48 protein-coding genes, 2 tRNA genes and 1 pseudogene (2 of these 51 running past the window's edge) are annotated in these 56,577 nt (G+C 71.0%); 26 read left to right on the top strand and 25 right to left on the bottom strand.

All coding sequences use genetic code 11. The annotated features are described in order from the left end of the window. Positions 1-1,231, bottom strand: partial view of a valine--tRNA ligase gene (locus HDC93_RS31490; protein ID WP_185014234.1) — the start only. It extends 1,427 nt beyond the left edge of the window; 1,231 of the gene's 2,658 nt are visible here — the first part of the coding sequence; it begins with the start codon at positions 1,229-1,231; the stop codon falls past the left edge of the window. A gap of 138 nt (positions 1,232-1,369) precedes the next feature. On the opposite strand from HDC93_RS31490, the gene HDC93_RS31485 reads away from it, so the two are divergent. Further along, positions 1,370-2,371 (top strand): hypothetical protein, encoded by a 1,002-nt coding sequence (locus HDC93_RS31485; RefSeq protein ID WP_185014233.1) that lies wholly within the window; start codon positions 1,370-1,372, stop codon positions 2,369-2,371. Positions 2,372-2,431: 60 nt separating this feature from the next. Here HDC93_RS31485 and clpX read toward each other — a convergent pair whose 3' ends face one another. The 5 genes from clpX to HDC93_RS31460 all read right to left on the bottom strand — a co-directional run bounded on the left by clpX (position 2,432) and on the right by HDC93_RS31460 (position 7,314). Continuing rightward, a complete protein-coding gene (gene clpX / locus HDC93_RS31480; RefSeq protein ID WP_185014232.1) occupies positions 2,432-3,718 on the bottom strand; it encodes an ATP-dependent Clp protease ATP-binding subunit ClpX in 1,287 nt (428 codons plus the stop codon). A 181-nt stretch (positions 3,719-3,899) separates the two neighbouring features. After that, positions 3,900-4,607: an ATP-dependent Clp protease proteolytic subunit gene (locus tag HDC93_RS31475; protein WP_311774669.1), complete on the bottom strand. Its 708-nt coding sequence runs from the start codon at positions 4,605-4,607 to the stop codon at positions 3,900-3,902. Between the two features lie 111 nt (positions 4,608-4,718). Beyond that, positions 4,719-5,324 (bottom strand): ATP-dependent Clp protease proteolytic subunit, encoded by a 606-nt coding sequence (locus HDC93_RS31470; protein ID WP_030818448.1) that lies wholly within the window; start codon positions 5,322-5,324, stop codon positions 4,719-4,721. Positions 5,325-5,657: 333 nt separating this feature from the next. Continuing rightward, complete coding sequence (gene tig / locus HDC93_RS31465) at positions 5,658-7,043, bottom strand: trigger factor (RefSeq protein WP_185014231.1); 1,386 nt, start codon at positions 7,041-7,043, stop codon at positions 5,658-5,660. Positions 7,044-7,237: 194 nt separating this feature from the next. Beyond that, positions 7,238-7,314, bottom strand: a tRNA-Pro gene (locus HDC93_RS31460). 164 nt (positions 7,315-7,478) lie between these two features. On the opposite strand from HDC93_RS31460, the gene HDC93_RS31455 reads away from it, so the two are divergent. Together HDC93_RS31455 and HDC93_RS31450 are read left to right on the top strand one after the other, a co-directional pair. Next, positions 7,479-7,552 (top strand) — tRNA-Gly (locus tag HDC93_RS31455). Between the two features lie 112 nt (positions 7,553-7,664). Beyond that, entirely contained in the window at positions 7,665-8,084 is a 420-nt protein-coding gene (locus HDC93_RS31450) for an ASCH domain-containing protein (RefSeq protein ID WP_185014230.1), read from the top strand. A 33-nt stretch (positions 8,085-8,117) separates the two neighbouring features. Here HDC93_RS31450 and HDC93_RS31445 read toward each other — a convergent pair whose 3' ends face one another. Next, positions 8,118-10,499 carry a protein kinase domain-containing protein gene (locus tag HDC93_RS31445; RefSeq protein ID WP_185014229.1) on the bottom strand — a complete coding sequence of 794 codons (2,382 nt, stop codon included), beginning with the start codon at positions 10,497-10,499 and terminating at the stop codon, positions 8,118-8,120. A 107-nt stretch (positions 10,500-10,606) separates the two neighbouring features. After that, positions 10,607-10,801 (bottom strand): hypothetical protein, encoded by a 195-nt coding sequence (locus HDC93_RS31440; protein WP_185014228.1) that lies wholly within the window; start codon positions 10,799-10,801, stop codon positions 10,607-10,609. 695 nt (positions 10,802-11,496) lie between these two features. Here HDC93_RS31440 and HDC93_RS31435 point away from each other — a divergent pair. Next, positions 11,497-12,603 (top strand): acyltransferase family protein, encoded by a 1,107-nt coding sequence (locus HDC93_RS31435; protein ID WP_311774668.1) that lies wholly within the window; start codon positions 11,497-11,499, stop codon positions 12,601-12,603. A gap of 15 nt (positions 12,604-12,618) precedes the next feature. Here the strand turns inward: HDC93_RS31435 and HDC93_RS31430 are convergent, their stop codons facing one another. The 3 genes from HDC93_RS31430 to HDC93_RS38885 are packed head-to-tail and all read right to left on the bottom strand — an operon-like array spanning position 12,619 to position 14,050. Beyond that, positions 12,619-13,056 carry an HD domain-containing protein gene (locus tag HDC93_RS31430; RefSeq protein ID WP_185014252.1) on the bottom strand — a complete coding sequence of 146 codons (438 nt, stop codon included), beginning with the start codon at positions 13,054-13,056 and terminating at the stop codon, positions 12,619-12,621. A gap of 14 nt (positions 13,057-13,070) precedes the next feature. Then, positions 13,071-13,424, bottom strand: coding sequence for an FtsX-like permease family protein (locus HDC93_RS38890; protein ID WP_260419860.1), 354 nt, complete (start codon positions 13,422-13,424; stop codon positions 13,071-13,073). Then, on the bottom strand, positions 13,370-14,050 hold the full coding sequence (locus HDC93_RS38885) for a hypothetical protein (protein ID WP_260419859.1): 681 nt from the start codon (positions 14,048-14,050) through the stop codon (positions 13,370-13,372). The genes HDC93_RS38890 and HDC93_RS38885 overlap by 55 nt, the downstream gene beginning before the upstream one ends. On the opposite strand from HDC93_RS38885, the gene HDC93_RS31420 reads away from it, so the two are divergent. Next, positions 14,049-14,417 carry a hypothetical protein gene (locus HDC93_RS31420; protein ID WP_185014226.1) on the top strand — a complete coding sequence of 123 codons (369 nt, stop codon included), beginning with the start codon at positions 14,049-14,051 and terminating at the stop codon, positions 14,415-14,417. The genes HDC93_RS38885 and HDC93_RS31420 overlap by 2 nt on opposite strands. A 153-nt stretch (positions 14,418-14,570) precedes the next feature. Here HDC93_RS31420 and HDC93_RS31415 read toward each other — a convergent pair whose 3' ends face one another. Further along, positions 14,571-15,749, bottom strand: a complete 1,179-nt coding sequence (locus HDC93_RS31415) for a PP2C family protein-serine/threonine phosphatase (RefSeq protein ID WP_185014225.1) — start codon at positions 15,747-15,749, stop codon at positions 14,571-14,573. Between the two features lie 163 nt (positions 15,750-15,912). Here HDC93_RS31415 and HDC93_RS31410 point away from each other — a divergent pair, with 163 nt between their 5' ends. Further along, complete coding sequence (locus HDC93_RS31410; protein ID WP_185014224.1) at positions 15,913-17,163, top strand: GNAT family N-acetyltransferase; 1,251 nt, start codon at positions 15,913-15,915, stop codon at positions 17,161-17,163. Between the two features lie 58 nt (positions 17,164-17,221). Here the strand turns inward: HDC93_RS31410 and HDC93_RS31405 are convergent, their stop codons facing one another. Both HDC93_RS31405 and HDC93_RS31400 read right to left on the bottom strand, forming a co-directional pair. Beyond that, positions 17,222-18,031: an Fpg/Nei family DNA glycosylase gene (locus HDC93_RS31405; protein ID WP_185014223.1), complete on the bottom strand. Its 810-nt coding sequence runs from the start codon at positions 18,029-18,031 to the stop codon at positions 17,222-17,224. Between the two features lie 1,091 nt (positions 18,032-19,122). Further along, positions 19,123-19,608 (bottom strand): ribose-5-phosphate isomerase, encoded by a 486-nt coding sequence (locus HDC93_RS31400; RefSeq protein ID WP_185014222.1) that lies wholly within the window; start codon positions 19,606-19,608, stop codon positions 19,123-19,125. 277 nt (positions 19,609-19,885) lie between these two features. Here HDC93_RS31400 and HDC93_RS31395 point away from each other — a divergent pair, with 277 nt between their 5' ends. Beyond that, complete coding sequence (locus HDC93_RS31395) at positions 19,886-21,376, top strand: amino acid permease (RefSeq protein ID WP_185014221.1); 1,491 nt, start codon at positions 19,886-19,888, stop codon at positions 21,374-21,376. Between the two features lie 94 nt (positions 21,377-21,470). On the opposite strand, the gene HDC93_RS31390 is transcribed toward HDC93_RS31395, so the two are convergent. After that, positions 21,471-23,612, bottom strand: a complete 2,142-nt coding sequence (locus tag HDC93_RS31390) for a protein kinase domain-containing protein (RefSeq protein ID WP_398987124.1) — start codon at positions 23,610-23,612, stop codon at positions 21,471-21,473. Positions 23,613-23,854: 242 nt separating this feature from the next. On the opposite strand from HDC93_RS31390, the gene HDC93_RS31385 reads away from it, so the two are divergent. Then, entirely contained in the window at positions 23,855-24,580 is a 726-nt protein-coding gene (locus HDC93_RS31385; protein WP_185014219.1) for a hypothetical protein, read from the top strand. Positions 24,581-24,664: 84 nt separating this feature from the next. Here the strand turns inward: HDC93_RS31385 and HDC93_RS31380 are convergent, their stop codons facing one another. Then, entirely contained in the window at positions 24,665-25,285 is a 621-nt protein-coding gene (locus HDC93_RS31380; RefSeq protein ID WP_260419858.1) for a biotin transporter BioY, read from the bottom strand. A gap of 255 nt (positions 25,286-25,540) precedes the next feature. Between HDC93_RS31380 and HDC93_RS31375 the strand changes: the two are divergent. The 3 genes and pseudogenes from HDC93_RS31375 to HDC93_RS31365 form a co-directional block, all read left to right on the top strand. Then, positions 25,541-26,016: pseudogene (locus tag HDC93_RS31375) on the top strand (TauD/TfdA dioxygenase family protein); the annotation flags it as partial. Positions 26,017-26,106: 90 nt separating this feature from the next. Further along, a complete protein-coding gene (locus HDC93_RS31370) occupies positions 26,107-27,489 on the top strand; it encodes an amino acid permease (RefSeq protein WP_185014218.1) in 1,383 nt (460 codons plus the stop codon). A gap of 134 nt (positions 27,490-27,623) precedes the next feature. Then, positions 27,624-28,271, top strand: a complete 648-nt coding sequence (locus HDC93_RS31365; protein WP_185014217.1) for a superoxide dismutase — start codon at positions 27,624-27,626, stop codon at positions 28,269-28,271. A gap of 124 nt (positions 28,272-28,395) precedes the next feature. On the opposite strand, the gene HDC93_RS31360 is transcribed toward HDC93_RS31365, so the two are convergent. Genes HDC93_RS31360 through HDC93_RS31350 form a run of 3 tightly spaced genes read right to left on the bottom strand, consistent with a single transcriptional unit; the run spans position 28,396 to position 31,277 of the window. Then, the gene (locus tag HDC93_RS31360) at positions 28,396-29,172 is read right to left on the bottom strand and encodes an SAM-dependent methyltransferase (RefSeq protein WP_185014216.1); all 777 of its coding nucleotides are present in this window, start codon (positions 29,170-29,172) and stop codon (positions 28,396-28,398) included. A gap of 12 nt (positions 29,173-29,184) precedes the next feature. Next, positions 29,185-29,808, bottom strand: a complete 624-nt coding sequence (locus HDC93_RS31355; RefSeq protein WP_185014215.1) for a histidine phosphatase family protein — start codon at positions 29,806-29,808, stop codon at positions 29,185-29,187. Then, entirely contained in the window at positions 29,805-31,277 is a 1,473-nt protein-coding gene (locus HDC93_RS31350; protein ID WP_185014214.1) for an FGGY-family carbohydrate kinase, read from the bottom strand. Before HDC93_RS31350 ends, HDC93_RS31355 begins: the two co-directional genes overlap by 4 nt. A 156-nt stretch (positions 31,278-31,433) precedes the next feature. Here HDC93_RS31350 and HDC93_RS31345 point away from each other — a divergent pair, with 156 nt between their 5' ends. The 10 genes from HDC93_RS31345 to HDC93_RS31300 are packed head-to-tail and all read left to right on the top strand — an operon-like array spanning position 31,434 to position 41,324. Continuing rightward, a complete protein-coding gene (locus tag HDC93_RS31345) occupies positions 31,434-32,855 on the top strand; it encodes a sugar ABC transporter substrate-binding protein (protein ID WP_185014213.1) in 1,422 nt (473 codons plus the stop codon). A 4-nt stretch (positions 32,856-32,859) separates the two neighbouring features. Next, the gene (locus tag HDC93_RS31340; RefSeq protein WP_185014212.1) at positions 32,860-33,744 is read left to right on the top strand and encodes a carbohydrate ABC transporter permease; all 885 of its coding nucleotides are present in this window, start codon (positions 32,860-32,862) and stop codon (positions 33,742-33,744) included. Then, the gene (locus HDC93_RS31335; protein WP_185014211.1) at positions 33,741-34,565 is read left to right on the top strand and encodes a carbohydrate ABC transporter permease; all 825 of its coding nucleotides are present in this window, start codon (positions 33,741-33,743) and stop codon (positions 34,563-34,565) included. Before HDC93_RS31340 ends, HDC93_RS31335 begins: the two co-directional genes overlap by 4 nt. Then, positions 34,562-35,653, top strand: coding sequence for an ABC transporter ATP-binding protein (locus HDC93_RS31330; protein ID WP_185014210.1), 1,092 nt, complete (start codon positions 34,562-34,564; stop codon positions 35,651-35,653). The genes HDC93_RS31335 and HDC93_RS31330 overlap by 4 nt, the downstream gene beginning before the upstream one ends. Further along, the gene (locus HDC93_RS31325) at positions 35,650-36,486 is read left to right on the top strand and encodes a DeoR/GlpR family DNA-binding transcription regulator (RefSeq protein ID WP_185014209.1); all 837 of its coding nucleotides are present in this window, start codon (positions 35,650-35,652) and stop codon (positions 36,484-36,486) included. The genes HDC93_RS31330 and HDC93_RS31325 overlap by 4 nt, the downstream gene beginning before the upstream one ends. Next, on the top strand, positions 36,455-37,552 hold the full coding sequence (locus HDC93_RS31320; RefSeq protein ID WP_185014208.1) for an ABC transporter ATP-binding protein: 1,098 nt from the start codon (positions 36,455-36,457) through the stop codon (positions 37,550-37,552). The genes HDC93_RS31325 and HDC93_RS31320 overlap by 32 nt, the downstream gene beginning before the upstream one ends. Beyond that, complete coding sequence (locus tag HDC93_RS31315) at positions 37,549-38,580, top strand: 2-hydroxyacid dehydrogenase (RefSeq protein WP_185014207.1); 1,032 nt, start codon at positions 37,549-37,551, stop codon at positions 38,578-38,580. Before HDC93_RS31320 ends, HDC93_RS31315 begins: the two co-directional genes overlap by 4 nt. A gap of 19 nt (positions 38,581-38,599) precedes the next feature. Beyond that, positions 38,600-40,024 carry an FGGY-family carbohydrate kinase gene (locus HDC93_RS31310; protein WP_185014206.1) on the top strand — a complete coding sequence of 475 codons (1,425 nt, stop codon included), beginning with the start codon at positions 38,600-38,602 and terminating at the stop codon, positions 40,022-40,024. A gap of 26 nt (positions 40,025-40,050) precedes the next feature. After that, positions 40,051-41,097 carry a glycerophosphodiester phosphodiesterase family protein gene (locus HDC93_RS31305; protein ID WP_185014205.1) on the top strand — a complete coding sequence of 349 codons (1,047 nt, stop codon included), beginning with the start codon at positions 40,051-40,053 and terminating at the stop codon, positions 41,095-41,097. Further along, positions 41,097-41,324, top strand: a complete 228-nt coding sequence (locus HDC93_RS31300; protein WP_185014204.1) for a hypothetical protein — start codon at positions 41,097-41,099, stop codon at positions 41,322-41,324. Before HDC93_RS31305 ends, HDC93_RS31300 begins: the two co-directional genes overlap by 1 nt. Before the next feature lie 207 nt (positions 41,325-41,531). Here the strand turns inward: HDC93_RS31300 and HDC93_RS31295 are convergent, their stop codons facing one another. Then, a complete protein-coding gene (locus tag HDC93_RS31295) occupies positions 41,532-42,170 on the bottom strand; it encodes a DsbA family protein (RefSeq protein ID WP_185014203.1) in 639 nt (212 codons plus the stop codon). A 138-nt stretch (positions 42,171-42,308) separates the two neighbouring features. On the opposite strand from HDC93_RS31295, the gene pepN (HDC93_RS31290) reads away from it, so the two are divergent. Both pepN (HDC93_RS31290) and HDC93_RS31285 read left to right on the top strand, forming a co-directional pair. Then, complete coding sequence (pepN, locus tag HDC93_RS31290) at positions 42,309-44,888, top strand: aminopeptidase N (protein WP_185014202.1); 2,580 nt, start codon at positions 42,309-42,311, stop codon at positions 44,886-44,888. A 196-nt stretch (positions 44,889-45,084) separates the two neighbouring features. Continuing rightward, positions 45,085-46,125: a hypothetical protein gene (locus HDC93_RS31285; protein WP_185014201.1), complete on the top strand. Its 1,041-nt coding sequence runs from the start codon at positions 45,085-45,087 to the stop codon at positions 46,123-46,125. A gap of 196 nt (positions 46,126-46,321) precedes the next feature. On the opposite strand, the gene HDC93_RS31280 is transcribed toward HDC93_RS31285, so the two are convergent. Further along, positions 46,322-48,079, bottom strand: a complete 1,758-nt coding sequence (locus tag HDC93_RS31280) for a TIGR03767 family metallophosphoesterase (RefSeq protein ID WP_185014200.1) — start codon at positions 48,077-48,079, stop codon at positions 46,322-46,324. 254 nt (positions 48,080-48,333) lie between these two features. Next, entirely contained in the window at positions 48,334-48,792 is a 459-nt protein-coding gene (locus HDC93_RS31275) for an NUDIX hydrolase (RefSeq protein WP_311774667.1), read from the bottom strand. A gap of 225 nt (positions 48,793-49,017) precedes the next feature. Between HDC93_RS31275 and HDC93_RS31270 the strand changes: the two genes are divergently transcribed. Then, positions 49,018-52,329 carry a S8 family serine peptidase gene (locus HDC93_RS31270; protein WP_185014199.1) on the top strand — a complete coding sequence of 1,104 codons (3,312 nt, stop codon included), beginning with the start codon at positions 49,018-49,020 and terminating at the stop codon, positions 52,327-52,329. A gap of 60 nt (positions 52,330-52,389) precedes the next feature. Here HDC93_RS31270 and HDC93_RS31265 read toward each other — a convergent pair whose 3' ends face one another. After that, the gene (locus tag HDC93_RS31265; protein ID WP_185014198.1) at positions 52,390-53,232 is read right to left on the bottom strand and encodes a hypothetical protein; all 843 of its coding nucleotides are present in this window, start codon (positions 53,230-53,232) and stop codon (positions 52,390-52,392) included. Between the two features lies 1 nt (position 53,233). Continuing rightward, a complete protein-coding gene (locus tag HDC93_RS31260) occupies positions 53,234-53,791 on the bottom strand; it encodes a sigma-70 family RNA polymerase sigma factor (protein WP_185014249.1) in 558 nt (185 codons plus the stop codon). Positions 53,792-54,139: 348 nt separating this feature from the next. Here HDC93_RS31260 and HDC93_RS31255 point away from each other — a divergent pair, with 348 nt between their 5' ends. Further along, positions 54,140-55,156 (top strand): aspartate-semialdehyde dehydrogenase, encoded by a 1,017-nt coding sequence (locus HDC93_RS31255; protein WP_185014197.1) that lies wholly within the window; start codon positions 54,140-54,142, stop codon positions 55,154-55,156. Between the two features lie 12 nt (positions 55,157-55,168). On the opposite strand, the gene HDC93_RS31250 is transcribed toward HDC93_RS31255, so the two are convergent. Then, positions 55,169-55,651, bottom strand: a complete 483-nt coding sequence (locus tag HDC93_RS31250; protein WP_185014196.1) for a DUF1203 domain-containing protein — start codon at positions 55,649-55,651, stop codon at positions 55,169-55,171. A gap of 241 nt (positions 55,652-55,892) precedes the next feature. On the opposite strand from HDC93_RS31250, the gene pepN (HDC93_RS31245) reads away from it, so the two are divergent. Next, positions 55,893-56,577: the 5' end (the start) of an aminopeptidase N gene (pepN, locus tag HDC93_RS31245; protein WP_185014195.1), read on the top strand. It continues 1,898 nt past the right edge of the window; 685 of the gene's 2,583 nt are visible here — the first part of the coding sequence; it begins with the start codon at positions 55,893-55,895; its stop codon lies off the right edge, out of view.

Genomic DNA, 56,577 nt, shown 5'->3' with positions numbered 1-56,577 from the left:
AGTCGTGGAGGTTGTCGACCCAGTCGAAGTAGCGCTTCTCCATCTCCTGCGGATGGATCTTGACCTTGCCGTCGCGGACGGCGTCACCGGCGGCCTTCGCGAGCGGGCCGACCTTGACCCACCACTGCATGGACAGTCGCGGTTCGATGGTGGTCTTGCAGCGCGAGCAGTGGCCGACGGAGTGGACGTACGGCCGCTTCTCGGCGACGATCCGGCCCTCGGCGCGCAGCGCGGCGACGATCGCCGAGCGGGCCTCCAGCCGGTCCAGGCCCTGGAAGGGGCCGTGGGCGGTGATGACCGCGTGCTCGTCCATGATCGTCAGGGCCGGGAGGTCGTGGCGCTGGCCGATCTCGAAGTCGTTCGGGTCGTGCGCCGGGGTCACCTTGACGGCACCGGTGCCGAACTCGGGATCGACGTGCTCGTCCGCGACGACCGGGATGGAGCGGTCGGTCAGCGGCAGCTTGACCAGCGTGCCGATCAGGTGCTTGTACCGCTCGTCCCCGGGGTGGACCGCGACGGCCGTGTCACCGAGCATCGTCTCGGCACGGGTGGTGGCGACGACGATGGTGTCGTCCCCGTCGCCGTACTTCATGGAGACGAGCTCGCCGTCGTCGTCCTGGTACTCGACCTCGATGTCCGAGATGGCCGTCAGACAGCGGGGACACCAGTTGATGATGCGCTCGGCGCGGTAGATGAGCTCGTCGTCGTAGAGCCGCTTGAAGATGGTCTGGACGGCCTGGGACAGGCCCTCGTCCATCGTGAAGCGCTCGCGGGACCAGGCGACACCGTCGCCCAACCGGCGCATCTGGCCGCTGATCTGCCCGCCGGACTCGCCCTTCCACTGCCAGACACGCTCGACGAACGTCTCACGGCCCAGGTCGTGGCGGGACTTGCCCTCCTTGGCGAGCTCCCGCTCGACGACGTTCTGCGTGGCGATGCCGGCGTGGTCCATGCCGGGCTGCCACAGCGTCTCGTAGCCCTGCATGCGCTTGCGGCGGGTCAGGGCGTCGATGAGCGTGTGCTCGAATGCGTGCCCCAGGTGGAGCGAGCCCGTGACGTTCGGCGGCGGGATGACGATGGTGTAGGGCGGCTTGTCGCTCTTCTCGTCCGCCTCGAAGTAACCCCGCTCTACCCAGCGCTCGTACAGCGGCCCCTCTACGTCGGCCGGCGCGTACTGGGTCGGCAGGTCGGTGCTGGGCGCTGGTGGCTGCTGCTGAGCGTTCTCGGTCACGGGGGTCAGTTTAGAGGTGTCACCGACCGGTCCCGAAACGCGTTTCGTTCGTAACGGTGGGGGCCCCGATGCCATGCACACGGCGGGTCTGCGCCAGGATGTCCGGAACACCTAAGCATCTGGAGGGGAACCCAGAACATGAGTTACAACCAGCCGGGCCCGTACGGCGGGCAGCCCCAGCAGCCCGGTCCGTACGGCCAGCCGGGCCCGTACGGCCAGCCGCCGCAGGCGCCCCAGCCCGGCTACGGCCACCCCCAGCAGGCCCCTCCGCCCCAGCCCGGCTACGGCCACCCCCAGCAGGCCCCTCCGCCCCAGCCCGGCTACGGCCACCCGCAGCAGCCCCCGCAGGGCGTCCCGCCCCAGCAGCAGCCGCCCTACGGCCAGCAGCCCCCGTACGGCCAGCAGCCGCCCTACGGCCAGGCCCCCTACGCGGTGCCCCAGCCGCCCACGCCGGGCGGCGGCAAGAAGAAGACCGGCCTGATCATCGGCGCGGTCGCGGTCGTGGCGGCGATCGGCGTCGGCGCGTACTTCGTGATCGGCGGAGGCGGCGGCGCGGGCGCCCTGGAGGACGACGGGCCGCACAAGCTGACGATGCCGGCGACGGTACTCAGTGAGTACAAGCGCACCACGAAGGACGGAACGACGGCCGGCAGCGACTCGACCTCGGAACTGGAGAAGAGCGGCGTCAAGGACGCCAAGTCTGCGGCGGGCCTCTACAACACGCTGGACATGAGCGACTACGACCCGGACGACCCGGCGTCGGCGGCGCAGCTGGCCGCGGCCAAGACCCTTTCGGTGGCCGGTGCCTACGGCGAGATCGCCGACCCGGAGGCGACGCTGGACCTCTTCTTCGCCAACTTCAAGAAGTCGGCGAAGAAGGAGTCCGCCACCGGGTCGGGCAAGCCCGAACCGGTGGGCGAGCCCGAGGCGGCCGGCCTCGACGGCGCGGTCATGAAGTGCCAGTCGGTCAAGGGCCAGGACCGGCTGTCCAAGAAGGAGAAGATCAACTGGTTCTGCGTGTGGGCCGACTACAGCACCATCGCCATCGTGTCGCCGGGTGAGGTGGCGCAGGGCGTCACCAAGGACGTGGCGATCGACCTCACGACCAAGGTCCGCAAGGAGATCCGCGTCGCGGCCTGACGACGGTCACGACAAAGGCGCCCGGCAGCAGTGCCGGGCGCCTTCGCGTGCGGTGTGTGATCAGGCTGTCTTCTGCTCCCCCGGCCCCCGCCCCCGCGCATCCCGCGGAATCAGGGTCGGATTGACGTTCGACTGGACGACGTCCGCCGTGATGACGACCCGGGCCACGTCCTTGCGGGACGGGACCTCGTACATCACGCCCTGGAGGACTTCCTCCATGATGGCGCGCAGGCCTCGCGCGCCGGTCTGGCGGAGGATGGCCTGGTCGGCGATCGCCTCAAGGGCCTCGCGCTCGAAGTCCAGCTCCACGCCGTCGAGTTCGAAGAGGCGCTGGTACTGCTTGACGAGTGCGTTGCGCGGCTCGACGAGGATCTGGAGCAGGGCCTCGCGGTCGAGGTTGTGGACCGAGGTGATGACCGGGAGGCGGCCGATGAACTCGGGGATCATGCCGAACTTGACCAGGTCCTCCGGCATGACCTCCTGGAACTGGTCCTTGGACTCCATCTCGCGCTTGGAGCGGATCTGCGCGCCGAAGCCGATGCCCTTGGCGCCCGCCCGGGACTCGATGATCTTCTCGAGACCGGCGAAGGCACCGCCCACGATGAACAGCACGTTCGTCGTGTCGATCTGGATGAACTCCTGGTGGGGGTGCTTACGGCCGCCCTGCGGCGGGACCGAGGCCGTGGTGCCCTCCAGGATCTTCAGCAGGGCCTGCTGGACACCCTCGCCCGAGACGTCGCGCGTGATCGAGGGGTTTTCACTCTTCCTCGCGACCTTGTCGATCTCGTCGATGTAGATGATCCCGGTCTCGGCCTTCTTGACGTCGTAGTCGGCCGCCTGGATCAGCTTGAGCAGGATGTTCTCGACGTCCTCGCCGACGTAACCGGCCTCCGTGAGGGCCGTGGCGTCGGCGATCGCGAAGGGGACGTTCAGCATGCGCGCGAGGGTCTGCGCGAGGAGGGTCTTGCCGGAGCCCGTGGGGCCGAGGAGCAGGATGTTGGACTTCGCCAACTCGATGCCGTCGTCCCGGCCGTTCGCCCCGCCGTTCTCGCCGGCCTGCACTCGCTTGTAGTGGTTGTACACCGCTACGGAGAGGGCCTTCTTGGCGGCCTCCTGGCCGACCACGTAGCCCTCGAGGAACTCGTAGATCTCACGGGGCTTCGGGAGTTCCTCCCAGCGGACCTCGCTGGTCTCCGCGAGCTCTTCCTCGATGATCTCGTTGCAGAGGTCGATGCACTCGTCGCAGATGTACACACCGGGCCCTGCGATGAGCTTCTTGACCTGCTTCTGGCTCTTGCCGCAGAACGAGCACTTGAGCAGATCGCCGCCGTCACCGATGCGTGCCACGGTGTGCTTCCCCTTCGCCTGGGAGACTCCTGGACGTCGACGTCCAGCGGACTCCTGGTGCTGCCTTATGTCCGACGGTACCTTGCCGGGCCCCTCGTTCGGGCCCCCCTTGGCACGGTTCGCTTTGACGTGAACCGACTCAAACCGTGCCAAGGGGCGGCAGACGTCACTGCCTCTCGCGTCAACGCAGGCTCGAGTTGTCCATCTTCCGGGTGCTGATGACCTGATCGATCAGACCGTAGTTCAGCGCGTCCTCGGCCGTGAGGATCTTGTCGCGCTCGATGTCCTCGCGGATCTTCTCGACCGGCGTGGTGGAGTGCTTGGCCAGCATCTCCTCCAGCTGCGAGCGCATCCGGAGGATCTCGTTCGCGGCGATCTCCAGGTCGGACACCTGACCGCGGCCGGTCTCGCTGTACGGCTGGTGGATCAGCACGCGCGCGTTCGGCAGGGCCATGCGCTTGCCCGCCGTGCCGGCGGCCAGCAGGACGGCGGCGGCGGAGGCGGCCTGGCCCATGCAGACCGTCTGGATGTCCGGCTTCACATACTGCATCGTGTCGTAGATCGCGGTGAGCGCCGTGAAGGAGCCACCGGGGCTGTTGATGTAGACCGAGATGTCACGGTCGGGGTCCATCGACTCCAGGCACAGCAGCTGCGCCATGACGTCGTTGGCGGAGGCGTCGTCGATCTGGACGCCGAGGAAGATCACGCGCTCCTCGAAGAGCTTCGCGTACGGGTCGTACTCGCGGATGCCCTGGGAGGTGCGCTCGACGAAGCGCGGAATGATGTAGCGGGACTCGGCCTGCGGGCCGGTGTAGCGGCCCTGCGAGGCGCTCATGTCCTGCATGGCGTGCATACGGTCGTAGATCCCACTGCCGGGGAACTGGTTCACGGTGTCTCCTGAAAAGGGCTGAGGCGGTCGGCTGGGGCTGTCTGGGGTCGCTGGGGCCCGGGGAAGGGCTCCGCGGGCCTCACGGGGCGCCACAGGCCCCGTGGGGACCGCTCAGGCCCCGGTGCCGCCGCCGCCCGGCATGCCGGCGGCCGTGGGAATGACGTCGTCGATGAGGCCGTACTCCTTGGCCTCGAAGGCGTCGAACCAGCGGTCGCGGTCCGAGTCGCGGGTGATCTGCTCGACCGACTGGCCGGTGTGCTGCGAGGTCAGCTCGGCCATGCGCTTCTTGGTGTGCAGCAGCCGCTCGGCGTGGATCTTGATGTCCGAGGCCGAACCGGCGAGGCCGGCGGAGGGCTGGTGGATCAGGATCTCGGCGTTCGGCAGCGCGAAGCGCTTGCCGGGGGTGCCGGCGCTGAGCAGGAACTGGCCCATCGAGGCAGCGAGGCCCATGGCGATGGTGACCACGTCGTTCTTGATGAACTGCATGGTGTCGTAGATCGCCATGCCGGCCGTGATGGAACCGCCGGGGCTGTTGATGTACAGGTAGATGTCCTTGTCCGGGTCGGCGGCAAGGAGCAGCAGCTGCGCGGTGATCTTGTTCGCGATGTCGTCGTCGACCGGCTGGCCGAGGAAGATGATCCGCTCGTTGAGCAGCCGGTTGTAGACCTGGTCGCCGAGGCCACCACCGATGGAAGGCTCGCCGGCGGCTGAGGGCATCAGATTCGTCACGTATCCACCTGCTCGTCTTACGACGGCGCCGGGCCGTCTCACGTTTCCCTAGGGGCTAGGAGCCGTTCGGGGACTCCACTGCCCTCGTATTCATGGACCCTAACGCGCGGGTCCCTTCGGGGAATCCCGGAGATGGGAGTGTTCGCCGGGGGCGTAGCGCTGCGCGGCTTCGGCGGGGTGGTTCCGTTCATCGGCGGCTGCGGGCGCGTCGTGGTCGCTCGCGCAGTTCCCCGCGCCCCTGAGGTGGGTTGCCCCGCCGGTAACAAGAAGGCCCCGGGGCGTGCCCCGGGGCCTTCTGCACGGACTTACCTCCGCCGGGGCTCAGCCCTCGGTCTTCTCCTCGGCGGGCTCGGCCGGGGTCTCCTCGGCGGAGGCCTCGGTGGTGTCCTCGTCCTCTTCGTCGTCGAGGTCGATGATCTCGCCGTTGGTGTCCTTGACCGTGGCCTTCTCGACCACGACGGCCAGGGCCTTGCCGCGGGCGACCTCGCCGACCAGGAGCGGAACCTGGCCGCCCTCGACGACGGCCTGGGCGAACTGGTCGGGGGACATGCCGGAGGAGGCCGCACGGCGCATGAGGTGCTCGGTGAGCTCCTCCTGGTTGACGTTCAGCTTCTCCTGCTTGACGAGCTCGTCGAGCACGAACTGGGTCTTGATGCCCTTGACCGCGGCTTCCTTGGTCTCGGCGTCGAACTCCTCCTCGCTCTTGCCCTGGATCTCCAGGTACTTCGCGAGGTCGAGACCCATCTGGCCGAGCTGGTGGTGCTCGAGGTTGTGCTTGCGGGTGTTGATCTCGTCCTCGAGCAGCTTCTCGGGGACCGGGACCTCGACCAGCTCGAGCAGCTTCTCCAGGACGCGCTCCTGGGCCTGCGTGGCCTGGTCGTACTGCTTCATGTTCTCGAGGCGCTTGCGGCTGTCCGCGCGGAGCTCCCCGATGGTGTCGAACTCGGAGGCGAGCTGCGCGAACTCGTCGTCCAGCTCGGGCAGTTCACGCTTGGCGACCTGGGTGACCTTGACGGTGACCTCGGCCTCCCTGCCGGCGGCGGAGCCGCCCTTGAGCTCGGAGGTGAAGGTGGCCTCGCCACCGGCCTCCACGCCCTTCACGGCGTCGTCGATGCCGTCCAGCAGCTCGCCGGAGCCGATGGTGTAGGAGACGCCGTCGGCGACCCCGTCCTCCAGGACCTCGCCGTCGACCTTGGCCTGCAGGTCGATCGTGACGACGTCGCCGTCCTCGGCGGCACGCTCGACCGGGGCGGTGGAGGCGAAGCGCTCGCGCAGCTCCTCGACGGCCTTGTCGACGTCCTCGTCGGTGACCTCGACCGCGTCGACCTCGACCTCGATGCCGGAGAAGTCCGGGATCTCGATGGAGGGGCGGATGTCGACCTCGGCGGTGAAGTTCAGCGTCTCGCCGTCCTTCAGCTCCGTGATGTCGACCTCGGGCTGGCCCAGCACGCTGAGCTCGGCCTCGTTGACCGCGTCGGTGTAGAACTTCGGAAGCGCGTCGTTGACCGCCTCCTCCAGCACCGCACCGCGGCCGAACCGCTGGTCGATGACACGGGCAGGGATCTTGCCCTTGCGGAAGCCCTTCACCGTGACCTGCTGGTTGATCTTCTTGTACGCCGCGTCGAGGCTGTCCTTGAGCTCCTCGAAGGGCACCTCGACAGTCAGCCGAACCCGGGTCGGGTTCAGGGTCTCCACGGCGCTCTTCACGGTTCGGTCTCCTTGTGGCTGACTTCTTGGTTTCTGCCGGGGCCAGAACGGCCCGGCGGATTTCGCCGCCCGGAGACTTCAGACGCTGAGACACACGGGCGTGCAGCTTGCATAGTAACGGCAGCGCCTACACCGCCCAAAAGGCGATCACCCGAGGTGATCGGATGGGCGATCACGCGAGGTGATCGGGTGGCTGGTCGGGGTGGCGGGATTTGAACCCACGGCCTTCCGCTCCCAAAGCGGACGCGCTACCAAGCTGCGCCACACCCCGTCTGGTGCGAGACGTAGGGTACATGCCGGCCGGCGGTGTGGCCGCCGCATTTCCACAGGGTCCGCGCCGCGTCCGCTCCGGCGGGAATGCGGTGTGCGACGGAGGGGGCCGACCCGCTACGATGCCTTCAGTGCCGCGGTCACCCGACCTGCGGCGCGTGCTGTGCGGGCGTAGCTCAATGGTAGAGCCCTAGTCTTCCAAACTAGCTACGCGGGTTCGATTCCCGTCGCCCGCTCCATACGCGTCAGGGCCGGGTCGGAGGAGAACTCTCCGACCCGGCCCTGACGCGTTTCCGGGGTCGTTACGGTCGTCGGCATGATCACCCCTTCACGCCCGCGGACATCGCGTCGATGCCCCGGACCGAGTTCGCCTTCCCCGGCCCACTGCGCGACCGGCTCGTCGCTGCGACTCTCGGCGGTTCGAAGACCTCTACGACGGGACTCGTCGTCGACTACGGGCACGAGGGCGATCCGCTGCCGGAGGTCGGGGACCGTTCCGTGGTCGTCGACTCGGACGGGCGGCCGGTCGCGGTCATCGAAGTGACCGGCGTCCGCGTCGTCCCGCCGGCCCAGGTCGATCTCGCGCACGTGGTGGACGAGGGCGAGGGGCACACCAGCGTGGCCGAGTGGCGAGAGGACCACGAGCGGTTCTGGCACAGCGAGGACATGCGGGAGGTCCTGGAGGACGCCGGTTTCACCGTGGACGACACGACCCCGGCGGTTCTGGAGCGCTTCCGCCTCGTCGCCGATCTCCGCCCCGCCGGTCATTGACCGACCCGCACGGTCGCGCGCCGTCCCCCGCTCTCAGAGGTCGCGTACGTCGACGGTGTAGACGGAGCGGACGCCGTACGGGATGTACAGGGCGTTGCCGACGAGGAGGAGTTGCGCCCCGGAGGTGACGAGCAGGCTGTCGACCCGGCCGCCGTCGTCGCGGCCGTCCAAGGTGTCCTCGACCTTGCCGGTGCGCGCGTTCAGGGCGGCGAGACGGCCGCTGGGCGACGCGAGGTACACATGGGTGGCGGAGGCGGTCGGCGGGCCCTGCCGTTCCAGGGTGGTGTTGGAGTCCCACAGCGTGCGCCCGGTGCGCGGCGAGACGGCGCGGACGCCGCCGCTGGTGCGTGTGAAGTAGACGGTGCCGCGGACCAGGTACGCCCTCGATGCCTCGGGCCGGGGCTCCGTCAGCCGCCGCACGGTGAGCTTGTGCGAGGCGGCGTCGATCAGGGTGAGGCCACGGGTCATGGACAGGCCGTCCGCGAAGACCAGGTGTGCCCCCTGCCGGCCGAGCATCTGCAGGGATCCCTCGGCCTCGACGGTCCAGCGGCTCTTCCCGGTGGCCGGGTCGATCTCGGAGACGCTGGTCTCGGAGCTTTTCCCGTCCGCCGGCTCGGCCGTGCAGATCAGGTAGGCGCGGTCGGACGCCGAGTCCAGCACGCAGTCACCCCGGTCGCCCGGCTTCGGCTGCCGCCAGCGGACCTCGCCGGTCTCCGCGTCGAGCAGGGCGTACTGGTCGCCCTGTGAACCGTAGAAGGTGACGACGCCCTCGGGCACGAACGTGGCGGCGCCCTCGGCACCGTCGGGGACGACCGCCATCTCGCCGCTGCCGGTCGGGGTCCGCCAGAGTTCCTTGCCGCTTCCGGCGGCCAGGGCGTAGACCGTGTAGCTGGATCCCACGCCGCTCGTGCCTTCGGCGTCCTCGGCCCCGTAGCCGTAGACGCGTCCGTCGCCGGTGCCGATGATCGCGCCCTCGTCGCCGGAGGCGCCGTCGGGGGTGGAGTCGACGGGCCGGCTCCAGGTGTTGCGGCCGTCGGCGAGACCGAAGCGGGTCGCCATGAGGTCGGATCCGGCGCACACGAGGGAGGCGTCGACGACGGAGCAGTTCTTGAAGGACGTGTCGGCGCCGCCCAGGCCGCTCTCGCTCTCCCCGGGGCCCATCGCCGTGGCGACCCACGGTTTCCAGCCCTCGGGGAGGCCGGCCGCCCTGGCGGTGGGTGAGGCAGGGCCGTCGGCCGGGGCGTGGCGGTCGTTGTCGCGGATCAGGGCGACGGTGGTGGTGACGATCGCGGCGAGGGCGACGGCCGCGGCGGCGCAGGCCATCAGCAGTGCGGGTCTGCGGCGGCCGCGGGTGCGCCCGGCCGCGGGTGGCTTCCCGGCCGGGTCACCTGGCGGCCGGGACTGTTCCGTCGGGGTTCTGCCGGGGCGGGGGCGCCGCTCCTCGTCCCGCCCGGCGTCCGCCTCATCGGGCAGCCGGTGGGACGTTTCGCTGCGCTCGGTGCGGGCCGCGTCGGGCCATGCGGTGACGGCCGGCTCGGTCGGCCGTGCGCCGGGCCACGGGCGCACGGGGTGCGCGGCGCCGGGCGCGGGGCGCGAGCCGGGGGTGCCGCCCTCGCGGAGCAGCGCGAACAGTTCGTCCGCGGCGGGGCGGGACTTCTGGTGCTTCTCCAGGCAGAGCCGCACCAAGGGCAGCAGTTCGTCCGGGACGCCGGTGAGGTCGGGCTCGCCCTCGACGACCCGCAGGGCCGTCTCGTACGGGCTCGGGCTGTCGAAGGGGCCGCGGCAGGTGGCGGCGTAGGTGAGGACCGAGCCGAGGGAGAACATGTCGGCGGCCGGGCCGACGTCCTGGGGGGAGGCGAACTGCTCCGGGGACATGAAGGGCGGGGTGCCCATGACGCGGCCGGTCTGGGTGAGGACGTCGGAGGCGGCGAACTCGGCGGCGCGGGAGATGCCGAAGTCGATGACTCGGGGGCCGTCCTCGGCGAGCATCACGTTGGCCGGCTTCAGGTCGCGGTGGACGACTCCGGCGCGATGGATGTCGCGCAGGGCCTCGGCGAGGCCGGCGGCGAGGCCGCGCAGTCGGGGCAGCGGGAGCGGGCCGTGCTCGCGGACGTGGGTGCCGAGGTCCGCGCCCGGTATGTAGAGGGTGGCCATCCACGGATGGGTGGCGTCGGCGTCGGCGTCCACGACGGGGGCCGTGAAGGCGCCGCTGACCTGGCGGGCGGCGGCCACCTCGCGGCGGAAGCGGGTGCGGAACTCGTCGTCGTCGGCGTACTGGCTGTGCACGACCTTGATCGCGAGGCGCCGGCCCGAGGCCGAGTGGGCCAGGTAGACCACACCCATGCCGCCGGAGCCGAGACGGTCCTCGATGCGGTAGCCGCCCACCTCCGCCGGGTCAGAATCGCGCAGCGCCATCCCCGTACGTTCCCCCCGTCACGCACCGTCCTGTGGTCGGGGCGAGCGTAACCCGCCCCTGCGCCGGGCCCGCAGCGCGGGGCTCGGCGGAGGCGCTCCCACCCCGGTCAGAAGCTGATGGAGTTGATGGTGTCCGCTATCGAGTTGAGGAACCGCTGAATGTCGTCGGCCATGCCGGTCGAGGCGAGGAAGAAGCCGAAGAGGACCGCCACGATCGCGGGACCTGCCTTCAGGGAGCCCCCTCTCAGCAACACCACAAGGATGATCGCCAACAGCAGCACCACAGACAGTGAAATGGCCACAACTGATCACACCCTCGGTCGGTCCGCTCTCCCGGCCCGGGGACGCGACCCCGCGCACCCCCGCCAGAACCATCGTGCCACCAACACGCCCGGGCTATGCGGCCGGTGACGCATCGACCACACGCGTGTCGCCGCCGCGCGTGTGCGCCGCCCCCGCGCGGGCACCCAACGGCGGGGAGTCGCACGGCAATTCGACGGGCCACCCGCACAGGGAATTCGCCCGGATCGTTTCCGTCTCCACACAACGCGTTCGCAGCTATTTCGAATTGCTGCCACACGTCCGGCAACAGCCGTGCGAACCGGGGGCCGAAGAGTGTCGAAGCGGACATTCCGCTGGAGTCGCCTGCTGGTCTTATGCGTCACTTAGTCCGGAAGTATCACGACAAGCAAGATCCAGTGGATGCACACAATCCGCCATCGGGCGATGTGTTGGCCGTCACGCCGACAAGGCCGTCAACTACCCGTAATCCGGGGTAGCCGCAGCGAATAGCCAGGAATCATTCCGGCGTTTTACGAATAGCTGTTGGGAACGCTAGGGTGCCTCAGATGTTCCACGCTGCCTCGTCCCCCGCACGCGCAGCGAGGTCCCGGATCGTCTCCCCGAGCTCCTGGTGGGAGGGTCTGTGACGAACTCGCTGCGACCGAACGGCGACCGCAGGGCGCCACTTCCCCCGGCACAGTCGCCGGCGGACGGAGTGCCGAGCCCCCGCTCGCCGCAGAGCACGCAGAAGAAGCAGAACGGCAAGCAGCGCGACGCGTTCTTCGACAACGCGAAGTACCTCGCGATCGTGCTCGTGGCCATGGGCCACGCCTGGGAGCCGCTCAAGGGCGACAGCCGGATACTCGAGGCGGCGTACCAGGTCGTCTACGCGTTCCACATGCCGGCGTTCATCATCATCTCCGGCTACTTCTCGCGCAGTTTCGACATGCGGCCCGACCGGCTGAAGCGCCTGATCACCGGTGTCGCCGTGCCGTACATCATCTTCGAGACGGCCTATCCCCTGTTCAAGCGGGTCATCGACAACGACCCGCACCAGGAGATCAGCCTCCTCGACCCCTGGTACCTGACCTGGTTCCTGGTCGCGCTGTTCGTCTGGCGGCTGACCACCCCCATCTGGAACCTGGTGCGCTGGCCGCTGCCGCTCGCGCTGGGCCTGGCCATGCTGGCGACCGTCACCCCGGAGATCGGCGACGACCTGGACCTGCAGCGCGTCCTGCAGTTCCTGCCGTTCTTCGTCCTCGGCCTGGTCATGAAGCCCGAGCACTTCCACATGGTGCGCACGCGTGCGGTACGGATCGCCTCCGTGCCCGTGTTCGCCGCCGCCCTGGCCTTCAGCTGGTGGGCGGTGCCGCGCATGAACACCGCGTGGTTCTACCACCGGGACGCCGCGCAGGAACTGGGCGCCCCGTGGTGGACCGGCCCGGTCATGGTGCTCGCCCTGTTCGGCTGCTCCCTGGTGCTGACCGCCTGCTTCTTCGCCTGGGTGCCGCGCCGCCACATGTGGTTCACCGCCCTCGGCGCCGGCACGCTCTACGGCTACCTGCTGCACGGCTTCCTGGTGAAGGCCGGCGACTACCGGGGCTGGTTCGAGGCGTCCTGGCTGCACCACCCGGCCGGTGAGATCCTCGTGACCGCCCTCGCGGCCGCCGTCGTGACGGTGCTGTGCACCAAGCCGGTGCAGCGCGTCTTCCGGTTCGCGATGGAGCCGAAGATGGCCTGGGCCTTCAAGCGGGACGCGGCCGAGCTGGCCCGCGAACGCCAGAGCGCCGAGCGCCGCGAGCGCGAGAAGGTCAACGCCTGACCCTCCGAGCGGGATTCATCCGACGAGACCGAGAAGTGCGCGCATCCGTGCGTACTTCTCGGTCAGTCGTTTCCGGGTCGCCTCGTCGAGGACCGCGAGCCGGGCCGGGTCCGCGTTGTGCGCCAGGTCCGACTCCTTCACCAGCAGCGCCCCGGGCGTGGCGAGGATCCGCGCCGCGTACGCCTCCGGCGGCTCCCCCGCCCGTTTGGTGACCGCGAGCACGATGTCCTTCGTGCGGCTGCTGAAGCCGGCCCCGCGCAGCCACTCCGCGGAGAGGGCGTCGTCCTCGACCGCGTCGTGCAGCCAGGCCGCCGCGATCTGCTCCTCGTCGCCGCCCCGCGCCCGTACGCCCTCCGCCACGGCCCGCAGGTGTTCGGCGTAGGGCCGTCCCGCCTTGTCGGTCTGGCCGGTGTGTGCGGCGCGGGCGGTGGCCTCGACCTGGGCCAGGGTCATCCGGGATGTCTCGCTCACCGCTCCAGTGTCTCCCCGCGCAGCGCCGCCCGGGCCGGCAGGGTGGCCGCGGCCGTGCCGACGACGAGGGTCGCGGCGGCGAGCGAGCCGTAGACGAGCGGCGGGATGTACGGCCCCTGGCCCGTCAGGCCCCTCATCATCGGGACGAGGGTGGCCAGGGCGATCGCCGTGCCGAGCGCGATGCCCGCGACGGCGACCAGCAGGGCTTCCCAGCGGACCATGCGCAGGACCTGGCGGCGGGTGGAGCCGAGCAGACGGAGCGTGCCGAGTTCGCCGCGGCGGTCCAGGACCGTCATCACCAGGGTGTTGACGGCGGCGACCGCCGCGAAGCCGCCGAGGACGGCCGCCATGACCGTGTTCGCCCAGGCGTTGAGCTCACGGTCGAGGGACTGGGCGGTGGTGTGGTCGGCGCGGTCCAGGACCCGGCCGAGCGGGGCGAGGGCCTTCGCCGTGCCGCCCTTGCCCCACAGCTCGGTGTCGAAGGGCGAACTGACGGGCCAGGTCGGTGCGGTGGAAGGTGACCTGGGAACAGGCCCATGCCGCGTCCGTACGTCGCCGCCACCAGCGGGGTGGCCCTGGTGCCGTCGGGCAGGTGCGGGCGGATGCGGTCGCCGACCCCGACGTTCGCGTTCCGGGCGACGGACGCGTCGAGGGCGATCTCGCCCGGCTTCAGCGGCAGTCGGCCCTTCTCGACGTCCAGGTCCTGCACAGCGGCCAGGTCGCGGGCCGAACCCGTGACGCCCTGGGCGGAGACCGGGATCAGGGCGCCCGAGGCCTGGACGAGGACCGATGTCCTCAGCAGGCCCACGGCCGCGGTGACTTCGGGGGTGCGCCCGGCCCGTCGTACCGCGTCCGGGGGCAGGGCGCCCTCGTCGGTTGTGACGACGTGGTCGGCGACGATGCCCGCCCGCTGCTGCTCCGCGGTGACCCGGTCCTCGCTGGTGTGCAGGAAGACCAGCACGGAGGAGAACACCATGACGAACACGATCGGGGTGATCGCGGAGGCCAGACGCCGGTCGTTGGTACGGGAGTTGGCCGCGGCCAGAGCGGCGGGTGCGCCCGCGCCGCGCAGGGGGAGCCCGAGCAGGGACGCGCAGGGGGAGCCCGAGCAGGGACGCGCAGGCGCGGGCGATCAGCGGGCCCAGCAGAGCGACGGCCGGCATGAACGGCATGACCACACCGAGGGCGGCGTTCGCCGCGTCCTGGCCCGTCGCCGAGGCGGCCACGCCCGCGCACACGAAACCGCCGGCCGCCGCGGCCACGCCGAGCGGTGTGTGGATCCAGCCCGGGCGCAGCCGCTCCACGGACGCCTCGCTCAGCGCCTGGCCCGGCTTGATGCGTGAACTGCGGTGCGCGGCCATGTACCCGGCGAGCATGTGTGTCCTCCCGGATCCGAGTCGTTCGCACCGATGCGCCGGTGTGTCTCGAACGTACGGAGATGGAGGGTGGCCGGGCCATGAGGACGACCGCCGAACCCACCTGGGGAAAACCCCACCTCAGCGGGTCGCGGTGGCCGTCGGGCCCTCTCGGCAGATCAGCAGCAGGGCCCGGTCGTCGTTGACGTCCTTGGCCACCGCCTCGATGAGGTGCCAAGCGGCGCCGTGGAAGCCGCCGGCCACATAGCGGTCGGCCTCGCCGGTGAGACGGTCGATGCCCTCGACGATGTCGCGGTCGGAGGTCTCCACCAGGCCGTCCGTGAACAGCATCAGCACGTCACCGGGCCGCAGTGAGCCCTTTACCGGGTCGAACTGTGCGCCGTCGTACACCCCGAGGAGCGGGCCCTCGGCGGTCTTCTCCTCCCAGCGGCCGCTGCCGGCGCTGAGCTGGAGGCCCGGCGGGTGGCCCGCGGAGTAGAGCTCATAGTCGCCCGAGTCCAGGTCGAGGACCAGGTGGATGGAGGTGGCGAAGCCCTCGTCCCAGTCCTGGCGCAGGAGGTAGCCGTTGGCGGCCGGGAGGAAGGCGTGCGGCGGGAGGGAGCCGAGCAGGCCGCCGAACGCGCCGGACAGCAGCAGGGCGCGGGAGCCCGCGTCCATGCCCTTGCCGGAGACGTCGGTGAGGACGGCCTCGAGCGTACGGCCGCCGTTGGTGCGTGCCGCGACCACGAAGTCGCCCGAGAAGGACTGGCCGCCCGCCGGGCGCAGGGCCATCTCCCGGTGCCAGCCGTCCGGCAGGTCGGGCAGCTTGCTCTGCACCCGGATGCGCTCGCGCAGGTCGAAGAGCATGGTGCCGCCGCGCCGCCAGGGCACACCGACCCGGCTGCGGAACTGGGCCAGGAGCAGTCCGAAGAAGCCGCAGGCCGCGACCACGAGCACGACGCCCGGAGTGACCCTCGACGGGCCCTCCGTGTACGGGCCGAGCCGCACCGACTCCACGATCAGCGCCGTGGCCGCCGCCGCGTACAGGCCGAGCAGGCTGGCCGGGCGCAGCAGCAGGCCGCCCACGACGACGGGCAGGACCAGTGCGGCCGGTGAGAACCACACCGAGTTGGCCAGTGTCGCCGACGCGATCACGGGAACCATCAGGAGCAGACCGGCCAGGGCGATCCAGTCCGAGCCGTTGCCGCGGAAGTAGTCCACGGCGGCGCGGCGCACGCCGACGCGGACCCGGTGCCACCGCTTCCTCAACCGGGCCGTGAACGTCTCGGCTTCCGCACGCCGCTCTCGTCCTGATGCCATTAGTTCGGGACCCTATCCATCGGACCAGCCGCTTGGCACGGGAGGTCCCACTTGTCCCCCGTCCGAGGGCCGACTTCACAGTGAACTTCACAGCGCGCGGCCCTGCCGCCCCCCGGGAGAAAATTCCCTCGCTCGTCCCGCATTGCCCTGATAGGCATGGCTCATGGGAACTGACGCGAACGGCCTTTCGCCCGACTTGCGGGTCCTCCGGAAGGACGATTGGGACAAGTGGTACAACACCCTGCTCCGAAGCTTCGGAGGGGTGCCGGAGTCCGCCGAGGAGCGGGAGTTGTGGAACTCGCTGACCGAGTTCGACCGTTCGCTCGGTGCCTGGGACGGGGACGAGTGCGTGGGGACGGCCGGGGCGTTCAGCTTCCGGCTGACCGTGCCCGGCGGGGCGTCCCTGCCGGTGGCGGGCGTCACAATGGTCAGCGTGGCCGCCACGCATCGCCGGCGCGGCCTGCTGACGTCGATGATGCGGCGGCAGCTGGACGACGTACGCGCCTGGGGTGAGCCGCTGGCCGTGCTCACCGCGTCCGAGCCCGCGATCTACGGGCGCTTCGGCTATGGCAACGCGACCCTGTCGCTGACCGCCGAGATCGACACGACCCGGGTCGGGCTGTCGGTGCCGGACGGTACGGATGACGTACGGGTGCGGTACGCGGTGCCGGCCGATGTGCTCGACGTGTGCGAGGCGGTGTACGCCCGGCTGGTTCCGGTACGGCCCGGGATGCTGGCCCGGCAGCCCGGCTGGGAGCGGCTCGGGGTGCTCGATCCGGCGGGCGAGCGGGAGGGGGCGTCGCCCCTGCAGTGCGTGCTCGCCGAACGGGACGGGGAGACGGTGGGGTACGCGCGGTACCGCGTCAAGCCCGAGTGGGAGCCGTCCGGGTCCAACGGCACGGTGATCGTGGAGGAGTTGGCGGGGCTGGACCCCACGGCGGACGCGGCGTTGTGGCGGTTCCTGTTCGGGATCGACCTGACGTCGAAGGTCACCGTGCGGAGCCGTCCGGTGGACGACGCGTGGCAGTACCTGGTGACCGACCCGCGGAGGTGCCATCCGCGGGTGCGGGACTCGCTGTACGTGCGGCCGGTGGAGGTGGGGGCCGCGCTGGCGGCACGGACGTATCAGACGCCGGTGGATGTGGTGTTCGAGGTGGAGGACGCGTTCTGCCCCTGGAACGCCGGGCGCTGGCGGCTCAGCGGGGACGCGAAGGGCGCGTCGTGCGAGCGTACGGCGGATGCGGCGGATGTCGCCCTGTCGGTACGGGAGTTGGGTGCGGCGTATCTCGGGGGCGTGTCGCTGGCCGCGCTGGGGGCGGCCGGGCGGGTGCGGGAGCTTCGGCCGGGAGCGCTGGCGGAGGCGTCGCTCGGGTTCGGAGCGGGTGTGCCGCCGTGGCTGCCGCACGGGTTCTGACGCCCGGGTCTCTTTCGCGGGCGCCCGGGCCTTCTCAGGGACGCCGGCACCCGGGGCTTCAAGGGCGCTGGCAGGCCGGGCACCAGAAGAGGTTGCGGGCGGCGAGATCGGCGGTGCGGATCTCGCCGCCGCAGATGTGGCAGGGCAGGTTGGCCCTGCGGTAGACGTACACCTCGCCGCCGTGGTCGTCCACGCGGGGCGGGCGGCCCATCGCCTCCGGCGTGTGCTCCGGGCGGACGGTGTCGATGCGGTTGTCGCGGACGCCCTCGTGCATGAGGTCGACGAGGTCGGTCCAGATCGCGTGCCACTCGGTGGGGGTGATGTCCTTGCCGGCGCGGTACGGGTCGATGCGGTGCCGGAAGAGGACCTCCGCGCGGTAGACGTTTCCGACGCCGGCGATGACCTTCTGGTCCATGAGGAGGGCGGCGATCGTCGTACGGCTGCGGGAGATGCGGCGGTACGCGGTGTCCGGGTCGGCGTCGTCGCGGAGGGGGTCGGGGCCGAGGCGGTCGTGTATCGCCTGCTTCTCCGGGGGCGTGATGAGGGCGCAGGTCGTGGGGCCCCGGAGGTCCACGTAGGTGGTGTCGTTCGCCACGCGGAGGCGGACGGTGTCGGTGGGGGGCGGTTCGGGGGCCGGGCCGAAGGTGACCTTGCCGAAGAGGCCGAGGTGGATGTGGACCCAGTCGGTGTCGCGGAAGCCGAGGAAGAGGTGCTTGCCATGGGCTTCGGTGTGGGTGAGTTCCGTGCCGGTGAGGAGGGCGGCGGCGGGTGTGAACTTGCCCTGGGGGCTGGTGGTGCGGGGTTTCGTGCCGAGGAAGGCGGCGGCGTAGTCCTGGGCGAGGCGGTGGATGGTGTGGCCTTCCGGCACGGGTTCTCCCTGTGATCGTTGCCCTTTTTGCCCACCCGCCCGCCCGACTCGGTTCCCCAAGAAGCCGAGGCCGAAAGGATCCGGGGCTCCGCCCCGGGCCCCGGCGGGGCCTTGCCCGCCCGCCCGCCCGACTCGGTTCCCCAAGAAGCCGAGGCCGAAAGGATCCGGGGCTCCGCCCCGGGCCCCGGCGGGGCCTTGCCCGCCCACCCACCCGAATCGGTATTCCAAGAAGCCGAGGTCGAAAAGATCGTGGGCTCCGCCCCCGGCCCCGGCGGGGACTGCGTCCCCTGCACCCCTTGCGGGGGCTACGCCCCCGAACCCCCACGGGGCTTCGGCCCCAACCCCCGCAGGGCTTCCTCGCGGATCCCCGCAGGGCTTCCTCCCGGATCCCCGCAGGGCTTCCTCCCGGATCCCCGCAGGGCTTCCCCTTGAACCCCCACAGGGCCTCAACCCGAACCCCCGCAGGCCTCGCCCCCACGGCCGCACAAGGCTCCGGACTCGGGACCCCGCAGAGCCTCTCCTCCCGAACCCCCGCAAGGCCTCCCCCTGAACCCCCACAGGGCCGCCCCAACCCGAACCCCCGCAGGCCTCGCCCCCACGGCCGCACAAGGCTCCGGACCCGGGACCCCGCAGAGCCTCCTCCCGAACCCCCGCAAGGCCTCCCCCTGAACCCCCACAGGGCCGCCCCAACCCGAACCCCCGCAGGCCTCGCCCCCACGGCCGTCAAGGCTCCGGACTCGAACCCCACAAGGCTCCGGACTCGAACCCCGCAAGGCTCCGGACATCGGCCCCCGCAGAGCGCCGGACTCGGACCCCGCAGAGCTTCGGACTCGGACCCCGCAGAGCTTCGGACTCGATCCCCCGCAGGACCACGCCCTCCACAGACGGCAGAGGACCGGCCCTGCTGGGGGGGCGGGACTCCGTCCCGAGTTCGGCTCGGACGTCGGGCCCCGGGGCCCCGGGCCCGGCTCCCGGCCGCGCGGCTCGGGGTTCCAGCCCCGCGGGCGACGCGGCGGGAAACCCGACCGCCCGGCCCCTCGGGGTCGGGCAGCCCCGGGGCGCGGTCCCGGCGGCACGGGGTGCCCGGAGGGCTACTGCTGCGGGTGGTGCGGCGGGATCGGGGGGAGGTCGCCGGTCGTTTCGTAGGACGCCAGCATGTCGATGCGGCGGATGTGACGTTCGTCACCGGAGAACGGCGTGGCGAGGAACGTCTCCACGAACTTCGTCGCCTCGTCCTGCGAGTGCATGCGCGCGCCCACCGCGACGACGTTCGCGTTGTTGTGCTGGCGGCCCAGGGACGCCGTCTCCTCGCTCCACGCGAGGGCCGCACGGACGCCCTTGACCTTGTTCGCGGCGATCTGCTCGCCGTTGCCCGAGCCGCCGATGACGACGCCGAGGGCGTCGGGGTCCGCGGCCGTGCGCTCCGCCGCCCGGAGACAGAAGGGCGGGTAGTCGTCCTGGGCGTCGTAGATGTGCGGGCCGCAGTCGACGGGGTCGTGACCCGCCGCCTTCAGCCACTCGACGAGGTGGTTCTTGAGTTCGTAGCCCGCATGGTCCGAGCCGAGGTACACGCGCATGGGACGAGTGTGACACGGGTGTTTCGGGGAAAGCGCGCGGGGTGGCGCTCAGGAAAACCATGGACGAATGTGAGCCGCATTACTGAACCTCAGGAAAACCTCAAGTAACAATCTGGATTCAGAGGTTCTCCTAATCGTTCGCCTCCGATTCACTGGACCGGCTCGTACACCGCTCGTGCGAGCCCCCCGTACACCGGCATGCCGCGAAACACCCCTTTCGTGCGGCTCGCTCGGTTCGTACGGAAGTACAGCTCCCGGCGCAAAGGAAATCCGTTCCATGACCTCGCAGCCGACCATGAACAAGACCGGAAACGAACCCGGAGGGCCCGGAGAACCCGGAGCCGAGGGCTCCGGACTGCAGGCCGGGCTCAAGAACCGGCATCTTTCGATGATCGCCATCGGCGGTGTCATCGGCGCCGGACTCTTCGTCGGGTCCAGCTCCGGTATCGCCACCGCCGGGCCCGGCATCCTGCTGTCGTACGCCCTCGTCGGCACGCTCGTGGTGCTGGTGATGCGGATGCTCGGTGAGATGTCGGCCGCCAACCCGACCTCGGGTTCCTTCTCCGCGCACGCCGACCGGGCCCTCGGGTCCTGGGCCGGTTTCTCCATCGGCTGGCTGTACTGGTTCTTCTGGGTCGTCGTGCTGGCCGTCGAGGCGACCGCCGGTGCGGTGATCCTGGAGGGCTGGATACCGGCCGTGCCGCAGTGGGGCTGGGCCCTGATCGTGATGCTGGTGCTGACCGCCACCAACCTGGTCTCCGTCGGCTCGTACGGTGAGTTCGAGTTCTGGTTCGCGGGCATCAAGGTCGTCGCCATCGCCGCGTTCATCGTCGTCGGCGGGCTGGCCGTGTTCGGGCTGCTGCCGGGTGTGGACAGCGAGCAGGCCGGGCTGAGCAACCTCACCGCGCACGGCGGCTTCCTGCCGAACGGGGCCGGCGCCATCCTCACCGGTGTGCTGCTCGTCGTCTTCTCCTTCATGGGCAGCGAGATCGCCACCCTGGCCGCCGGTGAGTCGGAGAACCCGCGGCAGGCCGTCACCAAGGCGACCAACAGCATCATCTGGCGTGTCGCCGTCTTCTACCTCGGCTCGATCGCCGTCGTCGTGTGCCTGCTCCCCTGGGACAGCAAGTCCATCACCAAGGACGGCTCCTACGTCGCCGCGCTCGACTCGCTCGGCATCGCGCACGCCGGTCAGATCATGAACTTCATCGTGCTGACGTCGGTGCTGTCCTGTCTCAACTCCGGCCTGTACACCGCCTCCCGCATGGCCTTCTCCCTCGGCCAGCGTGGCGACGCGCCGAAGGCCTTCGCCCGCACGACCTCCAACGGCGTGCCGCGCACGGCGATCCTGGCCTCCGTCGCCTTCGGCTTCGTGGCCGTCTTCTTCAACTACAAGTTCCCGGACTCCGTCTTCCTCTTCCTCGTGAACTCCAGCGGCGCGGTCGCCCTGTTCGTGTGGCTGGTGATCTGCTTCTCCCAGCTGCGCATGCGGAAGATCATCAAGGCCGAGGCGCCCGAGAAGCTCGTCGTGAAGATGTGGCTGTACCCGTACCTGACCTGGGCGACTGCCGCGCTGATCGTGTTCATCCTCGGCTACATGCTCACCGACACCGAGCACGACGGACGCCAGACCATCCTGCTGTCGCTGCTCGTCGCGGCGGTGGTGCTCGTCATCGCCTTCGTGAAGAAGGGGGTGCGTGGGGGCCGTCCGGCCGCCGACGCCCCGCAGGTTCATAGTGAGGAACGCGACGAGGTGTCGGCCGGCTGATCCCTCCGGCCGCTCGCCGTTCGTCGTGAACGGGGGCCTGTGGTGCGTGCATCGGCACGCGCCGCAGGCCCCTTTCCTTTGCCTGCCGCGGTGCCTACAGCACCGTGAAACTGTCCGTGACCTTCTCGTAGGTGGCGAGCGCCTCCTGCTCGATCTCCTCCCGGTACCACGTGTTGACCTGGTACGACGTGCCGGTCACGTTGAAGCCGAGCAGCCGGGCGTGCCAGTGGACGCCCTTCAGCGTGAACGTGTACTCCCAGACCACCGCCGGGTGACCGCGAAACGTCGTCTCCTCCAGGCGGATCTTGCGGTAGTCCTGGCCCTGGTGGGCGTTGCGCTCCGAGGTCTGCCAGGTCTCCAGCAGGTCGCCGCGGGCCAGGGAGGACTTGCCGACCAGCTCCTGGGACCCGTCCGGGGAGGTGTAGTGCACCTCCGCCCCCGTCTTCACATCCCGTCGCCAGCCGTCGGGCGTCGCCCAGGCGAACCCGCCCGCCTCCCGGTGCGTGCCGGGCGGCGGGTTCTGCGGCCTGGCGGTGCCCTCGACGGTGGGCGAGGGGGTGGTGTCGTCCGTGGCGTCCTCGGTGGTGTCTCCGGTCGTGGCGGGTGCGGATGCCGAGGAGCCCGCGCGGGGGGTGTCGTCCTCGCCCGGCGGTCCCGATGAGGTGGCCAGCAGGATTCCCACGACCGTGCCGGCCGTGGCGAGGGTGGCCGCCGCGGCGGTGAGCACCGAACGGCGACGGGGGCGGGAGCGGGGCGTTGCCGGGGCGGGCGGCCCGGGGAGTTCGCCGGGCGGCATCGGCAGGGGTGCGGGGCGGGGGCGGCGCTCGGTCTCCGCCTGGGCGCGGGTGAGGGAGACGGGGCTCGGGGGGTGGGTGGTGCCGTCGGCCCGGCCTCCGGAACGGGCCGGCGTCGACGGGACTTTCGCGGCGGATTCCCCGGGTTCGGTGGGTGTGAGGGGTGTGGCGGGTGTGCGGGCGATGGGGTGGTGCGGGTCCAGGGCGGGGGCGGCACGGCGAGGGTCGGGTGGCGCCGTGGGAAGGGGAGCCGGGAGGTGTGCGGGGGTGGGTGTCTCCCTCGGGGGTGCGGAGACGGACGCCCTCGACCGGGGCCCGGGGAGCGGTTGTCGCCCTCCGAGGGTTTCCGGGTCGAGGGCGAGTGTGGGCTCCGGGCGCGGGGCGCACTCGTCGTCCGGCACGAGCTCCGGTTGCGGCTCCTCCTGCCGCACCACTTCCGGCTCCTCCTGCCGCACCGCTTCCGGCTCCTCCTGCCGCACAGGTTCCGGCTCCTCCTGCCGCACAGGTTCCGGCTCCTCCTGCCGCACCGCTTCCGGCTCCTCCTGCCGCACCGCTTCCGGCTCCTCCTGCCGCACAGGTTGCGGCTCCTCCTCCCGCCCCGGTTCCGCATCCCGCAGCCCCACCGCGACCGTGGGTGTCGGCGCCGGATACGCCACCGGCTCCAGCGCCGTTTCCAACGCCTCCAGGTCCGGGCGGGCCGACGGTTCCTTCGCCAGCAAGGACGTCAGGATGTCCCGCAACGGGCCCGACGCGGCGGGGAGTTCGGGCTCCTCGTACAGAACCGCGTGCAGGGTCGCCAGTGTGGTGTCGCGGGAGAACGGGGAGCGGCCGCCCAGGGCCGCGCAGAGGGTCGCGCCCAGGGACCAGATGTCGGACGGCGGGCCCTGGGGACGGCCGGAGATGCGCTCGGGGGCCATGTAGTCGGGCGAGCCGACCAGCATGCCGACCATCGTGAGCGCCTTGGCGTCCTGCATCGCGGCGATGCCGAAGTCGGTCAGGACGACGCGTCGACCGTGGCCGGAACCGTTGCCGTTGCCGCGTACGGATCCGGCCACCCCGTCCGCGTGTTCCACGAGCACGTTTCCGGGCTTGATGTCACGGTGCAGTACGCCGCGTTCATGCACCTGTCGTAGCGCCGCGACCAGACCGAGTCCGATGCGGGCCGTCTCGCCGGGGCTCAGCGGGCCCGACTCCGCGAGGATCCGTTCGAGGGAGCGGCCCACCACCAACTCCATGACGATCCACAGGCGTTCGCCTTCGTCGACCACGTCGTAGACCCGGACGACGTTGGGATGGTCGATCCGGGCCGTGGCCCTGGCCTCGCGCAGCGTCCGTTCGCGGCGGGTCCTGCTGTCCTCCGCGTCGAGACCGCCGATCCGCATTTCCTTGACGGCGACCTGCCGGTCGAGTATTTCGTCGGCGGCTCGCCACACCCGCCCCATTCCCCCCTGACCGATACTTTCGACCAACCGATAGCGTCCCGTCACCAATATCCCTGGAACACCGCCACTGTTCGCATTCCCCGGCAATCCGCTGCACCCCCTCCACGACGCCGCGACCGACTCCAGTGAAACACAACGGTCACACTTCGCGCCGTACCAGGATAGTGCGGTGAAATCTTGTGGTACCTCTTTCAGTGCTGCGAATTCAGGCGCAGCCCAGGGGGACGCAAGGGGGGGCGAACATGAGTTCTCGTCGTACGACAGCGGTCGCCGGATCGCTGGTCATGGCAACTTTCTCGGCGGTGTTGATCCTTTCCGGCACGGCCGGGGCGGAGGACGAAGGACCCGCAAGCGGCAAGGGGGGAAAGGCGGTTGACGCGGCGCCGGCCGGGGTGAAGCTCACGACGACGCTGCCCGGGAAGATCTCGGTCGACAACGATTTTGAAAAGACGGCGATTACCGCCACGGTGAAGAACGAGGGGAGCAAGGACAGCGGGAAGATCCGGCTGTTGGTCGTCGGTTTCGACGGGCTGGCCGTCAAGGGTGTCGAGGGGTGTTCGGCGATACCCGAGAAGGGACTTCCGGAGGATTCGAACAGCGGATTCGCATGCCCGATCGACAATCTCGCGGCGGGTAAGTCGAAGTCGTACGCCGTCGACGCGACGTTCGACCTCGGCAAGACCGGGAAGATCTGTCTGCCCGTGCAGACGAGCGACGGGAAGAAGACCTTCTGGCAGCAGGGTCCGGTGCCGTTCGGCACGAGCAACCCGTCGCCGGACGCCCCGGCCACGCCCCTGCTGCTCGGTACCGACAACGAGCCGGCGGGCCCGGGCGGGAAGGAACTGCCGAAGACCGGTCCCGCCCGTGATCTGCTGCCGCTGGGGGCGGCCGGTGCGTCGCTGCTCGCGGCGGGCGTGGCCGGAATGTGGTGGTCGCAGCGGCGGCGGCCAGGGGCTCAGGAGGGCTGAACCGGCCCCCTGTCGCGTCTCGTACGCGGAGAGGCCCGCCGGGGGCGTTCGCCCCCGGCGGGCCTCTCCGCAACGCCTGCGGCGTCAGCGCTTGTTCGCGAACTTCCAGGCCGTCGGCAGGACGCCCATCGCCAGCGCGGCCTTCAGCGCGTCGCCGATGAGGAACGGCGTGAGGCCGGCCGCGATCGCGGCGGTGGCGGACATGCCGGTGGCGAGGGCCAGGTAGGGCACGCCGACGGCGTAGATGATCGCCTCGCCCACCAGCATCGCGCCGGCCGTGCGCAGCACCGAGCGGTCGGCGCCGCGGCGGGCCAGGGCGCCGACGACGGTGGAGGCGAGGATCATGCCGAGGATGTAGCCGAAGGAGGGGGCGACGCCCGAGGTGCCCTGCGCGAACCACGGCACGCCCGCGATGCCCGCCACGGCGTACAGCGCGAGCGCCAGGAAGCCGCGGCCGGCGCCGAGGGACGTGCCGACGAGCAGCGCGGCGAAGGTCTGGCCGGTCACCGGCACCGGGGAGCCCGGCACGGGCACGGAGATCTGGGCGGCGAGGCCGGTGAGCGCGGCGCCGCCGAGCACGAGGGCCGCGTCCCGGACTCGGGAGGCAGGGAGCAGGTCGGCGAGGACCTGTCCGATGGGGGTCCCCCCTGAACGAGCGGAGTCGAGCTCTTGGGGGAGGGCGGGTGTGGCGGCAGCGGTGCTCATGGGGACTCCGCGAGGGTGAGGGCCGGTCGGGACACGGTGACGCTATCCCAGCGCCCTCGCCCCGATCACCGTCAGCCGTCCACAAAGGCCGGGACCGGCCGTTGGTCGGCTTCAGACAAAGGATGCAGGTTACAGCGAGTCAGGCGTGATGCCGGTCACGGTGATGGGGTGCCGTGCGACACGGGAGCGGGAAACCGGGCCTCTGTAGGGTTCCCCCAAAGGCGCCGGGGCGGTCGTCTCGCCCGTCGGTCGCCGTCCACCAGCCTGCGCAGCATCACCGTTCCGCCCCGCGGAAGACGCTGACCGCCGGCCCGGCCGCCGCCCGCCGCAACCTGCCGGAGTCGCTGCGGAACCTCGCCGACACTCTGTGGGCCGAGCACACCAACGGCGACGACAACGCCGTCCCGGAGGAGGACGTCGACGAGGAGCAGGCCGCCCGGCGAGTCCCGCAAGATCCTCGACCTGCTCCAGGCCTACGTCACCCGGCCGGGGAGAACACCCTGCGCCACCGCTGGTCGCCGAACCAGCTCGTCCTGTTCGGCACCCGCATCACCCAGCACTACGCCGTCGACAACTACGACGGCCGGCCCCGGCGCCTGCACCTGGTGACCGTGGCCGGGGACATCCCCGTGGGAATCGAGGGCAAGGAGAGCTACGTCATCGAAGGTGACGCCTCGCACTACTCACCGGTCGCCGCCCTGCCACACAGAGCGACGCGACTGTCCGGATAGTGGGATGCCTCTTCGTGTGAGCGGAGAGGCATCCGAGACTGGCGGCGTTTTGCCCTCGTACGCCTCTCACGCATAGGACGAGCCGCGCCCATGCCCAGCAGCACCACCACGGGGACCCCGTCCAGCACGGACGACACCTCCCTGTCTCACGGCCTGAAGCAGCGCCACCTGTCGATGATCGCCCTCGGCGGGGTGATCGGAGCCGGTCTGTTCGTCGGTTCCGGCGCCGGTATCGCCGCGGCCGGCCCGTCCATCGTGGTCGCCTACGCCCTCTCCGGTGTCCTCGTGATGCTGGTGATGCGGATGCTCGGCGAGATGTCGGCCGCGTATCCGTCGTCGGGGTCGTTCTCGGCACACGCGGAGCGGGCGATCGGCCCCTGGGCCGGATTCACCGCCGGCTGGTCCTTCTGGGTGCTGCTGTGCACGGCCGTCGGCCTGGAGGGCATCGGCGCCGCGAAGATCGTCAGCGGCTGGCTGCCGGGGACGCCCGAGTGGGCGTGGGTCGCGCTGTTCATGGTCGTCTTCTGCTGCACGAACCTCGCGGCCGTGAAGAACTTCGGCGAGTTCGAGTTCTGGTTCGCGGCGCTGAAGGTCGGCGCGATCACCCTGTTCCTGGTGCTCGGCGTCCTGGCGATCCTCGGGATCCTGCCCGGCACGGACTCCCCCGGCGCGAGCCACCTCACGGACTTCATGCCGAACGGCGGTGAGGGCCTGGTCATCGGCCTGCTCGCGTCGGTCTTCGCCTACGGCGGCCTGGAGACGGTCACCATCGCGGCGGCCGAGTCGGAGAACCCGGTCAAGGGCGTCGCGACCGCGGTCCGCACGGCGATGTGGCGCATCGCGCTGTTCTACATCGGCTCGATGGCCGTCATCGTCACGCTGGTGCCGTGGGACTCCAAGGAGGTCGTGGAGAAGGGCCCGTACGTCGCCGCCCTCGACGAGCTCGGCATCCCGGGCGCCGGCCAGCTGATGAACGTGGTCGTCCTGGTCGCCCTGCTGTCCGCCATGAACGCCAACATCTACGGCGCCTCCCGCATCGCCTACTCCCTCGTCGACCGCGGCCAGGGCCCCAAGGGGCTGGGCCGGGTCTCGGGCGGAGTGCCTCGGATCGCCGTGCTGGCGTCCTCCGTCTTCGGGTTCCTGTGCGTGCTGCTGAGCTACTGGCGGCCTGACGACGTCTTCGCCTGGCTGCTGAACATGATCGGCGCGGTCATCCTGGTCGTCTGGATCTTCATCGCCGTCTCCCAGCTGCGCCTGCGCCGCCGTCTGGAGCGTGAGGCACCCGAGAAGCTGGCCGTGCGCATGTGGGCGTTCCCCTGGCTGACCTGGGTCGCCCTGGCCGGCATGGCCGCGGTCTTCGTCCTGATGGCCCGGGAGCCGGACACGCGGGCGCAGCTGTACTCGACGGGCGGGATGATCCTCGTCCTGGCGGCCGTCGGGTACGGGTGGCAGAAGGCCCGCGCCAAGCAGTAGGAGATCCACCGCCGAAGGCCCCCGCGACACACGCGGGGGCCTTTTGCGCTCCCGGGCCACCCGTCGACCCGTTCCTGCTGCTAGCGTGCAGTTGCAAGACAATTGCAATAAGAGGTCCGGAGGGGATCCCGCCCATGCCCGTCTACACGCTGCCTGAACTGCCCTACGACTACTCCGCGCTCGCCCCCGTGATCAGCCCCGAGATCATCGAGCTGCATCACGACAAGCACCACGCCGCCTATGTGAAGGGCGCCAACGACACGCTGGAGCAGCTTGCCGAGGCGCGGGACAAGGAGACCTGGGGGGCGGTCAACGGGCTGGAAAAGAACCTGGCCTTCCACCTGTCCGGGCACATCCTGCACAGCATCTACTGGCAGAACATGACCGGCCCGAAGGACGGTGGCGGTGAGCCGCTGGCCGCCGACGGTGTGGGGGAGCTCGCCGACGCCATCGTGGAGTCGTTCGGGTCGTTCGCCGGATTCAAGGCCCAGCTGACCAAGGCCTCCGCGACCACGCAGGGTTCGGGCTGGGGTGTGCTCGCCCACGAGCCGCTGAGCGGGCGGCTGATCGTGGAGCAGGTCTACGACCACCAGGGCAACGTCGGCCAGGGCGCCACGCCGATCCTGGTCTTCGACGCCTGGGAGCACGCCTTCTACCTGCAGTACAAGAACCAGAAGGTGGACTTCATCGAGGCGATGTGGCAGGTCGTCAACTGGCAGGACGTGGCGCGCCGTTACGCGGCCGCCAAGTCCCGCACGGACGTGCTGCTGCTGGCGCCGTGACGACGGCCCGCCGCTGAGTCGTCCTGCCTCGTGATCGTCTTCTCACCTTTCACGCACGGCAGGCGGTAAGAGGGAGCCCCCCGCGGGGACGTGACTCGCGGGGGGCTTCTGCCCGTTCGCCGCGCTACGGCTTGCGGCCCAGCCCGCCGTGCTGGCCGACCGGCCCGGTCGGCGCACCCGGCTCGGGGTGCCACAGCGACACCGAGACCACACCCGGTTCCACCAGCTCCAGGCCCTCGAAGAACGCCTCGATCTGCTCGACCGGCCGCAGGAAGTACGGGACCGCGCCCGTCTCGTTGTAGGCGTCCTGGGCCTGCTCGTAGGCCGGATCCGTGCCGCGGGAGCCCTCGTTGAGGGAGAGGTGGCTGCCCGGGGGCAGGCCGGCCAGGAGACGGCGGACCAGGTCGCGGGCCTGCTCGTGGTCGGCCACGTGCCCCAGGATGCCGCTGAGGATCAGGGCCGTGGGCCGGGTGAGGTCCAGGGTCTTACCGGCGGCCTCCAGGATCTGCTCGGGCTCGTAGAGGCTGACCGGCTCGTACGCTGTCGCGCCCTCGGGGGTGGAGGTGAGCAGGGCGCGGGCGTGCGCGAGGACCAGCGGGTCGTTGTCGACGTAGACGACGCGCGACTCGGGAGCGAGGCGCTGGGCGACCTCGTGGGTGTTGTCGACGGTCGGCAGGCCGGTGCCGACGTCGAGGAACTGCCGTACGCCGGCCTCTTCGACGAGGTAGCGGATGCTGCGGCCCAGGAAGGCGCGGCTGCTGCGGGCGATGGTCACGATGCCGGGGAAGACGGCGGTGTACGCGTCACCCGCCGCCTCGTCCACCGGGTAGTTGTCCTTGCCGCCCAGCCAGTAGTTCCAGATCCGGGCCGAGTGCGGCACCGACGTGTCGATCTGCGTCATGTGCCCATGGTGCTACGGCACATCGGTCTCGCACGGCACATTGAGTGAGAGGAGTGCGGCGGAACCGTCGGAGTTCATGCGCAGTTCGCTGATCGCCGCGTTCCGGAGCCGTGGGAGCACTCTGCGGTACTCGCCGACCGGGATCGAGAGCAGGGTGCACAGCACCAGGCGCAGCAGGGTGTTGTGGGCGACGACCAGGACGCGTTCGCCGGGGTGGGCGGCGGCGATGTCCCGCAGGGCGCGCACGCCTCTGGCCGCTGCCGCCAGCGGGTCCTCGGCGCCGGGGAAGGAGTGCTCCACCGGATCGGCCCGGTAGGCCGCGGCCCACTCCGGGTCCTCGGCCTCGAACTCGGCGAGCGTACGGCCTTCGAGCACGCCGAAGTCGCATTCACGCAGGTGGGGTTCGCTCTGGGAGGTGAGGCCGAGGGCACGGCAGGCGGGCTCGGCGGTGGCGACGGCGCGGGAGAGCGGGGACGTCCAGATCGCGTCGACGGGATGGGCGCCGGCCCACCGGCCGAGGGCCTCGGCCTGGGTGCGGCCGGTGTCGGTCAGGTCGATGTCGCTGATGCCGGCGTAGCGGTTCTCCGCGTGCCAGACGGTCTGTCCATGGCGGACCAGCAGGAGGGTCGTACTCATGAAGCGGAAGTATCCCGGCTCAGTCGGCTGTGTGCGTGCGCGGCGACCGGCGCGGGCAGCCAGCCGCGGTCCCGCAGGGCGTCCACCAGACGCGCGTACGGCTCGGCGAAGGCGGCCGTGCGGCCGGGGCGGGGTTCGACGACGGTCCGGACGCGGACCATGCGCTCGGCGACGTCCGCGAGCGCACCGGCCCCCGACGCCCCGTACGCGGCGAGCGCCGCCATGCCCAGGGCCGGTTCGGTCTGCTCGGGGACGCATGCCGGGCGGCCCAGGATGTCGGCGCGCAGCTGGTTCCAGTAGGGGCTGCGGGCGCCGCCGCCCGTGAAGGTGAGCGGGCCGTCGAGGGGAGCGCCGAGGTGGTGCAGGTAGTCCAGGCACAGGCGTTCGGCGAAGCCGACGCCCTGGAGGAGCGCGGCCCACAGGTCGGCGTCCTCCGCGGGGTCGCCCAGGATCAGCCCGGTCGCCTCCGGCGCCCGGAAGGGGAACCGTTCCCCCGGTGACACCAGCGGGTAGGCGACCGCACGGGACGGTTCGTACGCCGCCGCCCGCGCGTCCATGCCGGCCGGGTCGGCGTGGGGGAAGCGCGCCGAGAGCGCCCCGGCGCCGACGCTCGACGCTCCGCCGGGCAGCCAGGTGCCGTCGGGGGCCCGGTGGTTGTAGACGACGCCGGAGGGGTCGCGGACCGGGTCGCGGGCGGCGCCCTTCAGCACGAGCGTGGTGCCGAGCACGGAGTTCCAGGAGCCGGGCCGCAGCGCGCCCGACGCGATCTGGGCCGCGCAGCCGTCGGTCATCCCGGCGAACACCGGTGTGCCGGCCGGGATGCCGGTGGCGTCGGCGGCGGCCGGGCCGACCTCACCGAGGCGCGTCCCGGGGCGGACGACGTCCGGCAACAGGCCGTCGGGCACGCCCAGTCCGTCCAGGGCGGCCCGCGGCCAGCGGTCGCCGTCGAGGTCGTAGCCCGTCTTCAGGGCGTGGCTGGAATCGGCCGGGGGCGGCTCGCCCGTGAGGCGGGAGACGATCAGGTCGGGCTGGTGCGCCAGGCGCAGCGAGCCGCCGCCGTACTCCCCGAGCAGCCACAGCGCCTTCGGCAGCGCCCAGGTGTCCTGGACGGCCAGTCCCGTCCGCCGGGCCCGCGCGGCCTCGGCCTTGGCCCGCCCGTCGTCGTACATCAGCGCGGGGCTCACCGGACGGCCGGAGCCGTCGGTCAGCAGGACCGTGCCGGACGTGCCGCACACCGCGAGTCCGCCGATCCGCAGGCGCGCGGGCGCGGAGCCGAGGGCCGCCCGGGACGCCGTGCACAGCGCCGCCCACCAGCGCAGCGGGTCCTGCTCGTGCCGCGCCCCGTCCCGCCGGCCGGTCAGCGGGGCCGAGCCGCTGCCGAGGACCGTGCCGTCGGCGGTGACGAGCAGCACGCGGACGCTCTGCGTGCCGAGGTCGATACCCAGCCAGCCCGCATCCTCGTCCACCATCCGGAACCTCCCGTGCCGTCGCAGCCGGATCTGTGAACTTCTCACTGTGCCCCGATATTTTCCCGTGCGCGAGGGATTGACGCCCAACTTCAGCCGTTCCACCCTCTGTTAACGAGTCGACTCGACGTGTTAACCAGGCTCCACGCGGAGGTACGGATGGACACGCACGTGCACGACCGCCGGCGCTTCCTCGCCCTCGCCGCCGGGGCGGCGGCGGCCCCGCTACTCGCGGCCTGCGGTGCCGGTTTCGGCGGGAACGACGACGAGAGCGACGGCTCGGCGGCGGACGATGTCACCGGCTCCTTCGACTGGAAGCGGGAGAAGGGCACCACCGTCAAGGCCCTGCTCAACAAGCACCCGTACACGGACGCCCTGATAGCCGACCTGAAGTCGTTCACCGAGAAGACCGGCATCAAGGTCGAGTACGACGTCTTCCCCGAGGACAACTACTTCGACAAGCTCACCGTGGACCTGTCCAGCGGGCGTGCCTCCTACGACGTCTTCATGCTCGGCGCGTACATGGTGTGGCAGTACGGGCCGCCGAACTGGCTGGAGGACCTCGGCCCCTGGATGCGCAACTCCTCGGCGACGGGCGCCGAATGGGACCAGGCGGACTTCTTCCCGAACCTGCTCCAGGCCGACCAGTGGTCCCTGAAGGCGGGCGCGCCGCTCGGGCAGGGCGGGCAGTACGCGCTGCCGTGGGGCTGGGAGACCAACGTCGTCGCCTACAACACCGAGCTGTTCGGGAAGCTCGGCGTGAAACCGGCCGAGACGTTCGACGAGCTGACCGAACTCGCCGGGACCATCAAGCGCAAGGCGCCGGGCGCCGGCTTCGACGGGATGTACGGGATCGCCGTACGCGGGTCAAGGAGCTGGGCCACCATCCACCCGGGCTTCATGACGATGTACGCCCGCAACGGGCTGAAGGACTTCACCGTCGACGGCGGGAAGCTCACCCCCGCCATGAACAGCCCCGAGGCCGTCGCCTTCACCGAGGACTGGGCCCGGATGGTCAAGCGGGGCGGGCCGCCGTCCTGGACGTCGTACACCTGGTACCAGTGCTCCAGCGACCTGGGCGCGAAAAAGGCCGGGATGCTGTTCGACGCCGACACGGCCGCCTACTTCCAGGCGGTGAAGGGCGCGAGCCCCGCCTCCGGGAAGATCGCCTTCCACCCGGGGCCGAAGGGGCCCGGCGGGTCGCTGGCGACCAACATGTGGATCTGGTCGCTCGGGATGAACGCCAAGAGCAAGAAGAAGAGCGCCAGTTGGCTGTTCCTGCAATGGGCCACGGGCAAGGAGCACCTGCGCAGGAGCGCGATCACGCACAACCACATCGACCCGGTGCGCAGGTCCGTCGCCGACGACGCCGCCTACAAGAACAAGATGCGGCACCTGCCGGGCTTCCTGGAGACCTTCGAGACGGTCGTCGGCCAGACGAAGATCCAGTTCACCCCGCAGGCGCAGTTCTTCGACGCGACGACCAGCTGGGCGGCGGCCCTCCAGGAGATCTACGGCGGCAAGGGCGCGAAGTCGGTCCTGGACGGGCTGGCGGACGACCTCGCCGGCAAGGTGGGCTAGAGCGATGGGGTGGCGGCTCACCCTGCGCCCGTACCTCCTGATCGTCCCGGCACTGCTGCTGACCTGCGGGATCCTCTACCCCTTCGGACTCGGGCTGTACTACACGCTGTTCGACTTCTCGGCGAGCAAACCGCAGCCGGACATGGTGCGCTTCGAGAACTACAGAGCCGTCTTCACCCAGGAGGCGTTCTGGAACTCGGCGTGGGTGACGGTGCTGTACGCGGTCGGGGCGGCCCTCACCGAAACCGTGCTCGGCGTGGCCGTCGCGCTGCTGCTGCACCGCTCGTCCCTGCTGGGCCGGGTGCTGGAGAAGATCCTGATCCTGCCGCTGATGATCGCCCCGGTCATCGCGGCGATCATCTGGAAGCTGATGCTCCAGCCGTCGGTCGGGGTGGTCAACCACCTGCTCAAGCCCTTCGGGCTGGGCGGGGTGCAGTGGACCGACACCCCGACGGGCGCGCTGCTGTCGTCGATCGCCGTGGACGTGTGGGTCTACACCCCGTTCGTGGCGATCCTCGCCCTCGCCGGACTGCGGTCGCTGCCCACCTCCCCGTTCGAGGCGGCGGCCGTGGACGGCGCGGGGTGGTGGTACACCTTCCGGCGCCTGACCCTGCCGATGCTGTGGCCGTACGTCCTGGTCGCGGTGATCTTCCGGTTCATGGACTCGTTGAAGGTCTTCGACATCATCTACGCGCTCACGGAAGGCGGGCCGGGCGACTCGACCGTCGTGCTCCAGATCCGGGCGTACCTGGAAGCCATCCGCTTCCAGCGCTACTCCTTCGGGATCTCCTACACGGTCGTCCTGTGGGCCGTGGTGTACCTGGCCGCGATGGTGCTGGTGAAACACCTGGGGAAGATCCAGCGGAAGGCCGCGGAGGTCACCACATGAGGAAACGCCTGGGGGGATGGCTGTGCGACGCCGCCCTCGTCCTCTACTTCGTCTTCGCGCTGTTCCCGATCGCCTGGATGGTGATCCTGTCGCTGAAGCCGGCCGACCAGCTCTTCTCCACCTACTTCTCCTTCTCCCCCACCCTCGACGGCTACCGGACGGTCCTCGGCGACAACGAGGGCATCCCGTTCGTGCGGTTCTTCGTCAACAGCCTGGTGGTGTCGGTCGGGGCGGTCGTGCTGTCGCTGGTGGTGGGACTGCCGGCGGCGTACGCCTCGGCGCGGTGGCGGTTCAAGGGCTCCGAGAACCTGATGTTCACGCTGCTGTCGTTCCGCTTCGCACCCGAACTCACCGTGATCATCCCGCTGTTCGTGCTGTACCAGAAGCTCGGTCTCTTCGACACGTACGTCGGCATGGTGTGGGTGCTGCAACTGGTCACACTGCCGCTGATCGTGTGGATCATGCGGTCCTACTTCGCCGATCTGACACCGGAGCTGGAGCAGGCGGCCCTGCTGGACGGCTACACCCGCAGGCAGGCCTTCTTCCGCGTCGCCCTGCCACTGGTCAAGCCGGGCATCGCGGCCGTGTCGCTGCTGGCGTTCATCTTCGCCTGGAACAACTTCGTCTTCCCGCTGATCCTCACCTCCAACGAGGCCCAGACGGTGACCGTGGGCGCCCTGTCGTTCCTCGGCGGGGACCGGCCCAAGTACAACCTCACGGCCGCCGCCGCGCTGGTGTCCGTCGTACCGCCGCTGCTGCTGGCGCTGACGATCCAGCGGTACCTGGTGCGGGGCCTGTCGTTCGGGGCGGTGAAGTCATGATCCGGCTGAGCGGGATACGCAAGGCGTACGGGAAGACCCTCGCCCTCGACGAGCTCGAACTGGAGGTGCGGGAGGGCGAGTTCCTCTGTCTGCTCGGACCGTCCGGCGCGGGCAAGACCACCACCCTGAAAACCGTCGCCGGGCTCGAACAGCCCGACTCCGGCACGGTCGTGCTCGACGGCGAGGACATGCGGGGGGTCGAGCCGTACGACCGGGGCGTGGCGATGTGCTTCGAGAGCTACGCCCTCTACCCGCACCGCTCGGCCTACGACAACCTGGCCTCGCCGCTGCGCTCGCCCCGGCACCGGCTGCCCGCCGACGAGGCCCGGCAGCGGATCGGCGCGATCGCCGAACTGCTCGGCATCTCGGGGCTGCTGGACCGGCCCGTCGGGCAGCTGTCCAACGGGCAGCGGCAGCGCGTCGCCCTCGGCCGGGTCCTGGTCCGGCCCGCCCGGGCCTTCCTGCTCGACGAGCCGCTCTCCCACCTCGACGCCAAGCTCCGCCAGCAGATGCGGGCCGAGCTGAAGGCGATCGGGGCCGTGCAGCACACCACCACCCTCTACGTCACCCACGACTCGGTCGAGGCGCTCGCGCTCGGCGACCGGATCGGGGTCATCCGCCAGGGCCGGATCGTGCAGACGGGCACACGGGAGGAGATCTGGTACCGGCCCCACGACACCGAGGTCGCCCGCGCCTTCGGCCGGCCCCGGATCAACCTGCTGCCGGGAGTGGTGACGGACAGCGGCGTGCGCGCGGACGGCGGTGTGGAGCTGCCGGTCCGCGCCCGGGCCGCACCGGGCACGGAGGTACTGGTGGGCCTGCGCCCCCGGGACATCGCCCTGCACGGCGGCGAGGGCCACGAGCTGACCGGGACGGTGTACGTCACCGAGGTGCTCGGCCGGTCCGTCGAGGTCACCGTCCGGCTCGGGACCGGGGAGCAGCGGGTGTCGCTGGTGGCCCCCAGGGCGGACGCGGCGCGCCTGCGTGCGGACGATCCGGTACGGCTCGTGGTCCGGCCTGAGAACCTGCTGCTGTTCGAGGCCGACCGGCCGGAGCGACCGGGACGACGGATAGAGACGCAGTCATGAGCAGCAACAGCAGTGGTGGACAGCAGGGGCCCGCGGCGCGGCAGGCCGCCATGGCCGAGCAGGTGCTGGCGGACGGCTCGGCGACGGCGGCGGAGCTCGCCGAGCGGTTCGGGGTGAGTCTGATGACCATCCACCGGGACCTCGACGAGCTCGAACGGCAGGGCATCGTACGGAAGTTCCGGGGTGGGGTGACCGCGCAGCCGTCGGGGGTCTTCGAGTCGAACGTGCAGTACCGGCTGAAGACCATGCGGGCCGAGAAGGCCGCCGTCGCGGAGCACGCGCTGCGGTTCGTGGAACCCGGGATGGCGGTCCTGCTGGACGACTCGACGTCCACGCTGGAGATAGCCAGGCGGCTGCGCACGGCCGAGATCACACCGCTGACGGTCGTCACCAACTTCCTGGAGGCGATCAACCTCCTGTCCGGCCAGCGGGGCATCCACCTGATGGCGCTGGGCGGCGACTACGACCCGCTGCACTCCTCGTTCCTCGGGGTGTCCTGCGTGGAGGCGGTGCAGCAGCTCCGGGTGGATGTGTGCTTCGCGTCGACGTCGGCGGTGCACGGGGGTTACGCCTACCACCAGGAACAGCACATCGTGTCGGTGAAGCGGGCGATGCTCGACGCGGCGGCACGCAACGTTCTGTTGATCGACCACACCAAGCTCGGCCGGGTCGCCCTGCACCGGGTCGTCCCGCTGTCCCGTTTCGACACGCTCCTCGTGGACGACGGGGCGTCGCGGGAGGCACTGCGGGATCTGGACGAGCACAAGGTCCGTTACGAGGTTTGCGCGACGAAGGGCGGCCATGGCGAGCGGAACGGGACTGGAGCTACGTGAACTCCGTAAGACGTACCGGTCGCGGGGGCGGCAGGGGGTGGACGCCGTCCGCGGGATCGACCTGACCCTGCGGTCCGGGGAGCTGCTCGGGCTGCTCGGGCCGTCCGGGTGCGGCAAGTCGACCACCTTACGGATGATCGCCGGGCTGGAGTCCGTCACCGGCGGGGACATCCTGGTCGGCGGGACATCGGTCGTCGAACGGCCCGCCCGGCAGCGGAACATCGGGGTCGCGTTCGAGAACTACGCGCTGTATCCGCCGCTGTCGGTCGCGGAGAACCTGGCGTTCGGGCTGAAGGCCCGCCGCGGGGCCGCCCGCGGTTCCCGGGGGGACGTCGAGCGCAAGGTGAAGGACATCGCCGAGCGGGTGGGCCTGACCGACCTCCTCGGCGCCCGCCCGGCCGGCCTCTCCAGCGGACAGAAGCAGCGCGTCTGTCTGGCCCGCGCCCTGATCCGCGAACCCGACGTCCTGCTCCTCGACGAACCCCTCTCCCACCTGGACGCGGCCCAGCGTGACTCCACCCGCCGGGAACTCAAGCGCATCCAGAAGGACTTGGGCCACACCACGATCCTGGTCACCCACGACCAGGAGGAGGCCCTCTCCCTCGCCGACCGGATCGCCGTGATGAAGGACGGCGTCATCCAGCAGCTCGGCACGCCCTACGAGATCTACGACAGCCCGGCCACCGTGTTCGTCGCGGACTTCGTCGGCGAACCGGCGATCACCCTGCTGCCCGGCATCGCCGACGGCGACGGGCACGCCCGGCTCTCCGACACGGTGCGGATCGCGCTGCCCGTGGCGGTGGACCGGGGGCGGGAGGTGGTGGTCGGGATCCGCCCCGAGGACGTCCGCCTCACCACCGAGGGCGGTCTGCCCGCCCGGGTCGTCGCCCATGAACCGCTCCTGGAGTCGGGCCTGGCGACCCTCGCCCTGGACGGTGTCGAACGGCATCTGGTCGTCCTCACCGACCCCGGGGTGCGGCTCGCGCACGACGAGCGGGTCCGGGTCACCGCCGACCCCGGGCACACCCATGTCTTCGACACCGAGACGGGAGCTTCCCTGCGATGACTGACGGAAACAGCGTGCGTGTCGTGGCCGCCGGTGACCACTTCGTCCTGCCGTCGCTGATCGCGCGGGCGGTGGAGCACGAGGTGGGGCGGGCGGACGTCCGGGAGCTGAAACTGGGCTGGCCGCTGGAGCCGTTCGGGCCGGTCGCCGAGGTGCAGGAGGCCAGTGACGCCGAGGACGCGATGATCGAGGCGCTGGCCGGGGCGGAGGTCCTGGTCACGCAGATGGGCCCGGTCACCGGGAAGGTCCTCGCCGCCTGCCCGGATCTGAGGCTGGTCGTGGTCTGCCGGGGCGGGCCGGTCAACGTCAACCTGGACGCGGCCAAGGACCATGACGTGCGGGTGTGCTTCGCGCCGGGCCGCAACGCCGCCGCCACCGCCGAGTTCACCGTGGGGATGATGCTGGCCGCCCTGCGCCGCATCCCCCAGGCCCACGACCCGCTCGCCCGGCAGGGCAGCTGGGAGGGCGCGACGTACTACACCTACGAGCACAGCGGACTGGAGCTGGAGGACCTGCCCGTCGGTCTGGTCGGGTACGGGGCCGTCGGCAGCCGGGTCGCGCGGGTGCTGTGCGCGTTCGGGGCCCGGGTGATGGTGTACGACCCGTATGTGCACGGCGAGATCCACGGCCTGCGCGTGCCCTCGCTCGACGACCTCCTGCGCCGCTCCCGGGTGATCACCCTGCACGCCCGGCTCACGCCCGAGACGCGGGGGCTGATCGGCGCCCGGGAGCTGGGGCTGCTGCCGTCCGGCGCGGTGGTGGTGAACGTGGCCCGGGGCCCGCTGCTGGACGAGGGCGCGCTGTGTGACGCGCTGGAGAGCGGGCGGCTGTCGGCGGCGGCCCTGGACACCTACGAGCGGGAGCCGCTGCCGGCTGGGTCCCGGCTGCTGGGACTGGCCGAACGCGTGGTCCTCACCCCCCACTTGGGCGGGGCGTCGCGGGCGGTCGCGGAGAAGGCCGCCCGGATCGCCGCCGAAGAGGTGGGCCGCTGGGTGCGCGGGGAGCCGCTCGCGCACTGTCTGACCTGAGGACCCGGAGGAGAGCCGCATGTACGTCGGAATCGATGTGGGCACGTCCATGGTCAAGGCGGCGGCCTTCGACGCCACGGGCCGTGAACTCGCCGTGGCGTCCCGTCCGGTGGAGCTCTCCCTGCACGGCGGGGTCGTCGAGCAGGACATGGAGGAGGTGTACGGGGCGGTCGTCGCCGTGCTCGGGGAGGTGACCGGGCGGGTCCCGGAGCCGGTGGAGCTGGCCGGGCTCACCGGGCAGGGCGACGGGGTGTGGCTGGTCGACGGGGAGGGCCGGCCGGTGCGGCCCGCCGCCTCCTGGATGGACGGGCGGGCGCACGAGCTGGTCGACCGGTGGCTGGCGGACGGCACGTTCGAGTCGGTGTTCCGGCGGACGGGCAGCGCGATGTTTCCGGGCTGCCCGGGCCCGCTGCTGGCGTGGCTGGACCGGCACGAGCCGACGGCGCTGGACGCCGCGAAGGCGGCCCTGTACTGCAAGGACATGGTGTTCCAGCGGCTGACGGGGGCCGGTTCGGCGACGGATGTGTCGGACGCGTCGATGCCGTTTTTGGACCCGCGGACCCGGACGTACGACAACCGGGTCGTCGAGCTGCTGGGGCTGGGGCACCGCCGGGATCTGCTCGCCCCGGTCAGCGACCCGGTCGCGACCGCCGAGGCGCGGGGCGAGGGCCTGCCGTCCGGGACCCGGATCGCGAACGGGCCCTACGATCTGCCGGCCTGCGCGCGGGGCGCCGGGGTGACGTCCCCGGGGGACGGACTGCTGATCGTCGGGACCTGTCTGGCCAGCCTGGTCGCCACCACCGAGCTCGAGCTGAACGGCGAACCGGCCGGTCTGTACATCTCCACCGACCGGCCCGGGCACTGGCTGCGCGCCATGCCCGCGATGGTCGGCACGGCGGCGCTGGACTGGGTGCTGTCGACGACCGGGGTGCGGCACGACGAGGTGGACGGCCTGCTGGCCGGGACGCCGCCGGGCGCGCACGGCGTCCGTGTGCTGCCGTACTTCGCGCCGTCCGGGGAGCGCGCGCCCTTCGTGGAACCCCGTCTGCGTGCCGAACTCACCGGTGTCTGCCTGGAGTCGACCCGGGGCGATCTGGTCCGCGCCACCTGCGAGGGCATCGGGTACGCGGCCCGGCACTGCCTGGAGGCGGCGGGCCTGGCCGGGAGCCTGGCCGTCTGCGGCGGCGGCACCCGCAGCTCCGCCTGGATGCGGCTGCTGGCCGATGTGCTCGGGCGGCCGCTGCGGGTCGTGGAGGGCGAGGTCGGCGCCCGGGGCGCGGTCCTGGCGGCGGCCGAGCGGTACGGGGTCGGGCTGGACGCGCGGGCGTGGACGAAACCGACGGCGGTCGTCGAGCCGGACCCGGAGCGGGCCGCGTTCTACACGAGCGGCTACACGGAGCACCTGGACCGGCTGGCGCAGGCCCGGGACCGGGCCCGCACGTGAACCTGTCTTCGACAAAGAGGAGTCGCATGCGGCTCGGACGGAGATCCCTCCTGCTCGCGGCGGCCGCGGGAACCGCCACGGCCGGCACGGCGGGCGCCACACCCCGCAAGGGCGGCGGCCCGGTCGTCATCGGCCACCGCGGCGCGGCCGGCTGGCGCCCGGAGCACACGGCGACGTCGTACACGTACGCCGTGCAGACCGGGGCCGACTGGATCGAACCGGATCTGGTGCCGACGAAGGACCACGTGCTGGTGGTGCGGCACGAGAACGAGATCTCCCAGACGACCGACGTGGCCCGCCGGCCGGAGTTCGAGGGCCGCCGTACGACGAAGACGGTCGACGGGCGGGCCGTCACCGGCTGGTTCACGGAGGACTTCACGCTGGCCGAGCTGAAGACGCTGCGGGCGGTGGAGCGGCTGCCGGCGGTCCGCAACCGCAACACCGTCTTCGACGGGCGGGAAGAGGTCATGACCTTCCAGGAGGTCGTGGATCTGGCGCGGCGGCTGTCGCGGGAGCACGGCCGGACCGTCGCGGTCTTCCCGGAGACCAAGCATCCGACGTACTTCCGCTCGATCGGCCTGCCGTTGGAGCCGAAGCTGGCGGCCGTGATCCGCCGCAACCGGCTCGGCCGGCGCGAGTGCGTCGTGCAGTCCTTCGAGCCGACGAGCCTGAAGCGGATCGCGGCGGAGCGGCTGGGCGTGCCGCTGTGGCAGGCGCTGGGCACGACGGGCGGGCCGTACGACCTGGTCGCGGCCGGTGATCCGACGACGTACAAGGACATGATGAGCCCGGCGGGACTGGCGCGGATCGCCGCGTACGCGGACTGGATCGGCCCGGACAAGGTCTCGCTCGTCGGCACGTCGCTCGTCGCGGACGCGCACGCGGCGGGGCTGCGGATCGGGCCGTACACCTTCCGCGCGGAGAACCAGTTCCTGCCGGAGCGGTTCCGGCGCGAGAGCGGACCGAACGATTTCGGGGACGCGTTCGCGGAATACGCGCTGTACTACCGCATGGGGGTCGATGCGGTCGTAACCGACTTCCCGGACTTGGCGGTGATCGCGAGGAGGAACTGATGACGGTGAGCCGGGCGTGCCGGACCTGCGGCACCATGCAGGAGTTCCGGATGTTCAACGCCGCCGAGCGGGCGGCCGTCCGGGCGGAGAAGGGGGCCGGGCACTTCGTGGACGACTACTGGCGCTGCACCGCGGCAGGCTGCCGGTGGTACCAGCGCTATCTCAACCGCGGCGAGGACGGGCTGCTCCCGGAGGAGCTCAGGATCCGGCCCGCCCCCGCCGAGTGAGGCACAGGGGGCATCTGATGGATCTCCGCAGGAGAAGGAGCGGCGTTCGGTGCGTGCGATCGGCGTGCGGTGCGGAGGGTCACCTGGCGCAGCCACCTGTCCCTTCGCACCGTGCGGCATGGCGGTCCCCCCTGCTCGAGCGAAGCCGAGAGCTTGGGGGAGGGCGTGCCGGGCGTCGCGACGCTGCGGAGATCCATCAGCAGCCGCCTAGAGGTTGGAGAAGTCCGGGCCCTTGGTGCGGGTGCGCTTGATCTCGTAGAAGCCCGGGACCGAGGCCACGGCGAGGGTGCCGTCCCACAGGCGGCCGGCCTCCTCGCCCTGCGGGGCCGGGGTGACGACCGGGCCGAAGAAGGCGATCTGCTCGCCGTCGGCGCCGGGCACGGCGATGACCGGGGTGCCGACGTCCTGGCCGACCTTGTCGATGCCCTCCTGGTGGGAGGCGCGCAGCTCCGGCTCGTACGGGGTGGAGTCCCAGTGCTCCAGGAGGGAGTCGGGCAGGCCGGCGTCCTTCAGGGCGGCGGCGACCGTCTCCTTGCCGGGGCCCTCGCCCCGGTTGTGGATGCGGGTGCCGAGCGCGGTGTAGAAGTCGCCGAGGACCTCGGGGCCCTTCTCCTGCTGGGCGGCTATGACGACCCGGACGGGGCCCCACGCCTTGGTCGCCAGCATGTCGCGGTATTCCTCGGGCAGCTCGTCCAGCCGGTTCTCGTTCAGGACGGCGAGGCTCATGACGTGCCAGCGCACCTCGATGTCCCTGACCTTCTCCACCTCCAGCACCCAGCGGGAGGTGATCCAGGCCCAGGGGCACAGCGGGTCGAACCAGAAGTCGACGGGGGTCTTGTCCGACATGTCTCTCCTCAGCGGGAAACCGTTTCTCGGGCAACGCCGGTACGCGCTCCCGTCATTCCCGGCTGCCCCGCGTCAGGGGCACATGGCAGGATCGGTCCTGTTCAGCCGTACCCCCACGACACTTGAGGAGTGCCGCCCGTGCCCGGTGAGAATCTGTCCCGCGACGAGGCCCGGGAGCGGGCCGCCCTGCTGAGCGTCGACGGGTACGAGGTGTCCCTCGACCTGCGGTCCGCGGTCGGCGGGGACACCGGGGACGGGCCCCGCACGTTCCGCTCCGTCACGACGGTCCGCTTCCGCTGCAACGAGCCCGGGGCGAGCAGCTTCGCGGACCTGATCGCCCCGAGTGTGACGTCCGTCTCACTCAACGGCCGTGATCTGGACCCCGGAGAGGTCTTCGACGGCTCCCGGATCACGCTGGAGGACCTGGCCGCGGACAACGAGCTGGTGGTCGACGCCCAGTGCGCCTACTCCCGCACCGGCGAGGGCATGCACCGCTTCGTCGACCCCGAGGACGGCGAGGTGTACCTGTACACGCAGTACGAGCCGGCCGACTCGCGCCGTGTCTTCGCGAACTTCGAGCAGCCCGATCTGAAGGCCCCGTACCGCTTCGAGGTACGGGCGCCCGAGGGCTGGACGGTGTGGAGCAACGGCGCCGGTGAGCAGGCCGACGAGGTGTGGCGGTTCGCCGAGACCAAGCCGATCTCGACGTACATCACGTGTGTGGTGGCCGGCCCGTACCACTACGTGACGGACTCCTACACGCGTACCTTCGCGGACGGTACGACGCTGGAGATCCCGCTCGGCGCCCTGTGCCGCAAGGGCCTCGCGCCCTACTTCGACGCCGACGACGTCTTCCTGGTCACCAAGCAGGGCCTGGACTTCTTCCACGACCACTTCGACCACCCGTACCCGTTCGGGAAGTACGACCAGGCGTTCGTACCCGAGTACAACCTGGGCGCGATGGAGAACCCGGGTCTGGTGACGTTCCGGGAGGAGTTCATCTTCCGCGGGAAGGTGACGCAGGCGTCCTACGAGGGCCGGGCCAATGTCATCTTGCACGAGATGGCGCACATGTGGTTCGGCGACCTGGTCACCATGGAGTGGTGGGACGACCTGTGGCTGAAGGAGTCCTTCGCGGACTTCATGGGCGCGTTCTCCCTGGTCGGCGCGACCCGTTTCGCGGGCGGCTGGATCACCTTCGCCAACCGCCGCAAGGCCTGGGCCTACCGTGCCGACCAGCTGCCCTCCACGCACCCGATCACCGCGGACATCCGCGACCTCCAGGACGCCAAGCTCAACTTCGACGGCATCACGTACGCCAAGGGCGCGTCGGTGTTGAAGCAGCTCGTGGCGTACGTCGGCGAGGAGGCGTTCCTGGAGGGCGCCCGGCGCTACTTCAAGCGGCACGCCTACGGCAACACGCGCCTCGGTGATCTGCTGTCGGTGCTGGAGGAGACCAGCGGCCGGGACATGAGCGCCTGGTCGCGGTCCTGGCTCCAGACGGCCGGGGTGAACTCGCTGACGCCGCAGGTGCTGCTGGGCGCGGACGGCCGCATCGAGGAGCTGGCGGTGGTGCAGGAAGCCGCCGAGTCCCACCCCGAACTGCGTCCGCACCGGGTGGCGGTGGGCCTGTACCGGGTGACGGACGCCGGTGCGCTGGAGCGGTACGCGCGTGTGGAGACCGACGTCGACGGCGCCCGCACGGTCGTGGCGGAACTGGCCGGCGCCGAGGCACCCGACCTGGTCCTGGTCAACGACGACGACCTGACCTACTGCAAGATCCGTTTCGACGCGACCTCGCTGGCGACCCTGCGCGAGCACCTGGGCGCGATCACCGACCCGCTGGCGCGTGCCCTGTGCTGGTCGGCGCTGTGGAACATGACGCGCGACGCGCTGCTGCCGGCCCGGGACTTCGTGGACCTGGTGCTGCGCTTCGGCGGACGCGAGTCCGAGATCGGCGTCGTGCAGATGCTGCACGCGTGGGCGGAGTCGGCGGTCACCCACTACACGGCACCCGCCCGGCGGGAGACGGCCGCACGGCTGCTCGCCGAGGGCGCCCGGCGCGAGCTGTACGCGGCCGGGCCGGGCAGCGAGCACCAGCTCGCCTGGGCGCGCTTCTTCGCCCGGACGGCCGCCGCCGAGGCCGACTTCGAGCTGCTGCGGGACCTGCTCGCGGGCACGGCCGCCGTCGCGGGCCTCGACCTCGACCAGGAGCTGCGCTGGGTGTTCCTGGAGCCGCTGGCCGCGCACGGGGTCGTCGACGAGAAGGCGCTGGCCGGGGAGCTGACCCGGGACGACACGGCGTCCGGCAAGCGCCACCAGGTGCGCTGTCTGGCCGCCCGCCCGTCCGAGGCGGTCAAGGCGCAGGCGTGGGCGCAGGTCGTGGAGTCGGACGCGCTGTCCAACGCCATGGTGGAGGCGACCATCGCGGGCTTCTCCCAGGGCTCGCAGCGGGAGCTGATCGCGCCGTACGCCGGGAAGTACTTCGCGGCGATCGAGCGGGTGTGGGCCGAGCGGTCGATCCAGATCGGCATGCACGTGGTGCAGGGCCTGTTCCCGTCGCTCCAGCAGTCGCGGGAGACGCTGGACGCCACGGACGCCTGGCTGGACGCCCACAAGGAGGCGGCCCCGGCGCTGCGCCGGCTGGTGCTGGAGTCCCGTGACGACCTGGCACGGGCGTTGCGTGGACAGGCGTGCGACGAGGCCTCTGACCAGTAGCTTTGGCCTGAGATCCGGACGTTCCGCCTTCGTTACGAGATGAGTGCCCCGTGAGCCGTAACCCCTGGCCCGCAACCGAACGGACCAGGGGCTTTCGGCATCCGAACACTCGTCCTTTAGTGCCGGGTTGTCCGTTTTTGTCGACGGACCTGTAACAGCGGTTCAAGGAGGGTGGGAGCGCGGGAAATTGCGGGTCATGACCCACAACACCCCACTCTCCCCCCGCCCCCTGCACGACCTGTCCGGCGGTGGCCGCCCCCGTGTGATGACGGCCACCCAGCTCCGCTCACACGGCGTCTCCACGGCCGAGACGAACGAGCAGTGCCGCGCGGGCGGCCCCTGGCAGCAGTTCCTCCCCGGCGTCGTCCTGCTCCACCCGGGCCCGCCGACCAGCGAGGAGCGGCTGCACGCGGTGCTGATGTACGCGGCGCGGGAGCGCGGCACCGGGGTGCCGGCCCAGCCCGGCGCGGGCCGGCCGCACATCCCCGCCTATCCCGAGGTGATGATCACGGGCCTGGCCGCGCTGACGCTGCACGGCTTCTCCTCCACTCCCCCGCTGCCGTCCCTGGACGCCATCGACGTCCTGGTCCCGCGGCTGCGGCGGCTGCGCTCCACGGGCTGCGTGCGCATCGTCCGCACATCCGTCATGCCCGCCCCCGAGCAGGTCACGGGGGTGCCGGTGGCGCCGGTCGCCCGGGCGCTGGCCGACGCGGTGGCCGAACTCGCGGACGCCGTCATCGTCCGCCGGCTGCTCACGGAGGCGGTCCGCGGCGCCCACTGCGACCCGACGGCGGTGGTCCGCGAGCTGAACCAGGCCCGGCTGCTGAGCCGCCCGCACGTGGTGGACGCGGTGGAGTCCCTGCTCGCCGAGGGCCGGGCGCGAGCGGAGGACCGCCTGTACCGGATGGTCCACGAGTACGGCCTGCCCGACCCGGTCTGGAACGTGGACCTGCGCCTGCCCGGCGGCCCCTACCTCGGCGGCCTCGACGCGTACTGGCCCGACCATGCGGTGGCGGTCGAACTCGACACCCGGGCACCCCGGCAGGACGACGACGCCCTGTGGTCCGAGTACGCCCGCAAGCGCGAGCACCTGGAGCGGCTCGGCATCACGGTCGTCCACATCACGCCCCGCAAGCTCCGCGACTCCCCGGAACAGCAGGCGACGGTCATCCGCACGGCCCTGATGGCCTCGGCCGACCGCGAACCGGCCGCGTACGTGGCGGTGCTGCCCCGTTAGCGACGGACGCGGGGGCAGGACCAGGAGGGGAGAGGAGGGGCCGCCGACCGTTCACCGCGGCCCCTCCTCCTGCTGGGAGCGCTACTTGCCGCAGAACTCCGCCTCGATGATCGCGTCGGTGCTCCCCGACCAGTCGCCGTCGAAGTTGACGGCCAGGGAGTGCCGGCCGTCCGCGGTGGTCACCGCGTCCGAGTTTTCAGCCCTTCTTGAGCACCAGTTCGGTATTGCGGTCCTTCGGGTCGCCGCCGAGGGTCGTACGCGCCCCGGGGGCGTTGAGGGACAGCTCTCGGTAGAGGGCCGCCAGACCGGTCTGGGAGAGGTCGGAGAAGTCCGTGCGGTGCGGGGCCGAGGACTCCACCAGCGTGGTGAACAGGGAGATCGTGCCGTCCTTGTTGTCGGCCAGCTCGATGACCCGGGCCAGCTGCGGGAAGTCGACGTGGGAGGCGGTGGAGATCTCCCAGAAGGAGCCGCCGCTCGCCATGGCATGCGGCGTGACGACGTTCTTGTGGATGTGGCCGTTCACCCAGGCGAGCACCCTGGGGTGGCCGCCGAGCAGGGCGAGGACCTCCTGGCCGTTGTGGCGGCGCTCGTTCGGCCTCGCCGGGTCGCTGCGCAGGTTCGTCATCGTTTTGCTGGTGTGATGGCTGAAGATCACCGCGTAGGAGTCCTTGTTGTCCCGCAGTGTCTTGTCGAGCCACTTCAGCTGGGCCGTGCCGATCGACCCCTCGTAGTGGCCGCCGGAGTCGGTGGTGTCCAGGCTGATGCCGATGACGTCGTCGGATATGCGGAAGGCGTAGTACTGGGTGCCCGTGTCCAGGTTGGCGGAGGAGTAGCCGTGGCCGGCCGGGCCGACGCCGCGGTGGGCCGGGTCCAGGTGCGCCCGGAGGTACTCGGCCGGCGTGAAGGGGGCTCGGCTCTCGTCGGGGGTGACCGAACGCATGGAGCGGGCGTGGGACTTGAGGAAGTCGTGGTAGCGGACGCCCCGGGGGTCACGGGCCTTCTTGATCTGCGCCTGGAGCTGCTGCGCCTCGGCCGCGGTCACGTTCATCAGCTTCTTGCCGCCGACGGCCAGTTCGGTGAGGTAGGAGTCGCCGTGCGAGGCGTAGCAGCCCATCGGCAGGGAGTCGTGGTTGCCGACCGTCGAGTACCAGGGCAGGTTGAGGCCGGGGCTGCGGACCTCCCGGATGGCGGCCTTCAGGAAGCCGTCCAGGTGCGGGAACCCGACCTGCTTGTCGCTGTCGCGGACGGCGGCGTCGGGCTGCCAGTACTGCTTGAGGCCGCTGTTCTGGACGCCCTCGTACTGGCGCGGGTCACCGGAGTTGGGCGTGATGCGCCCGCCGCTCATGATCTTCAGGAACCAGTCCAGCTCTGACTTGGCGTTGTTGTCCGTGTTGTCGCCGGTGGTCATGGCGAAGTGCAGCGGGGCGCCGGTGACGGGGGCGCCGCGCAGCGCGTTGATCCGCTCCACGAGCGCGATCGCGCCCTGCACGGTCAGCGCCTCGTGCGGGCGCCAGGCGTGGATGTCGGCCGAGCGCAGGTACTCCAGGCGCAGCGGATGCTGGGCGTCGATGATGTGCAGGTCGGTGAGCTGCACGAACGCGGCGAGCGCGGTACGGCGCCCGGCGCGGCCGGGCTTGGGCGCGGCGAGGTCGGAGCGGACGACCCGCTGCCAGCCGGGTCCGTCGCCCAGGCGCCGGTAGCCGGAGCTGCCGCGCGGGGCGGCGACGGACGCCACGGTGGTGCCCTTGGTGTAGGGGGCCGGCGGCGCGGCCGGTGCCTGGCGTGACGAGGCCGCCACGGCCTGCGTGGCCTCCTCGGCCGTGGCGGCCTGGCTCTCGCTGGGCCGCAGGGCGTAGCCGACGCCCGCGGAGAGGGCGACCGCGCCGGTGGCGGCGAGGACGGAACGACGGTGGATGCCCTGGCCGGAGCCGGCGACTGAGCGTGTGCGCGACATGCGCTTCTCTCCCCGAGTGCGAACGCGTCGGCAGTGGTCGCGGGGCGTTCACGGCGTGAACACCCCGCTCGTACTGGATCGTTGGCACCGGGGATGACCTGCGCGTGAACGAGGCGGCAACGCGCAGCGCCGATCACCGAACGTGGATCTTGGACTACCCTGCGCGTCGTCGCCCGCTCCGGATCCGGCCGGGAACCGGTCACGCGGCGTTCATCTTCCGGGGTACCGCACCTGCATCGCCGTACGGTCGGGCCCTACTCCAGAGCGTCGGCCAGCCGTCCGGTGACCGGGCGTTCGCGCCACATCCGCAGCGCGATGTCGACCATCGAGATCCGCACCAGCCCGGGCACGGCGTCCAGGTCCTGCCAGGCCGCCAAGTCCGTGGAGCCGTTCACCTCGTTGCGCAGTTCGCCGCCGATGATCCGGGCCTCGTAGACGAACCGGACGCCGTGATGGTCGACGGGAGGTCCGAAGCCGTTGCGGAAGACGCGGTGCGAGGAGTTCACGCCGAGCAGTCCGGTCACCTCGATCCGGTACCCGGTCTCCTCCTCCACCTCCCGCCGGACCGTGTCGTAGGGATCCTCGCCGTGCTCCATGCCGCCGCCCGGCAGGACCCACTCGGGCGTGCCGTCCTGGGCGGGTGAGCGGGCGAGGAGGATCTGTCCGTCCCGGACACATATGGCGTAGGCCGCCACCCTCAACTTCTGTCTCACTCCGGGACGTTAACCGATTTCTTCGCCACCTTCGGGACTGATGCTCACAAATCGCATCGCGGGTTTTCCCCATACATCCATTTCGTTTCGGTCAACCCTCCCCAAAGACATTCCCCTTGCGGAAGGCTGTGCGATCGTCCGGGCTTGCCGTTCGGACCGTGTGCGACCAGGGCCGATCGAGCCCCGGTCGCTTCCCGCTCGTTCCTTTACCTACAAGGGATGCCGATGACCCCTCCCACCCCGCGCGATCAGATATCGGGCCCGAGACGTGTGGCCCGCATCGCCATGGCCGCCGGTCTCGTGGCCGCGCTCTTTGCGGCCGGGCCGATCCCGATGGCCTTCTCCGCCGACGGGCCGGGCACGGACGCCCCGGCCGACCCGAGCGTCAAGTCCGCGCACGCCAAGCTCGGTTCGGACGACGCGGACCTGCTCGCGGAGGCCAAGGCCGACGGCGACAAGACCGTCACGATGATGATCGCCACCGCGCCCGGGAAGACCGAGCAGGTCGCCGGGCAGCTGGACGCGGTCAAGGGCGGCTCGGTGGGCCGGGCCGACGACAAGCTGGGCTACGTCCGCGCCACCGTCCCGACGGCCAAGGCGGACTCGGCGATCGCCGCCGCCGCCAAGCTGTCCTCCGTGCACGGCATCGACCTGCGCGAGGAGATCCCCCTCGACGACCCGACGCCGAGCGCGGACACCGCCAAGGGCGCCAAGGCCGCGCAGGGGACGTACCCCGCGCCGGGCAAGAAGACCCCGGCGGAGAACCCGTACAACCCCTCCTTCGAGACGGGCGCGGTCGACTTCGTCGAGGACCACCCGAAGGCCGACGGCCGCGGCGTCACCATCGGCATCCTGGACTCCGGCGTGGACCTCGGTCACCCGGCGCTGCAGAAGACGACGACCGGTGAGCGGAAGATCGTCGACTGGGTGACGGCGACCGACCCGATCATCGACAACGACAGCACCTGGCGCCCGATGGTCACGGCCGTGTCCGGCCCGGCCTTCACCTACCAGGGCCAGTCGTTCAAGGCGCCGGCGGGCTCGTACGCCGTCAGCCTCTTCAAGGAGTCGTACACCACGGGCGGCGACGCCAAGGGCGACGCCAACCGGGACGGCGACACCACCGACGTCTGGGGCGTGCTGTACGACGCCAAGACCGGCACGGTCCGGGTCGACCTGAACAACAACAACGACTTCGGCGACGACGCCCCGATGAAGCCGTACAAGGACGGCCACCAGGTCGGGTACTTCGGCACCGACAACCCGGCCACCGACGTCGCCGAGCGCCAGCCGTTCGTCGTGGAGATCCGCAAGGACGTGCCCATGGACCCGCTGGGCGGCTCCTGGGTCGGCAAGAAGTCCGACTTCGTGAACATCGGCGTCATCGAGTCCGAGCACGGCACGCACGTCGCCGGCATCACCGCCGCCAACGGCCTGTTCGGCGGGAAGATGAACGGCGCCGCCCCCGGCGCCAAGCTGGTCTCCTCGCGCGCCTGCACCTGGTCCGGCGGCTGCACCAACGTGGCGCTGACCGAGGGCATGATCGACCTCGTCACCAAGCGGGGCGTCGACATCGTCAACATGTCCATCGGCGGCCTGCCGGCGCTGAACGACGGCAACAACGCGCGCGCCGAGCTGTACACGCGCCTCATCGACACCTACGGCGTCCAGCTGGTGATCTCCGCGGGCAACTCCGGCCCCGGCGCCAACACCATCGGCGACCCTGCCCTGGCCGACAAGGTCATCTCGGTCGGCGCGTCGGTCTCCAAGGAGACCTGGGCCGCCAACTACGGCTCGGTCGTGGAGAAGAAGTACGCGATGATGCCGTTCTCCTCGCGCGGCCCGCGTGAGGACGGCGGCTTCACGCCGACCCTGGTCGCCCCGGGTGCGGCGATCAACACCACGCAGACCTGGCTGCCGGGCGGCCCGGTCGCCGAGGCGGGCTACACCCTGCCGGCCGGCTACTCGATGCTCCAGGGCACCTCGATGGCCTCCCCACAGGCCACCGGCGCCTCGGCGCTGCTGATCTCGGCCGCCAAGCAGAAGAAGATCGACCTCACGCCGGCGACCCTGCGCACGGCCCTCACCTCGACCGCCGACCACATCAAGGGTGTGCAGGCGTACGAGGAGGGCGCGGGCCTGATGAACATCCCCGACGCCTGGGACGCCATCCGCGACGACGCCACCGCCCACACCTACACGGTCAAGGCGCCGGTCGACACCGCGATCGACCAGTTCCTGAAGACCCCGGGCTTCGGCACGGGCCTCTACGACCGTGAGGGCGGCCTGAAGGCCGGCCAGAAGAAGACGTACGAGATCACCCTGACCCGTACGTCCGGCGCCGACAAGGCGATCCGGCACGAGCTGCACTTCGAGAACAACGCGGGCGGCACGTTCCGCATCGTCGGCTCCGACGAGGTGAAGCTGCCGCTGAACCAGCCGGTGACCGTCAAGGTCCAGGCCGCGCCGAAGTCCGCGGGCCTCAAGAGCGCGATCCTGGAGGTCGACGACCCGAAGACCGAGGGCATCGACCGCCAGGTCCTCAGCACGGTCGTGGTCGCCGCGCCGCTGAAGCACACCTACTCCGCGAAGAACTCGGTGCAGCGCAACAGCTCGCACCACTACTTCGTCACCGTCCCCGAGGGCGCGAAGACCCTCGAGGTCGCCATGAGCGGGCTGAAGGACAAGAGCCAGACCCGGTTCATCTCCATCCACCCGTACGGTGTGCCGTCGGACCCGACGTCGACGATCAACTGCTACCCGAACTACAACAACCCGGCCAACACCTGCCGCCCCGACCTGCGGTCGTACGCGGCCCCGCAGCCGGGCGTGTGGGAGATCGAGGTCGAGTCGCGCCGCACGTCGCCGCTGCTGGACAACCCGTACAAGCTGGACGTCGCCGTGCTCGGCGCGGCCTTCGACCCGGAGACCGTGACCGTGCCCGAGGCGAAGGTCGGCACCCCGGCCGCCGCCTCCTGGAAGGTGACGAACGGCTTCGCCGCGCTCGACGGCAAGCTGGTCGGCGGCCCGCTGGGCTCGGCCAAGGCGGCCCGCCCCGCGATCAAGCAGGGCGAGACGCAGACCACGACGGTCGAGGTGCCCGCGGGCGCCAAGTCGCTGGACGTCACCATCGGCGGTGTCTCGGACAACGCCGCGGACCTGGACCTCGCCGTGTACGACGCGTCGGGCGCGCAGGTCGGCAGCTCCGCCGACGGTGACTCGGAGGAGTCGGTCTCCATCCCCTCCCCGGCCGCCGGGAAGTACTCGATCGAGGTCGTCGGCTACTCGGTGCCGGCCGGCACCACGGAGTACGACTACCAGGACGTGTTCTTCTCCCCCTCCCTCGGCAGCGTCACCGTCGAGGGGTCGGCTCCGGTGAAGCTCGGCACGGGCGACTCCGCCACGGTCTCGGGCAGCGTCACCGCCGCGGCGGCCGCTCCCGAGGGGCGTGAGTTCTTCGGCCAGGTCCAGCTGGTCAACGCGCGCGGCACGGTCGCGGGCGTGGGCAGCGTGAAGATCGAGAAGGTTCTGCCCTAGCGGTAACTCGGCAGCCGTGGGGCGGGCGTCCGTACGGGCGCCCGCCCTTCTTGCTGCTCCTCAGGGGCACGGGAAGGTGCGCGAGGCGGGCAGTGCCTCGGTGATCCACGCCCGGTCGCGGGCGATCTCCTTCTCCCCCGTGGTCCACGTGTCCGGGTGGGTCTCGTCGCCGGAGATACCGACGAGCATGTGGTCACCGGCTCGGAGCAAGGGCACGGCGCCGGTCTCCAGGGGGAAGGTGATCTGCCCCCGGCCCTTGTCGGGCTTGTAGTAGCGGGTCACGTCCAGGGTGATCCGATCCTGGCCGGTGCCAGGAACGGGCTCGACCGCCGAGACGGTGCCCTCGACGACGACCCGGGCGCAGGCGAGGTACCCGGCGCCGCTGAGCTTGGCGCCCCCTTCGGTGTGCGGCCGCCCGGCGGAACTGTCGGCGGCGGACGACCCGCCCTGATCACTCCCGGCGCCCAGGTCGCCGCTCTGCACGGCGAGCCAGCCCATGCCGATCACGAGGCCGGCCCCGACGGCGGCGACGAGGCCCTTCAGGGCCACGGCCAGGGGTCGGGAGCGGGTGCCGGTGCGGGAGCGGGTGCGGGTGCGGTGCGGGGCCAGCGGGGTCACCGAGGCGCTCGTGCTCCCTCCCCCCGGCTCGGGATCGGCGGCCCCCTCGGGGTCGGCGGCCCGCCCCGGATCGGCCGTCGGCTCGGGTCCGGTGAGCGCCCGGCTGATGAGGCCCAGCTGCTCGCGCAGCAGTGTCACGTCGTCGGTCGCCGAACGGTACGCCGTCATGAAGGCGTCGTCCGCGAGGGCGTCGTCCCCGGGCGCCTCGCCGGTGATCACCGCCATCAGCGCTGCCTCGTCATGCCTGCCCTGGTCGTGTCCGTCCTTGTCGTGCCCGGCGCTCACGTCACACCACCTCGTCCTCGTGCAGGCGGGCGCGCAGGGCCCGTACGGCCGTGTGCAGCCGGCTCTTGACCGTGCCCTCCGGGACGCCGAGCTGCTCGGCGATGGACCGGACCGGCAGGTCGGCGTAGAAGCGCAGGACGACGACCTGCCGCTGGGCGTCGGGCAGCTCGTCCAGGCCCTGGGCGACGGCGACGGACAGCACGCTGCTGTCCTCGCCGGAGGGATGCTCCGCCGGCTGGCGCAGGGCGGCCAGCCGCTCCCCGAGCCGCTCCTGGCGGCGCTTGGCCCGGTGCCAGTCCATGGCGAGGTTGGAGGCGACGACCGCCGCCCACGCCGAGACGTCCCGCGGCGCCTCCCGGCCGCCGGCGGCCCGCTCCAGCAACCGCAGGCGGACCTGCTGCACCCCGTCCGGCAGGTCCGCCTGCGGCACCCCGCCGAGCGCGAGCACCGCCCGCACCCGGCGCTCCTGTGCCGCGTCCAGCGGATCGGCCCCGCCCCCCGGGTCGTCGCCGGTCGCCGCGTGCGCCTCCCGGCCGCGCCGTGGCCTTCCGCGCAACAGCACAAGCCACCCCCCTCACGTCGTTTCTCCTACGACGCCGGCACGTCCCGGAACGTTCGCTCACCGCGCGGCGAGTTCCGCCGGGACGGCAGAGGCGTACATCACACTTCCGTGTGGCCGGGATCGGTATGGGCAGGCGAGCTTGCGGCGCACGACCCCTGCCGGACGAATTCCTCCAGCTCAGCGGGGTCGACACCGCAGGTCCGCAACCATGGAGCGGGACAGGCCGTCCCACTCTCCGGGCAGACCGGGGAAAGAAGTGGACAGGCGGGCCGTGGTCGGCCGCATGATGGAAAAGCCTCGGCCAAGCAATGAGTACGTGAACAGACGCCAGGAGAGGGAGTCACCGTGAGGGTCGGAATCGTCGGAGCCACCGGACAGGTGGGCACGGTCATGCGCAGGATCCTCAAGGAGCGGAACTTCCCGGTCACCGAGCTGCGCCTGTTCGCCTCGGCCCGCTCCGCCGGGTCGCAGCTGGAGGGCGTGACGGTGGAGGACGCGGCGACCGCCGACTACACCGGCCTGGACATCGTCCTGTTCTCCGCGGGCGGCGCCACGTCCAAGGCGCTGGCCGAGAAGGTCGCCTCCCAGGGCGCCGTCGTGATCGACAACTCCTCCGCGTGGCGCAAGCACCCGGAGGTGCCCCTGGTCGTCTCCGAGGTCAACCCGCACGCGATCAAGGACCGCCCCAAGGGCATCATCGCGAACCCGAACTGCACGACCATGGCCGCGATGCCGGTCCTGCGTCCGCTGCACGACGAGGCGGGCCTGGAAGCCCTGGTCGTCGCCACGTACCAGGCGGTCTCCGGCTCCGGTCTCGCGGGCGTCGCCGAGCTGCACGGCCAGACGCAGAAGGTCGTCGCCGACGCCGAGAAGCTCACCCACGACGGTGAGGCGGTCGACTTCCCCGAGCCGGGCGTCTACAAGCGCCCCATCGCCTTCAACGTGCTGCCGCTCGCGGGCAACATCGTCGACGACGGCCTGAACGAGACCGACGAGGAGCAGAAGCTCCGCAACGAGTCCCGCAAGATCCTGGAGATCCCCGAGCTGAAGGTCTCCGGTACCTGCGTGCGCGTCCCGGTCTTCTCCGGCCACTCCCTCCAGGTCAACGCCCGCTTCGCCCGGCCGATCAGCCCCGAGCGCGCGACGGAGCTGCTGGCGGACGCCCCGGGCGTCGTCGTCACCGACATCCCCACCCCCCTCCAGGCCGCTGGCAAGGACCCGTCCTACGTCGGCCGCATCCGCCGCGACGAGACGGTGGACAACGGCCTGGCCCTCTTCGTCTCCAACGACAACCTCCGCAAGGGCGCGGCCCTGAACGCGATCCAGATCGCGGAGCTGGTGGCGGCGGAGCTGAAGGGCTAGTCCCCGCCCCCCTCAGCCCCTGCGCACCTCGTAGAGGAAGCAGCCGTACTCGACGGCCCGGACGTGGACCAGTGCCACGGCCGGGTCGTCGAACGCTTCCCGGAGGGCCTGCCGGAACGCATCCGGTTCCCCGACCAGCCGGCCGCCCAGGATCCGTCCCTCGGCCGAGTAGCGGCGGACCGTGCGGTGGGAGCCGGTGAAGGGGAGGATGTCGCCGGCCGGGCCCGCGCACGCGTCGGCGTGGATGAAGACCGGGCCCTGTTCGTCGTAGGGGCCGGGAGTGGCGCCCGTTTCGGCGGCCCAGCGGCGGAGCGGAGCGTACGAGACCAGGGCGAGGCGTTCGCCCGGCTCGCTGTGGCGCAGGCAGCAGCGCAACGGGCTGCCGCCCTCGGTGTCGGTGAAGCCGTCGGTCCGGCGGCCCGCGTCGTCCGTCGTACGCAGTTCCTTCAGGGCGCGCGGGGTGATGGAACGTGCGGTGTACGTGGTCGTCGTCATGCTCATCAGCCTCGCTCGCGCGGGACCCGCTCACCGGCGGTATCCGGACGTCGCGTTTCCTCAATCGGCACGGCCGCGGACAAACCCGGCAGCACTCCTCGGGAGCGCTGGACACCGGTGCGCCGCCGCCCGCGAAGGGGCCCTGCCCGAGGGGTATCCCTAGGAGTCGCCCCGGTCGTCGCACGACGCCGAGCCGCCGTGGAAAGATGGCGCAACCCACCCATAACGAGGAGATGACCGCGTGCCTGGCACAAACCTGACCCGCGAAGAGGCGCAGCGGCGGGCGCAGCTGCTCACCGTCGAGTCGTACGAGATCGAACTCGATCTCTCGGGCGCGCAGGAGGGCGGCACCTACCGGTCCGTGACCACGGTGCGCTTCGACGTGACGGACGACAACGGCGCGCAGTCGTTCATCGACCTGGTGGCGCCGGCCGTGCACGAGGTGACCCTGAACGGGGACTCCCTCGACCCGGCCGAGGTCTTCGCGGACTCCCGGATCGCCCTGCCCGGCCTGCTGCGGGGCCGCAACATCCTCCGGGTCGTCGCCGACTGCGCGTACACCAACACCGGCGAGGGCCTGCACCGGTTCGTCGACCCGGTCGACGACCAGGCCTACCTCTACACCCAGTTCGAGGTCCCGGACGCCCGCCGGGTGTTCGCGAGCTTCGAGCAGCCGGACCTCAAGGCGACCTTCCAGTTCACCGTGACGGCGCCCGAGGGCTGGACGGTCATCTCCAACTCTCCGACGCCCGAACCCCAGGACAACGTCTGGGTCTTCGAGCCGACGCCCCGCATTTCGACGTACATCACGGCGCTGATCGTCGGCCCGTACCACTCGGTGCACAGCGTGTACGAGAAGGACGGCCAGTCCGTCCCGCTCGGCATCTACTGCCGGCCCTCCCTCGCCGAGTACCTCGACTCGGACG

It is taken from the genome of Streptomyces sp. AK010 (genome assembly GCF_014207295.1).
Lineage (GTDB): Bacteria > Actinomycetota > Actinomycetes > Streptomycetales > Streptomycetaceae > Streptomyces > Streptomyces massasporeus.
Note: the sequence above shows the minus strand (reverse complement) of the source record. Positions and strands in the feature narration are given on the sequence as shown.

Coding starts and splice junctions, on each gene's coding strand:
- HDC93_RS31485 (WP_185014233.1), top strand. CDS start 1,370: ATGAGTTACAACCAGCCGGGCCCGTACGGCGGGCAGCCCCAGCAGCCC.
- HDC93_RS31470 (WP_030818448.1), bottom strand. CDS start 5,324: ATGCCCTCAGCCGCCGGCGAGCCTTCCATCGGTGGTGGCCTCGGCGAC.
- HDC93_RS31450 (WP_185014230.1), top strand. CDS start 7,665: ATGCCCCGGACCGAGTTCGCCTTCCCCGGCCCACTGCGCGACCGGCTC.
- HDC93_RS31445 (WP_185014229.1), bottom strand. CDS start 10,499: ATGGCGCTGCGCGATTCTGACCCGGCGGAGGTGGGCGGCTACCGCATC.
- HDC93_RS31430 (WP_185014252.1), bottom strand. CDS start 13,056: ATGACCCTGGCCCAGGTCGAGGCCACCGCCCGCGCCGCACACACCGGC.
- HDC93_RS38890 (WP_260419860.1), bottom strand. CDS start 13,424: ATGGCGGCCGTCCTCGGCGGCTTCGCGGCGGTCGCCGCCGTCAACACC.
- HDC93_RS31420 (WP_185014226.1), top strand. CDS start 14,049: ATGACGAACACGATCGGGGTGATCGCGGAGGCCAGACGCCGGTCGTTG.
- HDC93_RS38885 (WP_260419859.1), bottom strand. CDS start 14,050: ATGGTGTTCTCCTCCGTGCTGGTCTTCCTGCACACCAGCGAGGACCGG.
- HDC93_RS31415 (WP_185014225.1), bottom strand. CDS start 15,749: ATGGCATCAGGACGAGAGCGGCGTGCGGAAGCCGAGACGTTCACGGCC.
- HDC93_RS31410 (WP_185014224.1), top strand. CDS start 15,913: ATGGGAACTGACGCGAACGGCCTTTCGCCCGACTTGCGGGTCCTCCGG.
- HDC93_RS31400 (WP_185014222.1), bottom strand. CDS start 19,608: ATGCGCGTGTACCTCGGCTCGGACCATGCGGGCTACGAACTCAAGAAC.
- HDC93_RS31395 (WP_185014221.1), top strand. CDS start 19,886: ATGACCTCGCAGCCGACCATGAACAAGACCGGAAACGAACCCGGAGGG.
- HDC93_RS31390 (WP_398987124.1), bottom strand. CDS start 23,612: ATGGGGCGGGTGTGGCGAGCCGCCGACGAAATACTCGACCGGCAGGTC.
- HDC93_RS31385 (WP_185014219.1), top strand. CDS start 23,855: ATGAGTTCTCGTCGTACGACAGCGGTCGCCGGATCGCTGGTCATGGCA.
- HDC93_RS31380 (WP_260419858.1), bottom strand. CDS start 25,285: ATGAGCACCGCTGCCGCCACACCCGCCCTCCCCCAAGAGCTCGACTCC.
- HDC93_RS31370 (WP_185014218.1), top strand. CDS start 26,107: ATGCCCAGCAGCACCACCACGGGGACCCCGTCCAGCACGGACGACACC.
- HDC93_RS31365 (WP_185014217.1), top strand. CDS start 27,624: ATGCCCGTCTACACGCTGCCTGAACTGCCCTACGACTACTCCGCGCTC.
- HDC93_RS31360 (WP_185014216.1), bottom strand. CDS start 29,172: ATGACGCAGATCGACACGTCGGTGCCGCACTCGGCCCGGATCTGGAAC.
- HDC93_RS31355 (WP_185014215.1), bottom strand. CDS start 29,808: ATGAGTACGACCCTCCTGCTGGTCCGCCATGGACAGACCGTCTGGCAC.
- HDC93_RS31350 (WP_185014214.1), bottom strand. CDS start 31,277: ATGGTGGACGAGGATGCGGGCTGGCTGGGTATCGACCTCGGCACGCAG.
- HDC93_RS31345 (WP_185014213.1), top strand. CDS start 31,434: ATGGACACGCACGTGCACGACCGCCGGCGCTTCCTCGCCCTCGCCGCC.
- HDC93_RS31340 (WP_185014212.1), top strand. CDS start 32,860: ATGGGGTGGCGGCTCACCCTGCGCCCGTACCTCCTGATCGTCCCGGCA.
- HDC93_RS31335 (WP_185014211.1), top strand. CDS start 33,741: ATGAGGAAACGCCTGGGGGGATGGCTGTGCGACGCCGCCCTCGTCCTC.
- HDC93_RS31330 (WP_185014210.1), top strand. CDS start 34,562: ATGATCCGGCTGAGCGGGATACGCAAGGCGTACGGGAAGACCCTCGCC.
- HDC93_RS31325 (WP_185014209.1), top strand. CDS start 35,650: ATGAGCAGCAACAGCAGTGGTGGACAGCAGGGGCCCGCGGCGCGGCAG.
- HDC93_RS31320 (WP_185014208.1), top strand. CDS start 36,455: ATGGCGAGCGGAACGGGACTGGAGCTACGTGAACTCCGTAAGACGTAC.
- HDC93_RS31315 (WP_185014207.1), top strand. CDS start 37,549: ATGACTGACGGAAACAGCGTGCGTGTCGTGGCCGCCGGTGACCACTTC.
- HDC93_RS31310 (WP_185014206.1), top strand. CDS start 38,600: ATGTACGTCGGAATCGATGTGGGCACGTCCATGGTCAAGGCGGCGGCC.
- HDC93_RS31305 (WP_185014205.1), top strand. CDS start 40,051: ATGCGGCTCGGACGGAGATCCCTCCTGCTCGCGGCGGCCGCGGGAACC.
- HDC93_RS31300 (WP_185014204.1), top strand. CDS start 41,097: ATGACGGTGAGCCGGGCGTGCCGGACCTGCGGCACCATGCAGGAGTTC.
- HDC93_RS31295 (WP_185014203.1), bottom strand. CDS start 42,170: ATGTCGGACAAGACCCCCGTCGACTTCTGGTTCGACCCGCTGTGCCCC.
- HDC93_RS31285 (WP_185014201.1), top strand. CDS start 45,085: ATGACCCACAACACCCCACTCTCCCCCCGCCCCCTGCACGACCTGTCC.
- HDC93_RS31280 (WP_185014200.1), bottom strand. CDS start 48,079: ATGTCGCGCACACGCTCAGTCGCCGGCTCCGGCCAGGGCATCCACCGT.
- HDC93_RS31270 (WP_185014199.1), top strand. CDS start 49,018: ATGACCCCTCCCACCCCGCGCGATCAGATATCGGGCCCGAGACGTGTG.
- HDC93_RS31250 (WP_185014196.1), bottom strand. CDS start 55,651: ATGACGACGACCACGTACACCGCACGTTCCATCACCCCGCGCGCCCTG.